Genomic DNA, 57,671 nt, shown 5'->3' with positions numbered 1-57,671 from the left:
TTTAGTAATTTTAAAAGAAAATTATATTTCAGAACTTAAAGAAAAGTTGCCTTTTGTGGTTAAAAAAGAACTAAAGATGCACCAAATAACCTTTCATCAACCAGAGGTAGAAAATAGGATTAAGATAAATTATGATCGATTAAAACTTAGCAGTACGCCACACAATGTTACAGAAATTAGTCGGGAGATAGAAACTGATTTTGCATCTCAAGGAGAGACAATTCAACATCAACAGGAAATATTATTAAATAAATTACAATCAGGTGAAGTTTCTTTAAAGAATGCCAAGGAACTATTTCGGGGGATTATTGGAGAAGAAAAAGCTCCGAAGAATATAATTGACTCCAGGAAAACTAATAGGATAAATACAGAAAATACAGAGGATATATTATCTTTATTAAGTTCGGGAGAAATGTCTTTAAACAATGCTAAGAACATTTTCCGAGCAGAAATTGCAGAACTAAAGTCGGAAAAAGATAGGGTTCTGTCTACCTCAAAGGATATAACAAATTCCAGGCAAACTAATAGGATAAACACAGAAAAATCAGAGGATGTATTATCTTTATTGAGTTCGGGAGAAATGTCTTTAGACAATGCTAAGAACATTTTCCGAGCAGAAATTGCAGAACTAAAGTCAAAAAAAGATAGGGTTCTCTCTACCTCAAATGATATAACTAAAACCCGGAAAACTAATAGGATAAATACAGAAAAATCAGAGGATGTATTATCTTTATTAAGTTCGGGAGAAATGTCTTTAGATAATGCCAAGAACATTTTCCGGTCAGAAATTGCAGAACTAAAGTCAAAAAAAGATAGGGTTCTGTCTACTTCAATTGATAATACAGATATAGCAATTGTTGGAATGTCATGTCGATACCCAGGTGCAAGAAACTGGAAAGAATTTTGGGACAATTTAAAGAATGGAGTTGACAGTGTAACAGAAGTTCCTCCCGGAAGATGGGAAGAAAAAAACTGGTATCATTCAGACCCAGAACATCCAGGTACTTCCTATTCAAAATGTGCTGGTTTTTTAGATGAAGTTGAAAAATTTGACCCTTTATTCTTTCAAATTTCTCCCGATGAAGCTCAGTTTATGGAGCCTCAACAAAGAATATTTTTAGAAGAAGCTTATCATGCTATAGAGGATGCTGGATATGCTACTGATTCTCTCAAAGGTAAACAATATGGAGTGTTTGTTGGAGCATCAACAAATGGTGATTATAGCAAGTTATTGTCAATTTCTGGATTAGATACCAATAGAATGGCACTGACAGGAAATATTCTGTCCGTTATACCAGCAAGAATTGCCTATTTACTTGACTTGCGCGGGCCAGTAGTAGCTATTGATACTGCTTGCTCGTCGTCATTAGTAGCTGTTCATCAAGCTTGTGAAAGCATACAACGGGGAGAGAGCGAAATGGCGATCGCTGGTGGTATTACTGTTCTGTCAACAGCAGACTTGCAAATAGTAACGAGCCAGTTTCAAATGGTGTCTCCTGAAGGACGTTGTAAAACTTTTGATGCTTCAGCGTCAGGTACAGTTTGGAGCGAAGGTTGTGGTGTTGTCTTATTGAAAAGGTATAGTCAAGCGATTCAAGATAACGACCATATATATGGAGTGATTAAGGCAACAGGAGTTAATTATGATGGTAATACTAACGGTATTAGTGCCCCTAGTAGTCAATCTCAAGCTAGCTTAGAAGAAGCAGTTTATCAGAAATTTGGCATTAACCCAGAAACTATTAGTTATGTAGAAGCTCACGGTACAGCAACACCTCTAGGTGATCCAATAGAAGTAGAAGCTTTAACAGAAACATTTTCTAAGTGGACAAACAAGAAAAAGTTTTGTGCGATTGGATCGGTAAAGACTAATATTGGTCATTCCGCTGCTGCTGCCGGAGTTTCTGGTTTAATCAAGACAATTTTGTGTCTCAAAAACCAGAAGTTAGTTCCTTCGCTACATTTTAATCAACCAAATCCACATATTAATTTTGAAAATAGCCCATTTTATGTCAATACAGAATTGAAAAATTGGGAAGCACTTCAAGATAAACCAAGGCGAGCTGCGGTTAGCTCTTTTGGTTTTAGTGGCACTAATGCTCATGTAGTTGTAGAAGAAGCACCACTAGAAATCAGAAGTCAGAAGTCAGAAGTCAGAAGTGATAATAGTGCAGTTTCTTTGCAAGAAGTAAATTATTCAGAACGTTCGTTGCATTTATTAACTTTCTCAGCTAAAACAGAAACGGCTCTTTCTGAGTTGGTTTTTAGTTATCAAAATTATCTAAGAGAAGACAATAATGACAGTAAGTTAGCAGATATTTGCTACACAGCTAATACTGGACGTACCCACTTTAACCAGAGATTAGCAGTCATTGCTTCTAACAAAAAAGAATTAGAAGAAAAACTCCGAGAATACAAAGCAGGGACGTTGCATGCAACGTCCGTACCAGGAATTTGTTCGGGAAAACTGCCCAACAATAATGCTAAACCTAAAATCGCCTTTTTATTCACAGGGCAAGGTTCCCAATATGTAAATATGGGGAGGCAACTTTATCAGGAATCATCAGTATTCCGAGAAGCTGTTAATAAATGTGACGAAATCTTAGGCACATTGCATACAACCTCCCTACTAGAAATTCTCTATCCTGAAGACATAAACGCATCCAACTCATCCATATTAAATCAAACTGCTTATACCCAACCTACTCTATTTGCTATAGAATATGCTCTAGCAGAACTATGGCAATCCTGGGGAATCAAACCAGATATAGTCATGGGTCATAGTGTGGGAGAATATGTAGCAGCAACAGTAGCAGGAATTTTCAGTTTAGAAGATGGTCTGAAACTGATTGCCGAGCGAGGACGGTTGATGCAACAGTTACCTCCAGGTGGTGATATGTTTGCTGTGATGGCATCAGAGTCAAGAGTTCAAACATTTATAGCTCGGTATCCCGAAATAGCTATTGCAGCAATAAATGGGCTAGAAAGCATCGTTATTTCTGGAGAGTCAACTGTACTCAGAGCTGTTGTTAGTAGTTTAGAAACTGAGGGAATCAAAACTAAACAACTAGAGGTATCCCATGCTTTCCATTCACCATTAATGGAACCTATGTTGGCAGAGTTTGAAGCAGTAGCTAATCAACTCACCTATAGTAAACCCAAAATACCAATAATATCAAACCTAACAGGAACAGTAGTAGATGATAGTATCGCTTCAGTTGCTACCTCACCTGGAAGGAACGGTGATATGCCAGCAAAGAGATGGGTAAATCATGTACGCCAACCAGTGCTGTTTGCCCAAGGGATTGAAACTTTGTATAAACAAGATACTGAAATTTTCCTGGAGATTGGGCCTAAACCAATATTATTAGGGATGGGAAGGCGATGTTTAGCAGATGATATAGGTGTGTGGTTGCCATCATTGCGTCCTGGAGTAGATGAATGGCAACAGATGTTATCCAGTTTAGGAGAGTTGTATGTACGGGGAGCTAAAATAGATTGGGTGGCAGTTGACAAAGATTATACTTGTCAGAAAGTGACATTGCCAACTTATCCATTTCAACGACAACGATATTGGGTGGAAACAGCAACTGTTGATTCTTCCCATAATACCCAAAGTATGATGGTTTCTAGTGGCCATCAAAATAATATTCAAAGTTTAATTAATTATTTAAAAACAACTACAGAATTTTCAGATTCAGAATTACAATTATTTGATAAAATAGAAAATATCTTAGAAAATAATTCTGTGACGCAAGTAGAGGATTTAGAAAAACTAAAAACGGATTCAGAGTTGATCCATATTTTAGAGAAAACTCCTCAAAAAGAACGTCTACCTTTTTTAATTAATTACTTACAAAATCAAATTGCTAGTGTTTTAAAATTGCCATCTTCACAACTACCAGACCCAGAAATAGGTTTTTTTGAAATGGGTATGGATTCGTTGATGATTATAGAGTTAAAGAAAAGACTGGAAAAAACATTGTTAGTTACTCTGTCTGATACTTTAGCTTTTAATTACCCTAATATTTCATCTTTATCTAGTTATATACTTGAGGATTTATTGGGGTACGCTAAAACAGAAAATAAAGAAATAAAAGAAACTCAAAATAATAATACTATTGACGATTTTTCACAAATAGAAGAATTGTCAGAAGATGAACTAGAAGATTCAATACTTCAAGAAATTCTCGAAGTAGAAACACTTTTAAAATAAATTAATTTTTTTTTAAAATAAATGGATAATTTGTCAGAAGAAACCCAAAACTTATCTTCATCTAAACGACTATTGCTATTAGTTAAGCAATTACGGGCAAAAGTTGAAGAGTTTAAAAAAGTAGAAAAAGAACCGATCGCTATCGTTGGAATGGGATGCAGATTTCCTGGAGGTGCAAGTAACCCTGATGCTTTCTGGGAACTATTGCGCAGGGGGATAGATGCAGCTATAGAAGTACCACCAGAACGATGGGATATTGATTCATACTACCATCCTGACCCCGGAACTAAGGGTAAGATGTATGTCCGTCAAAGTAATTTTTTACATGAAGAGATAGATAAATTTGATGCCGAATTTTTTGGTATTGCTCCCAAAGAAGCAGTTGGTATGGACCCTCAGCAAAGGTTATTACTAGAAGTAAGTTGGGAAGCATTAGAAAACGCTGGTATTCCTCCTAGCAAACAGAGGGGGAGTTGCAATGGAGTGTTTATCGGGATTAATACATCTGACTATATGCAGCTACAACAGATGAATTCATCTAATGGAAATGACTTAGGAGCTTATTTCTTTACAGGCAATACTCCTAGTGTGGCAGCAGGTCGTCTATCTTATTATCTGGGTTGGCAAGGCCCTGCAATGGCAGTAGATACAGCTTGTTCTTCTTCTCTAGTGGCAACTCATCTCGCTTGTAAAAGTTTGCGTGCTGGAGAATGTAAGCTAGCCATTGCTGGAGGAGTAAATTTAATTATTTCTCCCTACGGAAGCGTAATTTTATCTCAGATGCAGGCGCTATCTGCTGACGGTCGTTGCAAAACTTTTGATGCAGCAGCAGATGGTTATGGGCGGGGTGAGGGCTGTGGAATAGTGGTATTGAAGCGACTATCCAATGCCATCTCAGATAATGACAATATTCTAGCAGTTATTCGTGGTTCAGCAATTAATCACGATGGACGTAGCAGTGGGTTAACTGTTCCCAATGGTTTAGCTCAACAAAAAGTGATTCGTGCTGCTTTAGCCAACGCTGATGTTGCACCGCACCAAGTTAGTTATGCGGAACTTCATGGAACAGGTACTTCTCTGGGAGACCCGATAGAAGTAGAAGCTTTGGGAGAAGTATTAAACTCGGAGCGAACTCCCGATCTACCTTTAACAATAGCTTCTGTCAAAACTAATATTGGGCATTTAGAAGCAGCAGCAGGAATAGCAAGTTTAATCAAAACTGTGCTAGTAATGCAGCATCAGGAAATTCCAGCTCACTTACATTTAAACAAGCCAAACCCTGCTATTGCTTGGGAAAAACTGCCCGTGACGGTTCCCACCAAATTAACTCCCTGGCAGGTAAATAACGATGAACAACGTTTTGCCGGAATAAGTTCTTTTGGCATGAGTGGTACTAATGCTCATGTAGTAGTAGGAGAAGTACCTTCAGAAGTCAGACTTCTGACTCCTGAATTCAGAAGTGAAGATTATTTAGAACGTCCGCTACACTTATTAACTCTGTCAGCAAAAACAGAGGATGCTCTCAAAGAGCTAACAGAGAGATATGAAAATTATTTAGAAACTAATGTAGGAACGTCCTTACCAGATATCTGTTTTACAGCTAATACAGGACGTAATCATTTTCCTCATCGACTAGCTTTAATAGGGAATTCATCAACAGAAATAGCCGAAAAACTAGCTGTTATCAACTCTTTCGATGAACCATTGTCGTCGAATGCTCGACCTAAAGTAGCATTTTTGTTCACTGGGCAAGGTTCCCAATACATCTATATGGGGCGAGAGTTGTATGACACTCAACCTATATTCCGCAAAGTCTTGGAACGCTGCGATGAAATTCTCCGGCCATATTTACCAAAACCACTCCTAGAAGTATTGTATCCATCTCAAGCAGAAGCCAATCCCTCTACCCCGCAGGAGGTAGGTTTAGAGAAAGAGCTTGATGAAACAGCTTACACCCAACCTGCCCTATTTGCTATAGAATATGCTCTCGCTGAGTTATGGAAGTCTTGGGGTATACAGCCAGATATAGTCATGGGGCATAGTGTAGGTGAATATGTTGCTGCTTGTGTAGCAGGAGTATTCAGTTTAGAAGACGGGCTAAAATTGATTGCCGAACGGGGACGACTAATGCAGGCGTTGCCGAAAAATGGCAAAATGGTCGCAATATTTGCCTCGGAAGAGCAAGTACGGGCGACTATATCATCATCTAGTTTTGACCAAGTTTCTATTGCAGCTATTAACGGTCAGAATAACATAGTTATTTCTGGGGAAGCGACAGCAGTAGAAACTGTGGTATCTCAACTAGAGAAACAGGGGTTAGAAACCAGACAGTTAAATGTTTCTCATGGTTTCCATTCTCCATTAATGGAGCCAATGTTAGATGATTTTGCTAAAGTCGCATCAGAAGTTCAGTATTCATCCCCAAGTATTAAACTTATTTCTAATTTGACTGGCAAGTTAGTAGAGGAAAATCAAGTTTGTCAAGCTCGTTATTGGTGTCAGCACATTCGGGAAGCAGTACAGTTTTCTGCAAGTATGGAAACTTTGCACCGAGAAGGATACAAATTTTTTCTAGAAATTGGTCCTCATCCTGTTCTCTTGGGAATGGGGCGCAGGTGTTTGCCAGAGAATGCAGAAATGTGGTTGCCTTCGTTGCGGAAAAAAATATCTGATTGGCAGCAGTTATTGACTAGCTTGAGTGAATTGTATGTTCGAGGGGTTGAGGTAGACTGGGATGGGTTTGATGCAGGTTATTCTCGTCAACGTTTACAACTACCGACTTATCCATTTCAGAGAGAACGGTATTGGATAGAAGAAGGAAGAAGGAAGAAAGAAGAAGGAAGAAGTCAAGACAAGGAACTGTCGAAAAAATCCGATCTTTCTGATTTGTTTTATCAGGTGGAGTGGGAGGAAAAGGCACTGGCAAATGCTAGTTTGCCAACAAACCTTACTCCCGGAACTTGGTTAATATTTGCCGAATCAAATGGGCGTTTATGGGAAAACCTAGTAGATTTGTTAGAGAAACGCGGGCAGACTTGTATTGTTGTGTTTGCTGGGGAAGAACGTTGGTCTATCGCCCTCAAAGGTGAACGAGAAATGCGGCGAGTTAATCCGGCACAACTTCAAGATTTTCAAAATTTAATAGATATACTGTTGACAACCGAGTTGCCACCATGCAAAGGAATAGTACATTTGTGGAGTTTGGAAACTACTTCAACTGCTGAGACTACAATTGAATCTTTGGAAAAAGACCAACTGAGAAATGCTGGTAGCATTCTCCATTTAGTGCAAGCTTTGACTAAAGCAGTAACATCTAATTTGCCTAAATTATGGATGGTTACTCAAGATGCTCAACCTATTGAAGTCAAAAGTCGTAGGGGCGAACGGCCGTTCGCCCCTACAGAAATCAAAAATGAGAAGGAGATAGAAGTTACTCAAGCTCCTTTGTTAGGGTTAGGGCGAGTTTTGGCAAGTGAACATCCAGAAGTTTTTGGTGGGTTGATAGATTTAACTTCTGATGAATCAGCAGATGTGGCAAGTATAGCATCGACGTTATTGGCAGAAATTTTGCATCCAGATGGGGAGACAGAAATCGGAATTCGAGGAAATAAACGTTATGTACCTCGGTTGACAAAATCTCAAGTTTCTGCTGCTACCAACAAAATAGATATGCGTTCTGATGCTACTTATCTAATCACAGGTGGTAGTGGTGCTTTAGGATTAACATTTGCTAAGTGGATGGTAGAAAATGGGGCGCGAAATTTAGTTTTAGTGGGACGTAAAGAAGTTTCCGAATTTGCCAAAGAACGTATTGCCAAAATGGAAACAATGGGTGCTAAGATAATTTTAGCAAGGGGCGATATTTCTCTGGAAAATGACGTACAAAAAATTATTAGTGATATTGCTCAGTCGCTGCCACCCTTGCGTGGTATAATGCACCTAGCAGGAGTCTTAGATGATGGTGTGTTGCAAAAACAAAATTGGCAACGTTTTGCTAAAGTTATGGCTCCTAAAGTAAAAGGTGGGTGGAATATTCACCGTTATACCGAGGATTTACCCTTAGACTTTTTCGTATGTTTTTCTTCTATAGCATCAGTTTTAGGTTCTCCCGGTCAAGGAAATTATGTGGCGGCCAATAGTTATTTGGATGCTCTTACCCACTACCGACAGTCGAAGGGATTACCTAGTTTGACTGTTAACTGGGGTCCTTGGAGTGAAGGTGGTATGGCGGCTCTTGTGGACGATAAAAATGAACAACGTTGGAAAGCTTTGGGGATTAAAGCTATATCAAAGTTAGAAGGAATAGATATTTGGGAACAAATACAAAAATCCTTGCAATTCCCACCTCAAGTCAGTATACTACCTATTGACTGGCCAAAATTTTTCCAACAGTTTATGGGTGGGATGGAACCGCCTTTGCTATCAAGAATAGCTCAAGAAAACCAGTCGTCAATTCAACCACAGCAGGAACAAATTGCTCAAAAATTAAAAGATGTACCTGCCAAAAAACAAAAAGCTATTTTAATTACTGCTATTCAGGAGGAAGTAGCTGCCACCCTGGCCACAAATAAAGTACCTCAACCCCAGACTGGCTTTTTTGAGATGGGAATGGATTCTTTGATGGCTTTAGAATTCAGGAATCGCTTGCAAAATATTACTGGTCATTCATTTCCTTCAACCTTAACTTTTGAATATCCCAATATTGAAGCGATCACTGACTATCTATTACAAGAGGTATTATGTTTAGAATCATACATTGACTCTAGTCAAGATACAACCATAGACCAGAAAAACAACTGGGAAGAAGAAGCTAAACAGTTATCAGAAGCAGAATTATCAGCACTTATTGACCAGGAATTAAAATCATTGAGCAGTTCGTAGACACAAGTAGGGGTTTGGTTATTTCAGTTATCAGTACCTCTGTCTGAAACTAGATGCTTGAAACACTGAATCACATATTTTTTTCACCCCCTAGGGGTTTGGTATACAAACCCCCACCAATAACTACCAAACTTTATTACATAAACTTTTAAACTGCTAACTATTGACTACTCAAAAAAAACTACTGATTACTAGCTACTGACTTATGAATACAACCCCCCAAAACACAGAAGAATTATCTCCTTTACAGCGAGCTTTTGTCACCATCAAGGAATTGCGTTCTAGGTTGGATGCCCTGGAAACTGCTACTACAGAACCCATAGCTATTATTGGTATGGGGTGTAGATTTCCTGGTGGGACAAATGATCCAGAATCATTCTGGCAAATATTGCGTGATGGGGTGGATACTATTCAGGAAGTTCCTAGTGACAGGTGGAATGTTGATGCTTACTATGACTCCACTCCAGAGACTCCCGGTAAAACCTATACTCGTCAGGGAGGATTTTTAAGCAAAATTGATGAGTTTGATGCTGAATTCTTTGGACTTCACCCCCGCGAAGTCACTAGCATGGACCCCCAACAGAGATTATTATTAGAAGTTAGTTGGGAAGCATTAGAAAATGCTGGCATTGCACCAGAAAAACTGAATGGTACAAAGAGCGGAGTGTTTTTAGGTATTAGCGTCAACGAATACGGTCAACAAGCTTTATTTGACAGTGCTACAGATATTGATGTTTATGCTGCCACAGGAAATGCTTTGAGTGTAGCAGCAGGTCGTTTATCCTACAGTTTAGGTTGGCAAGGTCCAGCAATGGTAGTAGAAACTGCCTGTTCGTCGTCCCTAGTAGGTGTCCATTTAGCTTGTAAAAGTTTGCGTGCGAAGGAGTGTAATCTTGCTGTTGCAGGTGGGGTGTATTTAATGGTTTCGCCTCTCACAACTATTGCGATGTCCAAGCTTCAAGCTTTGTCACCCGATGGTCGTTGTAAAACTTTTGACGCTGCTGCAGACGGTTATGGTAGGGGTGAGGGTTGTGGAATGGTGCTACTGAAACGCTTGTCTGATGCTATTGAGGATGGGGACAACATTCTGGCTTTGATTAAGGGTTCGGCAGTTAACCAAGATGGTCGCAGTAGTGGTTTAACAGTTCCCAATGCTAAAGCACAGCAGGAAGTTATTCGAGCTGCATTGGAAAATGCCAAGGTAGCTCCTGGGGATATTAGTTATGTGGAAGCTCACGGTACGGGAACATCTTTAGGAGATCCTGTTGAGGTGAAAGCTGTGACTGAAGTTTTGCGGGGGAAAAATACAGAAGCGCCTGCACTAATGTTAGGTTCAGTGAAAACTAATATTGGTCATTTGGAAGCAGGAGCGGGAATAGCAAGTTTAATCAAAGTAGTATTGGCAATGCAGCATGAAGAAATACCACCCCATTTGCATCTGACTCAATTAAATCCACATATTGCTCAAGTCGCTACTGCTATAAATATTCCTACCCAGTTAACTCCTTGGTTGCCAACAAAAGATGGTAAACTGTTTGCCGGAATTAGTTCTTTTGCTTTTAGTGGTACTAATTCCCATTTAATTTTGGAGTCATTTGATCAAGTCAAAATTCAAAATTCAAAATTCAAAAATGAAGGAGAATTAGAACGTCCGTTGCATCTATTGACTCTTTCGGCAAAAACGGATAATGCTCTCAAAGAGTTACAAAATAAATATCAAAAATATTTACAAGCTCATCCAGAAATAGAGTTACCAGATATATGTTTTACATCTAATACAGGGCGTTCTCATTTTTCTTATCGCCTTGCTGTGGTAGGAGACTCACCAGCAGAAATTCTTAAACAACTTGCTACTATTGAAATTCCTGCTGAGTCTACAGTAAAACCTAAGATAGCATTTTTATTTTCTGGTGTTGATTCCCAATACATCAATATGGGAAGGCAGCTTTTCGAGACTCAACCAACATTCCGCAAAACATTAGAGCGTTGTGATGAAATTCTCCAACCTTACCTCAAAGAATCATTACTACAAATATTGTACCCAGAGTTTGAAGAAGTCAGTAGTAGGGGCGATTCACGAATCGCCCGTACAAAAGTCAGAAGTAAAGATTTAGATGAAACTTCTGGTCAAGCTACTTTATTTGCCATAGAATATGCTCTTGCTGAGTTATGGAAATCTTGGGGGATAGAACCCGATGCAGTAATGGGACAGGATATAGGGGAATATGTGGCTGCTTGTGTAGCAGGAGTATTCAGTCTGGAAGATGGACTCAAACTCATATTAAAGAATTCAGGGTTCTTAGAGGGGAATAGCAATTCTCTTCTACAGGAGTCAGAGATAAGTTATTCTCCTCCCAACATAAGTTTCATTTCCAAGATGACTGGTAAACTTGCTACACAACGAGAAATAGCAAACTCGGAATATTGGCAAAATCATACTGATAACACTGTTAAATTTTCTGATGGCATTCAAACTCTATACGAACATGAATACAATCTATTTGTGGAAATTGCACCACAACCAACTTTTGACACTTTTGCAAAGACAGTTTCTCCCCAGCTTACGCAAGGGACTTGGTTGCCTTCCTTAGATAACACAAAAGCTGACTGGGAAGTATTATTGTCTAGTCTGGCAAAACTGTATCGACTAGGTGCAGATATTGACTGGTCAGGATTTGACCGTGATTATCAACGGCAACGCCTACAGTTACCTACTTATCCATTTCAGCGACAACGTTATTGGATTAATAAAACTCAAAATCACAGTACGACAACTCTTGATGCTAAAATTTCCCACCCCTTATTAGATAAACGACTATACTCACCTTTGGCAGAGATTCAGTTTGAATCACAGTTTACATTAGATAGACTACCACTGGTAAATGACCATCGCATAGATGGAATGCCAGTAATGAATCTTGTGATTTATCTGGAAATGGTTGTAGCTGCTGTTCAAGAAGCTTTTGGCAAGTTATCCTATCATTTTGAGGATATCAGTATTTCTCAAGCATTAATTATGCCAGAAGAAAATGAACCTCGTACTGTGCAGGTAATTTTGAGTTCTGAAAGTGAAGATAAAGTATCTTTTAAAATTTTCAGTTTGCCAACAGAAACCGATTTGACAAATTGGGTACTTAATGCTTCGGGAAAGGTTTGCTTTGATAGCAAAACTCCGGTAGAAACAAAGTTATCGGCAATTACTCCTGAAAACTATCCAGAAAAAATATCTAGTTCCGAATTTTACCCAATGATGATGGAGAAAATGGGAGTTAAGTTAGGCAAAAGCTGTCAGTTACTAGATACAGTGTGGCGAAAAGATTGGGAGGCGATCGGTAAAATTCAACTTCCAGAAAATCCAGATACCTATAAAAATTATCTACTTCCACTAGGAGATATTGATGCTTGGATACAAATATTATCTGTTTGTTATCCAGGGGAACTTTCAGGTATGTACTTACTTGTAGAAATAGAAAAATTTGAGTTTTATGGTCATTCTGGGCAACAACTTTGGGCAAAAGCAAAACTAGAACTAAATGAAAACAATGAACAAATAACTCAAGGCAATCTTTGGCTATTTGATGATACAGAAAAAGTAATTGGAAAGATTACTAATGCTAAGTTAAAACGTATCAATTTTGAAACTTTGCGACGAGCTGCAAATGTAGCTCCTCTGGAAGAGGCAAAAGTTAGTAATACTGGTGTTAAACCACGCCGTCAAAGCAAGATATCTCCCGAACAAGTTCTCGGAACTCCAGCAAAAGAGCGCTCCCTTGTATTAGAAAAATATTTAATAGAAGAATTAGCTGTATCACTACAGTTAAATCCTAGTAAAATTAATTCACAAGAACCATTAGCTACTATGATTGACTCATTAATGGCATCGGAACTTAGAAGTCGTATTGAAACCGATCTACAAGTACGATTACCAATGGAAGATTTTATAGGAGAAAATAATATAGCTAAATTAGCTTCAGCTATACTAGAAAAATTAAATTTAGCAAACTTAACATCATCAAAACCATTATCTAAGGATATAAGTGAAGATATAGAGGAAATTGTTTTATGAGTATATAACAAATTTTTACCTAAATTTACCAAGAAAAACAAGGTTCTTTGATTAGCATCAAACAAAAAAAAACCTCTTTCAAAAGAGGTAAGTAAAAGGTTAAAACTGATTTAAAAATCCTAAAAAAATAACTCTAAAACTCTAGATTTAAAGTTAAAATACAAACTAATTTTAAAATAAAATGACTGTAAACGAACTATTAAACGAACTTTCAGAAGACGGCGTTAAATTTTGGATTGATGGTGAAAAACTACGCATCCAGGCAGCCAAAGGTTTAATGACTCCCGAACGACGAGAAATGATTTCTGAGCATAAAGCAGAAATTATTGAGCGGTTACAACAAAATGAAATAGGAGCTAGTGTTAGTTATTTACCAACGATAACTCCTCAACCAGATCAACGCTATGAACCTTTCCCACTTACAGATATTCAATATGCTTATTGGGTAGGGCGCATGGGTGTTTTGGAATTGGGTGATGTTGCTAATCACGGTTATTATGAACTGGAAAGAGTGGGTTTAAAGATAGAGCGACTCAACCAGATGCTCAACCAATTAATTCAGCGTCACGATATGTTGCGCTCAGTCATATTACCAGATGGATTGCAAAAAGTTTTTGCAGAAGTACCACTGTATGAAATATCAACTCTAGATTTGAGAGGGAAAGATGATAATTTTGTGCAAGCGCAGATAGACGAAATCCGAAATATCCTGTCTCATCAAGTCTTGCCAGCAGATAAATGGCCTCTGTTTGAGTTTAGAGCTACTCTTCTAGATGGAGAACGTCTCAGACTACATTTCAGCTATGATGTCCAGATATTTGATGGCTGGAGCATGATGCTGTTTTTTAAGGAGTGGATGGAACTTTACCAGAATCCAGAAACTCTCCTACCTCCACTGGAAATTACATTCCGGGACTGTGTTTTAGCTGAAGAAAAACTTCAAAACACTGAACTTTTTAAGCGATCGCAAGAATATTGGTTCAATCGAATTGATAGTTTGCCTCCCGGACCGGAACTACCTCTAGCAAAAAATCCAAGTTCTCTCAAAAATTATCAATGTCGGCGATTTAGTGGTCAACTGAGTCCGGAAACCTGGCAAAAATTAAAACAACGAGGGGGTGAGGTTGGTTTAACTCCCTCTGGTATATTGTTAGCAGCATTTGCTGAAGTGCTGACTTTATGGGGTAAAAGTCCGAAATTTACCATGAATGTTGCTCTGTTAAATCGTCTACCCTTACATCCCCAGGTTAACGACATACTAGGAGATTTCACTTCCGTTAACCTCTTAGCGGTAGATAATTCAGGAACTGAAACATTTACTAATAGAGCGTTAGGGTTACAGAGACAATTATGGCAAGATTTAGAGCATCGCTATTTTAGCGGAGTGCGAGTTATGCGAGAAATCAATCGCAGACAAAGGGGAAATCCTGTTGCCATGCCAATTGTTTTTACTAGCGCTATAGGTCAAGAGAATTATATACATAAATTTGGTGAATTAGTCTATGGTATCAGTCAAGCTTCTCAGGTGTGGATGGATCATCAAGTCACCGAACACAATGGAGAATTACTGTTTAACTGGGATGTAGTGATAGATTTGTTCCCAGAAGGATTAATTGATGATATGTTTGCAGCTTATTGCAATCTGATCGAATCTTTGGCTAAATCTGATGAAGTTTGGAGTGAGACAAGTAGACAATACTTAATTCCTGCGAACCAATTTTTACAAAGGACAGAAGTTAATGCTACAGAGATGCCAATTTCTGAGGCAACTTTATATAGTTTGTTTGCAGACCAAGCTAAAATACGCGGAAATGAAGTTGCTGTAATTTCAGGCGACCATTCTCTGACTTACAATGAATTATACAAATTGTCAACACATTTAGGCGAAAAGTTGCAGTATTTGGGAGCTGTACCCAATCGACTAATAGCAATAGTCATGGAAAAAGGATGGGAGCAAGTAGTTGCCACTTTAGGAATTTTAGCTTCTGGAGCTGCTTATTTGCCAATTAGTGCCAAAGAGCCAAAAGAACGGTTGCAATATTTGTTAGAAAATAGCGATGTAGAAATTGTACTTACCCAATCCTGTCTGACAGATATTGTCTTGCCTAATAATGTTAAACGTATTGATGTTGATACTTTTAACCCATCTATAGACGAAGACGAACCTTATAATTTAAAGATTAGTGCGACTCCAGATAATTTAGCTTATGTTATTTACACCTCCGGTTCCACTGGTTTGCCAAAGGGAGTAACCATCGACCATCGAGGTGCAGTTAATACCATCCTAGATATTAATCAACGCTTTGGTGTAGGACCATCTGACCGCGCATTAGCAGTATCAGCTTTGAACTTTGACTTGTCAGTATACGATATCTTTGGTGTACTAGCTGCTGGGGGGAGTATAGTCATACCATCGGCAACAGGAACAAAAGATCCATCTGAGTGGATAGAGTTAATAGAAACTCATGGAATCACTCTCTGGAATTCCGTACCTGCTCTGATGCAAATGTTGGTAGAATATGTATCTGCTAGAAAGGAAACAGTATCATCTTTATTACGCCTGGTTTTGTTGAGTGGAGACTGGTTGCCAGTTAGCTTACCACCACAAATTCAATCTGTATGGCAAGGGGTAGAGGTAGTCAGTTTAGGAGGAGCAACTGAAGCCTCAATTTGGTCAATTTACTATCCTATTGAGAAAATTAATCCAGATTGGAAGAGCATTCCTTATGGTAAACCATTATTGAATCAACGTTTTTATGTGTTGGATGACTTCATGGAAACGAGGCCAGTTTTCGTACCCGGGCAACTCTACATTGGAGGTGTGGGATTAGCTGTCGGTTATTGGAAAAACGAGCAAAAAACACAAGCTAGTTTTATAACTCATCCGAAAACTCAAGAGCGATTATACAAAACTGGGGATCTAGGAAGATATTTGCCTGATGGAAATATTGAATTTTTAGGAAGAGTAGATTTTCAAATCAAAATTCGGGGTCATCGGATTGAAATAGGGGAAATAGAAACAGCTCTCAGAAAATATCCAGGAATAGATTCAGCTCTCGTAATCACTATTGGCAAACAAGAAAACAAATATTTAGTTGCATATATAATTTCCAAGCAAAAACCCGAACCAACCATTTCAGAAATCAGCCAATTTTTGGCAAGTAAATTGCCAGAATATATGATACCGTCTGCTTATGTGTTTCTAGATGCTTTCCCCCTATCTGCTAATGGTAAAATAGATAGGCGATCGCTCCCTCAACCAGAAGCAGACTTGCTTGCAAAAGAATCTAACTATGTACCACCTAAAACAAAAATTGAGCAAACTATTGTAAAAATATGGGAAGATGTACTAGGTCTAGAAAAGGTTGGAGTTAACGATAACTTTTTTGATATTGGAGGGAATTCTTTACAAGTAACTAAAATTTATAATCAACTCCGAGAAGCATTACCAAATGAATCTCAAAATATATCATTAGTGGATATTTTCAACTATGCTACTATTAGCAAATTATCAGAACAATTAAGTAAGGATTCAGACATCAATATTCAGGATTCAATAGAACAAAAAGATGAAAATTTAAAAGTCAAAATACAAGCTGGTAAAAATCGGCTTAAAGCGAGATTAAATAAAAGTAGAACTACTAAATAAAGTAGGTTGGGTTAAGCGCCAGTGAACCCAACAAATACCGAAAAATTATATGAAAAAAAGTAGGTTGGGTTAAGCGGTAGCGAACCCAACAAATACCGAAAAATTATATGAAAAAAAGTAGGTTGGGTTAAGCGGTAGCGAACCCAACAAATACCGAAAAATTATATGGAAAAAAGCAGGTTGGATTAAGCGGTAGCTAACCCAACAAATACCGAAAAATTATATGGAAAAAAGTAGGTTTGGTTAAGCGCCAGCGAACCCAACAAATACCGAAAAATTATATGGAAAAAAGCAGGTTGGATTAAGCGGCAGCGAACCCAACAAATACCGAAAAATTATATGAAAAAAAGTAGGTTGGGTTAAGCGCCAGCTAACCCAACAAATACCGAAAAATTATATGGAAAAAAGTAGGTTTGGTTAAGCGCCAGCGAACCCAACAAATACCGAAAAATTAGAAGTTGGGTTTATCCTGCGGATAAGCTCCGCTAACGTTCCTCAACCCAACCTACTACTAAAAATAACACTCAAAAAACTCATGAATAATACAACAGGTTTAGAGATAGCAATAATTGGGGTATCAGGGAGATATCCTCGAAGTCAAAACATTAATCAATTTTGGCAAAATCTAATTAACGGAGTAGAATTAACCTCTGTTTTTCCTACAGTTAATAATGACAATCAAACCATAAAAGCAGGCTCCATATTAGAAGATGTAGACCTATTTGATGCCAATTTTTTCAGCATTAATCCCAGGGAAGCAGAAATCATGGATCCACAACATAGAATGTTTCTAGAATGTGCGTGGGAAGCATTAGAAAACGCAGGTTATAACAGCGAAATAGAAGAAAGACCAATAGCAGTTTATGCTGGAGTAGGAATGAGTACATATTCCATCTATAATCTTTTTCCCAACCAAGAAATAATGTCATCAGTTGGGTTATTACAAAGTATCATAGGAATTGACAAAGATTATGTACCAAGTCGGGTTTCTTATAAATTAAATTTAAAAGGTCCAAGTGTTAGTGTAGGAACTTCTTGTTCGAGTTCGTTAGTAGCAGTTCATTTAGCTTGTCAGAGTTTGCTGAGTGGGGAATGTGATATGGCATTAGCTGCTGGAGTAGCAGTTAAAGTTCCCCAAAATGAATTAACTTTATCTCCTGGGGGAATAATTTCTGAAGACGGTCATTGTCGTGCTTTTGATGCTAAAGCAAATGGTACTTTGGGAGGAAATGGAATAGGAGTAGTTGTTCTCAAACGTTTGGAAGAAGCAATTACAGATAGAGATACTATTTATGCTGTGATTAAAGGTTCTGCTATTAATAATGATGGAGATGAAAAAATTGGCTATACAGCACCAAGTGAAGCAGGGCAAAAAAACGCAATTCGGGCAGCTCAAATTATGGCAGAAGTTGAACCGGAAACAATTACTTATATGGAAGCTCATGGAACAGGAACTCCTTTGGGCGATCCGATAGAAATTTCTGCTATGACAGATGCTTTTCGCCTTAATACTGACAAAAAAGGTTACTGTGCTATTGGTTCGGTAAAAACAAATGTCGGACATTTAGATGCAGCAGCAGGAATTACGGGTTTCATTAAAACTGTGATGGCATTGAAGCACAAAGTTTTGCCACCCAGTATCAATTTTGAAACTCCTAACCCGCAAATAGATTTTGATAACAGTCCGTTTTTTGTAAATACTAAATTGTCAGAATGGGAAACTAATGGGACGCCACGTCGCGCGGGAGTAAGTTCCTTTGGAATAGGTGGCACGAATGCTCATGTCATTTTAGAAGAAGCTCCTCCTGTAGATGTTGCTCCAAGTTCGCGAAAACATCAATTATTATTACTTTCGGCGCGTACCCCTTCCGCTCTAGAAACAGCAACAGAAAATTTAGTCAACTATTTGAAAGACAACCCTAGCATCTCACTCGCTGATGTTGCCTACACTCTACAAGTAGGTCGTAAAGCATTTCCTCACCGACAGATAGTAGTAACTACAGATATAGAAGATAGTGTAAAAGTATTAGGAACAAAAGACCCACAGCGAATTTTCAGCAACTTCAACGAATCAAATAATTCCCCGGTAGTCTTTATGTTTACGGGACAAGGTGCCCAATATGTCAATATGGCGCGAGAAATATATGAAACAGAGGAAGTATTTCGGGAAGAGTACGATCGCTGTCGGGAGTTACTCAAACCACACTTAGATATAGATATATATTCTTTATCCGACTTAAACCAAACTGCTATTGCTCAACCTGCACTATTCATTATCGAATACTCTCTCGCCAAACTATGGATGTCTTGGGGAATATATCCAGCAGCAACTATCGGTCATAGTATTGGAGAATATGTAGCAGCAACTTTAGCTGGCGTTTTTTCCCTCGAAGATGCCTTGATGTTAGTGGCAACTCGCGGTCGTTTGATGCAGCAACAACCAGCAGGGGCAATGTTATCTGTAAGCTTATCTGCTTCTGATGTAGAGTATCTTTTAGCAGAAACTAAAATTACTGGAGTGGAGTTAGCAGCTAATAACGCTCCATCTTTAAGTGTAGTTTCTGGTAGTTTGGAAGCTATAGCAGAATTAGAAAATATGCTGATGCAGCGAGAAATAAACTGTCGTCGCTTGCATACGTCTCATGCTTTTCATTCTCAGATGATGGATGCCATTGTTGAACCATTTACAGCGGTAGTTAAAAAGGTAAATCTTAATCCTCCACAGATACCATTTATTTCTAATGTTACTGGTAGTTGGATTACAAATAATGAGGCGATCGATCCGACTTATTGGGCGCGACATTTACGCCAACCAGTAAGATTTGCTGATGGTATTGGGGAATTATTGAAAGACTCAGAACAGATATTCCTAGAAGTTGGACCTGGGCGCACTCTTGCTACTTTTGTCAGAAAGCAATCAGGAGAAAGGGTAGTATTATCTTCATTGCGCCATCCCAAAGATGAACAGTCAGATACAGAATTTCTGTTAAATACTCTCGGTAAACTCTGGTTAGCAGGGGTAAAAATAGATTGGTTGGGATTTTCTGCTCAGGAAGAACGTTGTCGTATTCCTTTACCCACATATCCATTTGAGCGCCAACGTTATTGGGTTGATGCAGAAGAAGGAGTCAGGAATCAGGAGTCAGGAATCAGGAATAAAATTGGAAATTTATTGAAAAAGCCAGATATTGCTGATTGGTTTTATGTTCCTAGTTGGAAACATGAAATTTTACCATCGGTGGATTTTTCCGAACGCAAACGTTGGTTAGTTTTTGTAGATGATTCTGAATTTTGTTCTGCTTTTTGTGAGAGATTGAGTAGTCAGTATGGTGCGGAAGTTATTCAAGTCAAAAGAGGAGATAAATTTCACAAAATCCAAGAAAGAGTTTTTACCATAAATCCTGAAATTCAGGAAAATTACGATATTTTATTAAATGAGGTTCTTGAATTAGGAAATATTCAAAATATTTCTCATTTCTGGAGCTTGATTCCGGCTAAAAATTACGAAGAATATCAGAAATTAGGATTCTACAGTTTGCTCTATTTAGCACAAGCATTAAATAGCAAAACTTTTAAGGACTCATTACAAATAGGAGTAATTTCTAGCAATCTTCAAAAAGTGACTGGAACTGAAAAAAATATTCCTGAAAAAGCCACTATATTAGGTGCTTGTAAAGTAATTTCCCAAGAATTAGTTAATGTAAATTGTTGTTCTATAGATATAGAAAAATCTGATGTTTCAGACAACATATCTACTATAAGAATTGATAGACTAATTACAGAGTTAGCAGCAGAATTCAGCACTTCAGCAGTTGCTTATCGTGGAGGACGCAGGTGGATAGAAACTTTTGAACCTATCAGTTTAGAACCAGCTTCCGAAAATAAAAGATTACGAGAAAAAGGAGTTTATTTAATTACAGGAGGAATGGGAGGTATTGGTTTAGCGATCGCCGAATATTTAGCTGAAACAGTACAAGCAAAATTAGTATTAATTGGGCGTTCGGATTTTCCTCCCAAATATGAGTGGGAAAATTTATTGAAAACTGAAGACAATAATGGAGTTATCGACAAAATTAAAAAGTTACAAAAGCTAGAGAAATTGGGTGCAGAAGTTTTAATTCTACAAGCTGATGTTGCCAATAAAGAACAAATGCAGACAGCAGTAAATCGAGTATATGAAAAATTCGGTAATATTCATGGAGTAATTCATGCTGCTGGAACTGTAGATCGAAATACAATTAAAATTAAAACACCAGAAATAGTCGAGCAGATTTTTGCTCCTAAAGTCAAAGGTACATTAGTTATAGATGAAATTTTTAAAGATACTAAACTAGACTTCTTAGTTTTTTGGTCTTCTATTACTTCTATAATTGGTGTAATTGGGCAAATAGATTATAGTGGTGCTAATGCTTTTATGGACAAGTTTTCTAGTAGTAAAACTGATACATTTACAGTCTCTATTAATTGGGGTATATGGAATGAAGTAGGAATGTCAACAAATGTAAAAGTCCCTGAAGGCTCTAAAAAGCAACATGAAGAAGCTCTCAAACAAGGTCTTAATAATCAAGAAGGAGTAGAAGCATTTAGTCGTATTTTAAATGGAGACCAATTACAGCTAAATTCTCTCTCGCAAATTGTCGTATCAACATTAGATTTTCAGGCGATAATGGAGAGATACAGTACGATCAAACCTAAAAATCAAAAGACAACAGCACAGAAAAATTCATCTAGTTCAACTCATGTACGCCCTAATCTTGCCACTGCTTATGTAGCACCTCGTAATGAAATAGAAGAAAAAGTTGTAAGTATTTTTGAGACATTTATAGGTATTGAAAAAGTAGGCATTTATGACAATTTTTTTGAGTTAGGAGGAGATTCATTACTAGCAACACAACTTAACTCTCGACTCAAAGAAATATTTCAAATAGAAATAGCAATGGAGGAATTTTTTGATGCACCAAGAGTTGCAGGAATTTCTGAAAAGATTCAAGGTTATCAGTTAACAGAAAACAAAGTTCAAGCTCAGAAAATAGTCCCAGTTGCTCGTGAAGCATACCGAGTCAAGCTTAATGAATAGTAAATAATAATATCATGTTTAGTAGCATCGTTTGTCTATAAAATTAAGGTGACAATAGAAGAAAACCTTCTTCCTTCTGACTCCTGCCTTCCTTCATAACTTAACATCCTAATTTAGTATAAACCTAATAAATTTTATTCTTTTATTAAACAAGCAAACTATGACAACTACAAATATAGAAACACCTCTAAAGCAAAATAATGAAGATGTATTCGTATTTCCCGTATCTTTTGGTCAAAAACGACTATGGTTTCTGCAACAACTCCAACCAGAAAACTATGCTTATAACGAATCTGGCGTTTTCAATTGTAGAGGCAAACTAAATATAATCGCACTAGAACAGAGTTTAAATGAGATTATCCGTAGACATGAAGTACTTCGCACATACTTCGCAATGGAAACAGGAGAACCAGTTCAGGTTATTTTACCATCCCTAACCCTAAAATTACCTGTTGCCGATCTTCGTTCAATTTCAGAAAATGAAAGAGAAGTAAAAGTCAAACAACTAATTGAAAAAGAAACTCTGCAACCTTTTGACTTAACACAAGCACCACTCATCAGGTTGTCCCTACTGCAATTAACAGAAAACGAATATGTATTAATCTTTGTTGTACACCACATTATTAATGACGCTTGGTCTTCAGGTTTATTTTTTAGAGAAATTGAAGCACTGTATGAAGCATTCAGTAATAACCAACCGTCACCCTTACCAGAACTTTCGATCCAGTATGCAGACTTTACCATACATCAGAATAAATGGTTACAGGGAGAAGAACTGGAAAAATTACTAAATTATTGGCAGCAACAGCTCAAAAATCTATCGGTACTGGAATTACCTACTGATAGAATAAGACCAACTACGGAAACATATAGAGGTGCTACTCAAACTCTATTATTGCCAAAAGAATTATGTAATGCTATCAAAAATTTGAGTCGACAACAAGGTGTCACTTTATTTATGACACTTTTGGCAGCATTTAAAATCTTATTGTATCGTTATACGCAACAGAAGGATATTGGAGTAGGAACACCAATTGCAGGGCGCAACCTAGCTCAGACAGAAAACTTAATCGGATTTTTCGTTAATAATTTAGTATTGCGCACAAACTTAGAGGGCAATCCAAGCTTTTTAGAACTTCTCAGTCAGGTGCGTCAAGTCGCTCTGGGAGCTTATGCTCACCAGGATATGCCTTTTGAAAAATTGGTGGAAGTATTGAAACCAGAACGAGATCTTGGGCGATCGCCTCTGTTTCAGGCAATGTTGGTTCTCCTAAATACTCCCTTAACAAAAATTAATCTCTCAGGAGTGACACTTGAACCGAGACCCATAGAAAAAAAGATATCAAAGTTGGACTTGACTTTATTTATGGATGAAATTTCTCCAGAGGGATTTTGTTCTTTGGAAAGGAACACAGGGTTATTAAACCCAAACAAATGGGGTATGATAGCAGCATTCGAGTATAATACCGATCTATTTGATGCCGAAACAGTCCAGAGAATGACACAAAACTTTCAGACATTGCTTGCTGGTATTGTTGCTAATCCGGACTGCCCTATTTCTGAGTTACCTTTACTAACAGAAGCAGAACATCATCAATTATTAGTGGAGTGGAATGATACAGCGGTTGAGTATCCTGCCGATAAATGTATTCATCAGTTATTTGAAGAACAAGTAGAAAAAACACCGGATGCTGTTGCAGTAGTATTTGAAGGAGAACAATTAACATATCAACAGTTGAATGCTAAAGCTAATCAGTTAGCTCATTACCTACAGAGCTTAGGAGTGAAACCGGAAACATTGGTAGGTATTTGTGTAGAACGTTCTCTGGAAATGGTAGTAGGATTATTGGGAATCTTAAAAGCAGGAGGATCTTATGTGCCATTAGATCCCAGTTATCCAAGGGAACGTTTAGCTTATATGTTAGAAGATGCTGCTGTATCAGTTTTGCTGACTGGCGAGTCAATATTGGAAATTTTGCCAGAAAATTCTGCACGGGTAGTATGTTTAGATAGTAACTGGGATGCTATTGCTACTTACAGTCTTGAGAATATTGATAGTGGAGTCACTCCAGACAATTTAGCTTATGTAATTTATACATCAGGTTCTACAGGTAAACCAAAAGGAGTTCAAATCTGCCATAAATCAGTAGTCAATTTCTTAGTATCCATGAATAGTTATCTAGGATTAACTCCAGAGGATACCTTGAGTGCGATTACTACTATATGCTTTGATATTGCAGCTTTGGAGTTATATCTCCCACTAACTGTAGGAGCAAAACTGGCCGTGGTGTCACGTCAAATAGCAACCGATGGTAATCAGTTGTTGAATTACTTACAAAAATCCGACACAACAGTGATGCAAGGAACTCCTGCCACCTGGAAAATGCTCTTAACTTCAGGTTTATTAGAGCAAAACTTGGGAATTAAAATTTTATGTGGTGGAGAAGCTTTATCTATTCAATTAGCTAGTCAACTTAAGAACAGTGGTACCGAATTATGGAACTTGTATGGTCCTACAGAAGCTACTATTTGGTCAACAATTTACTTTGTTGGGGATGAATCTAAGCTAGCAGAAAGTGGAAAAGTCACAACACCAATTGGTGTTCCCATTGCCAACACAAAAATCTACATTCTCGATCGCTTTGGTCAACCTGTTCCCATGGGAGTACCAGGAGAACTCCACATCGGAGGCGCTGGTTTAGCTCGTGGTTATCTCAACAGACCTGAATTAACAGCAGAAAAATTTATTATCTGGAAGGAGTCAGGAGTCAGGAGTCAGGAGTCAGAATTTAGAAGAGAAGAATTTGTAGGGGCGAATGGCAATTTGCTACACACAACTACGTTAACGCCCCTACAGAAGTTGGAAGAAAAGAGGTTATATAAAACAGGAGATTTAGCTAGATATTTGCCTGATGGAAATATAGAATATCTCGGTCGTATTGATAACCAAGTTAAACTCAGAGGTTTCCGCATTGAGCTAGGAGAAATAGAATCAGCTTTATCAACCCATCCTCAAGTACAGCAAAATGTAGTTATCTGTAGAGAAGACACTCCAGGAAATCAACGACTGGTAGCTTATATTGTTAGTTCTGAGAAATCACTCAATAGCAAAGATTTGCGACCCTACCTACAATCAAAATTACCAGAATACATGGTACCGTCTGTCTTTGTTTTATTAGAGACTATACCACTAACTCCCAATGGCAAAATAGACCGTAAAGTATTACCAGCACCGGATATAGACTTAACCAATACCGATGAATATATTCCGCCTCAAACTCCTACTCAAGAAATCCTAGCAAAAATCTTTGCAGAAATTTTGGAAGTAACTAAAATAGGTATCCACGACAATTTCTTTAATCTAGGAGGTCATTCCCTCCTGGCAACTCAAGTAATATCTCGCATCCGACAATCCTTAGCAATAGAAATACCCCTTAAAACCCTATTTGAATCTCCCACTGTAGAACAACTAGACAAGAGTATAGAGCAATTAACCGAAAACTCAACGACACTACAAATACCAGTCATTCAACCTCTACCCCGTAACGGAGAATCTCTACCTCTATCTTGGGCACAGGAACGACTCTGGTTTATCGACCAACTAGAAGGTGGAAGCGAAACTTACAATGATTCAGGAGTGTTACGCATCAAAGGCAACCTTAACGATGATGCTCTCAAGTCAGCTATAGTAGAAATTGTCCGTCGCCATGAAGTGTTACGCACTCGGTTTGAAGCAAACGACGGTACTCCAGTACAGATAGTTGAACCAGATATTAATTTCCAACTAGAAGTTAGCGATTGGCAAAATCTATCTCCTCATCAACAGGAAACAGACCTGCAAAAATACGCCCGACAAGAGGCAGCAAAACCTTTTAATCTCACCACAGGTCATCTGTTACGAGTTAGTCTGCTGAAATTTTCTGCCACAGAATCAATACTATTGGTGACAATGCACCATATTATTTCTGACGGTTGGTCGATAGGAGTATTTATCAAAGAACTTTCTGATCTCTACACTGCATATAGTCAAAACCAGACATCCCCATTAACTGAATTACCTATTCAGTATGGTGACTATAGTTTTTGGCAACAACAGTGGTTAAGCGGAGAGGTGCTAGAAAATCTGATTTCTTACTGGAAACAAAAACTGGCAGGGGCACCTCCTACTTTGGAGTTACCATTTAAGAAGGAGGAAACAGAAATTAGGAATGGGCAAAGTAAAATTGAATCTTTTACCCTTTCTCCAACAATTGCAGAAAAACTCCATGGTTTGAGTCGTCAAGAAGGCGCGACTTTGTTTATGACATTGTTGGCAACTTTGCAAACTCTGTTGTATCGCTATACAAATTCGGATGATATTGTTGTAGGTACTGATATTGCTAATCGCAACCAGGCTGAAACAGAATCTCTGATTGGGTTTTTTGTGAATTTGCTAGTGTTGCGAACTAACTTATCTGGGAATCCCACTTTTAAGGAGTTACTGAAGCGAGTTAGGGAGGTGACATTGGAAGCTTACGCTCATCAGGATTTGCCTTTTGCTAAGTTGGTGGATGTTTTACGACCTGAAAGAAAGGCGAATACAACTCCATTGTTTCAAATATTGTTTGTTTTGCAAAATGCTCCCGTACCAGAGTTTGAACTTCCCAATTTAAAAATCGCACCTTTTGTTATAGATACTGAAATTGCCAGATTTGACCTAGCTATATTTGTTGAAGAAACTGAAGCAGGAATTACCTGGAATTTAAGGTATAGTACAGACATTTTTGAGCAACAGGCGATCGCTCAGATGTCCAGCCATTTACAAACATTATTAACTAATATTGCTAATAACCAAGAGACTAAAATTAAGGACTTAGAAATGCTAACTGAATCTGAAAAAGAAGCTGAAAAAGCTGCTAAAGTTAAACGGACAAAGGCTAACTTTAAAAAGTTTAAATCTATTAAACCAAAGGCAGTTAGTCTGCCACAAAAAGATTTAATTAAAACCAGTTATTTAAAACCAGAACAAAGCTTTCCTTTAGTAATCGAACCTAATAGTGAGGAAGTCGATCTAGTTGACTGGGCAAAGAATAACCAAGATTTTTTTGAGACTAATTTACGTCAACATGGTGCAATTTTGTTGAAAGATTTTAATATTAATTCTGCCTCAAAATTTGAAAAGGTTGCTGGTGCTATTACTCCTAGTTTATTTGGAGAATATGGAGATTTGCCAAGGGAAGGTGTGAGTAAGAAAGTTTATGGTTCCACACCTTATCCAGAGGATAAAGCCATCCTATTTCATAATGAAAGCTCTCATTTACATCGTTGGCCTCAGAAAATATTTTTCTTATGTTTAAAGGCAGCAGAATCTGGTGGAGAAACTCCTATTGTTGATTGCCGAAAGGTTTATCAAATGTTGAATCCTCAGCTCCGAGAAAAATTAGAGGAAAAACAATTAATGTATGTCAGAAATTATATTGAAGATTTAGATGTTAGTTGGCAAGACTTTTTCCATACTAACAATAAATCGGAGGTTGAAAGTTATTGTAAAAATGCTAGAATAGAATTTGAGTGGTTAAATAAGAATGGTTTAAAAACTGCTAAAATCAGACCAGCAATAACTACTCATCCCAAAACTGGAGAAAAGATATTTTTTAATCAAATTCAGTTACATCACATCTCATATTTAGATGCTGCTGTACGTCAATCTTTATTATCTGAATTTGGAGAAGAAAGACTGCCTCGGAATGTTTATTATGGTGATGGTTCCCCAATTGAAGATTCAGTAATTGAGGAAATTGGAGCTATTTATGAACAAGCCGCAATTAGTTTTCCTTGGCAACCAGGAAATATGATTATGCTTGATAATATGCTAATCGCTCATGGTCGTAATCCTTATGTTGGGGAGCGGAAAATTGTTGTTGCTATGGGAGAATTGATGGAGGAACAATAAAATTTCAGCTTAATTAAACGGATTTGAGTCAACTAATTTAGTTGAGAAAATTAGTAAATTTTCTCTAGATTAACAAAAATAAATAATGAGTGAAAAAAAGATGCAAAATTTTGACATAATTATTCTGGGTTCAGGATTAGCAGGATCGATTCTAGCAACTATCTTAGCTAAACATAATCTCCGCGTTCTCATAATTGATAAGAATGCACATCCTAGATTTGCGATCGGAGAAGCTATGACTCCTGATACAGATTTAATGATGGAAATTCTCAGTCATCAATATTCTGTTCCTGAAATTGCGCACTTAAGTTCCTTTAAGAATATTTGTGAAAATATTTCACCTTCTGCTTGTGGGTTAAAGCGTTCATTCAATTTCATCTATCATCGGCAAGGAGAAGAGCAAAAATTACAAGAAACCAATAAACTTGGAGTTCGCCCTAGCAGCCACTTATTTCGCCAAGATGTAGACCACTATATGGCAAAAGTTGCTGTTAAATACGGAGCTACACTTTTAGAAAAAACTAAAGTATTAGACTTGGATATAAACTCACAGGGAGTTAAAGTCGAATTAGAAGATGGGAAAAAATTTACCTCTGAGTATTTAGTAGATGCCAGTGGGTATAACTCTCTACTTAGTCGTAAATTTAATTTGCGAGAAGTTCCAACTAGATTTAAGACTCACTCAAGAAGTATTTTTACTCACATGGTTGGTGTAGAGAGATACGATGACTGCGTTAATAATGGTACAAATGAAGATGAGATTTTTTGGTATCAAGGAACTCTGCATCACATATTTGACGGTGGTTGGATGTGGGTGATTCCATTTAACAATCACGAAAAATCAACGAACCAAATTTGTAGTGTGGGACTTAACCTCGATCCCCGCCGTTTTCCGAAAACAGATATATCTCCCGAACAAGAATTTCAAAATTTTCTCTCAAATTATCCAGGTGTTGCTGTTCAATTTAAAAATGCTAAACCTGTTCAAAATTGGATATCGACAGATCGTTTGCAATATTCTTCACATTCATGCACGGGAGAACGATTTTACGTTCTTCCTCATGCTACCGGATTCATCGATCCACTCTACTCTTTTGGATTAGTAAATAGCTGTACGATTATGCTCCCTCTGGCCTCTCTGATTATGAAGGCTATTTCAGAAAACGACTATTCGATGGAAAATTTTTCTAAAGTTGAGCGTTTGCAGCAGAAACTTCTTGATTATAATGATAACTTAGTAAACTGCTCATACATTTCTTTCTGCAATTATAATCTTTGGGATGCGTGGAGACGTATTTGGGGTCTTGGAAGTTTTATGCGTCAAGCAAAAGCAGGATTAGCAAAGAGCCTAAAAATCCAGGCAGGTAAAGCAGAAGAATTATCAAAAATTAATTTAGATGATGAATTATATCGTTTAACTCCTAGTTATGAAGGTTTAGGCGATGGTTTTTTCCAAAAGGCTACGGAAACAGTCGAAAAAGTAGAATCAGGCTTACTTTCTCCAGATGAAGCAGCAGACAAAATTATATCATTGATAAATTCGATTGATTTTCTACCAGAGAATTTTTTGCAACTAGGAGATTTTTCACAAAAACATATAGACCTCAAATCGGATTCGTATAAGTCCGAATATATACGTTTTTTGTCTTGGATCAAGAAATCCCGCAAACCAGAAATCAAGAAATGTTTTGATTACGATATGGCAGATTTGTTGGCAGCAAAATCAAAAGATAATATCAAATTAAAACTATTAAGTATCCTTTATAAGATTCGTCAAATCTTCCTTAATAGTATACCTAAATTATCTTTCAATAGATAATATAATTTATATCATGTCCGGTAGCATCGGTCTTTTATAGGTAAGGAAGAAGGAGGGAAGGAAAAACCTTACATAAGGTAAATATTTCCCCAACTTTTACACCCTCCGATACCACCGGACACGATATAACTATGAATTTTATTATTATTGTTTACCTATTTTTTTCATTTTAAAAACTATTCTTAATATAAAAAATAACTATGAATGCTACTACAACTATCGCCGGATTTAGATTATCTCCCCAACAAAAATATCTTTGGAGATTACAAGAAAATAACTTAAATTACTTAGCAAAATGTACGATAAAAATTCAAGGCAAAGTTAAAGTAAGTATTCTCAAATCGGCACTAGAAAAAATTCTTAACCGACATGACAATTTTCGGACAACTTTCCAAAGTCGCCCCGGTATTAAAATGCCGATTCAAGTTATCTTAGATAACGGCAATATTTACTGGAATCATCTAAATTTAAGCAACTTTAAATCGGAAAAACAAACCGAGCAAATAGGGGAAATACTACAGAATCAAAATGGTTTGATGGCTCAACTTGACCAACAACCAATATTTCCTACAGCTTTCCTAACTCTGTCTGAAGAGGAACATCTTTTATTAGTTAGCTTGCCTGCACTTATCGCTGATAGTTTTACCCTAAACAATTTGGTTAAAGAAATTAGTGAAAGCTATGATTTATGCCTCCAAGAATCAGATTTTGATGAGGAAGCGGTGCAATATCTGCAATTTTCAGAATGGCAAAATGAATTATTAGAAGAAGAGGATGCAGAAGCAGAAATAGCTTATTGGCAAAATCAGCAATTCCAGTGGGTAAATTTACCTTTTGAAAAGTCTCAATCTGAAGCAGAAAAATTTACACCAGAACAATATAGTTTAAATTTAGATGCTAATGTAATTGATAAGTTAGAAGCAAATATTTTACCTAATATTACTATTGAAAATTTTTTACTTGGTTGTTGGCAGACTTTACTTTGGCGACTCACAAAACAATCGGATATTACTGTCAAGACTGTATTTTCTGGCAGACAATATGAAGACCTGGAAGAAGTAATGGGTTTACTGGCAAAATCTTTACCTATTTTTTGTCAGTTAGAAGAGAATTTGAAATTTACTCAATTATTAGAACAAATTAGCGATCGCCTCACAGAAGCTTCAGAAAGGCAAGAATATTTTATTAACTCAGAAACAGAAGTTCCAGGTATTGGTTTTGAGTTTATTGATATCTCAAAAACCTACTTGGGAGGAGACTTATCTTTTAGTTTAGAAAATCAGTCTGTCATTTTTGAAGATTTTAAAATTAAGTTGAATTGTATCAAAACTCAAGAATCTCTCATAGCAGAATTTCAATATAATTCCGAACTGATAAATATTGATGTAATTAAATCTTTTGCCAAACAATTTGAAGCGTTAGTTGCCAGTGTTGTTGAAAATATAGATACTACGATTAGCCAGTTAAATATATTCAATAAATCTGAAATTAAAATTATTCTAGATGAGTTAAACCAAACGGAAAAAAATTATCCACAAGACAAATTAATTCATCAAATATTTGAGTCACAAGTAGAACTTTACCCCAATAATATAGCAGTAGTATTTGAAGAGCAAAAACTTACTTATGCAGAACTGAATTATCAAGCAAATCAACTCGCTCATTATTTACAAAAAAAAGGAGTTGAAGCAGAAACAATAGTTGGTATTTTTATGGATCGATCGCTTGAAGTAATTATAGCTATATTAGCTATTCTTAAAGCTGGTGCTGCATACTTACCTTTAGACACAAAGTTACCAGAAGAAAACTTAGCTTTTCGCTTAGAAGATGCAGGAGTTAATATCCTATTATCTCAGTCAGAAATTGCACCAAAAAACCTCAATCAAAACATCAAAATCATCACTAAAGCTGATGAAAATATTGCCCAACAACCACAAGCAAATCCTACTAGCAAAGTCAGCACAGAAAATCTAGCATATATTCTCTATACATCCGGTTCCACAGGCAAACCTAAAGGTGTGGCGATCGAACACCGACAAATTCTAAATTATCTCCACAGTATCCGAGAAAAACTCCAAATTTCTTCCATTGCGACATCCGCAATAGTCTCCACTTTTGCTGCGGACTTAGGTAACACAGTTATTTTCCCGACTTTATGCAGTGGGGGATGTCTGCACATTATTTCCCAAGAATGTGCCTCCGATGCAACAGCACTAGCAAATTATTTTCAACGCTATCCCATCGACTACTTAAAAATTGTTCCTTCTCATCTCTCAACTCTTTTAACATCAAACCCATCTCCCTTTTTGTTGCCACGTCAATGTTTAATCCTGGGAGGGGAAGCAGCAACTTGGGATTTAATTGCCAACATCCAACAGCACTTGCCTCAATGTCGTATTCTCAATCATTACGGACCTACAGAAACTACAGTCGGCGCTCTCACCTATCCGGTAGATAACTCCAACAACTACAATGCTAAAACTGTTCCCATCGGGCGTCCCCTAGCTAATACTCAAGTCTATGTATTAGATGAAAAATTGCAACCAATTCCGGTTGGGGTTCCTGGAGAGCTTCATATTGGAGGTGCTGGTTTAGCTCGTGGTTATTTCAACCGCCCAGAATTAACAGCGGAAAAATTTATTATTTGGAAGGAGTCAGGAGTCAGGAGTCAGGAGTCAGAATTTAGAAGGGAAGAAGGAAGGAGGGAAACAGAACTCACAAGTCAGAATTTAGAAGGGAAGAGGTTATATAAAACAGGAGATTTAGTACGGTATTTGCCAGATGGGAATATAGAATTTATCGGACGTATTGATAACCAGGTAAAAATTCGTGGTTTTCGTATAGAGTTGGGAGAAGTAGAAGCAGCGATCGCCTCCCATCCAGAAGTACAAACTGCCGTAGTTATTGTCAAGGGAGATGACTCTAGCAATAAGCGTTTAATCGCCTATTTTGTACCTACTAAAAAACAATTTTCTCCTAATAATTTACGTCAGTTTCTCCAAGATAAATTAGCAGACTATGCTATCCCATCAGCTTTTGTAAAACTAGAATTTTTACCACTTACTCCCAACGGTAAAATTGACAAAAAAGCTTTACCTGAACCTGACAGTATCCGTCGCGAATTAGAAAATTTTGTTGCTCCCCGCAACCCAACAGAAGAACTTTTAGCTAATATTTGGTCTCAACTATTAAAAGTAGAAAAAATCGGCATCCACGATGATTTTTTCTCAGTAGGAGGAAATTCCTTATTAGCAACCCAAGTTATTTCTCGGTTGCGAATAGCATTTGAAACAGAAATTCCTCTCAAATATTTATTTGACTTTCCTACAATTGGAGAAATTAGTAAAGCTATAGATGAATTTAAGGGAGAAAAACTACAACTACCTCCTATCGAACCAATTTCACGAAGTAAGGATATTCCCCTATCTTTTGCCCAACAACGACTTTGGTTTCTCAATCAATTCGAGTCAGAAAGTACCGCTTACCATAACCATGCTGCGCTACAACTAACAGGAAAACTCAATATTTCTGCTCTGGAAAAAACGATTGAGGAAATTGTTCGCCGTCACGAAGTCTTGCGGACAAATTTTGTGATAAAAAATGGAAATCCCATACAGGTAATTAATGCTCCATCTAGTTTCAGTTTTCCAATAATAGATTTACAGTCATTGCCAGAAGCAGAAAAATTAACTGCTGCACAAAAAATAGTAAAAGAAGAACAAGCAAGACTTTTTGACTTGAGTAACGATTCTTTATTGCGAGTTTCCCTGCTCAAGCTAGAAGCAGAATCTCATATTCTGTCGGTGGTAATGCACCACATCGTTACCGATGGTTGGTCAACTGGAATATTCATCCGAGAATTATCTACTCTTTATCAAGTATTCTCAGAAGGAAAACCTTCGACTTTGCCTGAGTTATCTATTCAATATGCTGATTTTGCTTACTGGCAACGTCAGTGGTTATCCCAAGAATTGCGAGAAGCTAATCTCAATTATTGGAAACAACAGTTAGCAGGAGCGCCACCATTATTAGAATTGCCTAGCGATCGCCCCCGTCCAGCTATTCAAACTTTCCGGGGAGGTATTGAATCATTTCGGGTAAATTCTACAATAACTCAGAAGTTGAAAACCCTGAGTCAGGAGTCAGGAGCTACTTTATTTATGATTTTGCTGAGTGCTTTTGTAGTTTTACTCTCGCGCTATAGCAACCAAGATGATATTGTAGTCGGTTCTCCTATTGCCAATCGCGATCGCTCGGAAATTGAACCATTGATGGGATTTTTTGTAAATACCTTAGTATTGCGGACTCAATTGCAAGTGCAAGGTAATCCTAGTTTCTCAGATGTATTGAAACAAGTACGACAGGTGACTCTAGAAAGTTATGCTCGTCAAGATGTACCTTTTGAGCAATTAGTAGAAGCTTTACAACCAGAACGCTCTCTGAGTTATAGTCCTCTATTTCAGGTGATGTTTATTTTGCAAAATGCGCCGATGGACAAACTGGAGCTACCTGGTTTAACTTTGACTCCTTTGGTAGGAGAAAGTGTGACGGCAAAGTTCGATTTAACTTTGTCGATGAGAGAGATAGACACAGAAATTGAAGGAATTTTAGAATACAATACCGATATTTTTGATGCGACGACAATTATTCGCATGGGATATCATTTTCAGCAGTTATTAGAAGCAATTATTGCCAATCCCGAACAACCTATTACCCAAATTCCTCTCTTAACAGAAGCAGAGCGCCATCAGTTATTAGTGGAGTGGAATGATACAGCAGTCGAATATCCCTCAGAGAAATGTATTCATCAATTATTTGAAGAGCAGGTAGAGAAAAATCCTGATGCAGTTGCCGTCGTATTTGAGCAGGAGGAATTAACATATCAACAGCTAAACGCCAAAGCTAATCAACTTGCTCACCACCTGCAAAGTTTAGGAGTAAAAGCAGAAACATTGGTGGGTATTTCTATAGAGCGTTCCCTGGAAATGGTAATAGGATTGTTAGGAATATTAAAAGCAGGTGGTGCCTATGTTCCGATAGATCCCAGTTATCCCGCAGAACGTTTGAGTTATATGTTAGAGGATGCAGCAGTACCAGTGTTGCTCACCAGTGGATCGGTAATGGAGCTTTTGCCAGAACATTCTGCACAAACGATCTGTTTGGATAGCAATTGGGATGCTATTGCAAGTCAGACTTCTGAAAATATAGTTAGTAGGGTGACTCCAGAGAATTTAGCTTATACAATCTATACTTCAGGTTCTACCGGGAAACCAAAAGGAGTTCAAATTTGTCACCACTCTGTAGTCAATTTCTTAGTATCCATGAATAGTTATCTTAAATTGACTTCAGAAGATATCCTCAGTGCCATTACTACCATATCCTTTGACATTGCAGCTTTAGAACTATATCTACCGCTGATAGTCGGAGCAAAACTGATTGTCATGGATCGTGAAATAGCTAGCGATGGTAATCAATTATTACTTGAAGTACAAAAATCACAAACAACAGTAATGCAAGGAACCCCCGCTACCTGGCAAATGCTATTAACTGCTGGTTTATCTAAAGCTAACTTAGACATCAAAATATTGTGTGGTGGAGAAGCATTGACTGTTAAAATGGCCAAGGAACTCAATAACAGTGGTATGGAGTTATGGAACCTCTACGGGCCAACAGAAGCGACAATTTGGTCAGGGATTTATAATGTAGGAAATGATTTAAACCTTATAGAAAGTGGAAAAGTAACTACACCCATAGGTCGTCCCATTGCTAATACCCAACTTTATATTCTAGACAAGAATAATCAACTGCTACCCATTGGAGTTGCAGGAGAATTACATATAGGTGGTGCAGGTTTAGCACGGGGATATCTGAACAGACCGGAATTAACAGCAGAAAAATTCATTATCTGGAAGGAGTCAGGAGGTAGGGACGTTGCATGCAACGTCCGTACGGAGTCAGGAGGGAAGAGGTTATATAAAACCGGAGATTTAGGTCGATATTTGCCTGACGGTAACATAGAATATCTAGGTCGTATTGATAACCAAGTGAAACTCCGAGGTTTCCGCATAGAATTAGGAGAAATAGAATCGGTTTTATCAAGTTATCCTCAAGTACAGCAAACTGTAGTTATTATTCGGGAAGACAACCCAGGGAATAAACGACTGGTAGCTTATATAGTTAGCTCAAACCCATCATTGAGTAGTGCGGAACTGCAACCTTACCTGGTGTCAAAATTACCAGAATATATGGTGCCGTCTGCTTTTGTCTTCTTAGAGACTCTACCATTAACTCCCAATGGCAAAATAAACCGCAAAGTTTTACCAGCACCAGATATAGAATTAACCAGAACGTCCGAATACGTTCTACCTCAAACACCTATTCAAAAAACCTTAGCTAGTATTTGGCAAGAATTACTAAAGATTGAAAAAGTTAGCATCCACGATAACTTCTTTACAGTTGGTGGAGATTCTATTCTAAGTCTGCAAGTTGTCAACCGCGCTCAACAAGCTCAAATCAAGATTACTCCCAAACAGATATTTCAATATCCAACTATTGCACAACTAGCTCAGGTAGCAGAAAGTGTAACAGCGACATTAGCTCAACAAGGTATAGTTAGTGGCATAGTACCGCTGACTCCTATTCAACAATGGTTCTTTGAGCAAAACAAATCCCAACCCCATCATTTCAATCAATCAATATTGTTGCAAGTTCCTGATACTGTCAAGCCAGAATTGTTGTCTCAAAGTTTATCTAAGTTATTAGAACATCACGATGGTTTACGTCTACGGTTTATCCGCACAGAGACTGGATGGCAGCAAACAAACCAAGAACTTGATGAAACAGTACCATTCGAGGTGGTAAATCTATCCGATATTCCGGAGTCGCAACAGTCGGCTAATTTATCTGAAATAGCCAACAACCGACAAGGGAGCTTGAACCTTTCAGAGGGGCCGCTAATGCGAGTGGTGCTGTTCGAGTTAGGAAATAATGGTCGCCGTTTATTAATTATCATTCATCACCTAGCAATTGATGGAGTCTCTTGGCGCGTTTTACTACAAGACTTGTTGACAGTTTACCAACAATTAGAACAAGAACAGACTGTAAAATTACCTCTGAAAACTACAGCATTTCAAGATTTTGCTATCCGTTTACAGGAATATGCCAAATCAGAAAAATTACAGCAACAATTGAATTATTGGCGATCGCTACCTTGGTCTGAGTTCACTCCCATACCAGTAGACAATGATGTAAGTTTAGAGCAAAACACAGTTGCATCTAAAGCTGAGATTTCAGAAAGCCTAAGTCTAGAAAAAACTCGCGCCCTTTTACAGGAAGTTCCTGCGGCATACAATACCCAAATTAATGATGTACTATTGACAGCAGCATTACTCACTTTGAGTCAATGGATAGGGAAATCGACTGTAGCGATCGAGCTAGAAGGACATGGACGGGAAGATTTGTTTGAAGATATAGATTTATCCAGAACAGTAGGATGGTTTACCAGTTTGTTCCCAGTGCTGCTAGCAGGTAATGATAGTAAGAAACTGGGAGAAACTCTCAAGTTAGTGAAAGAACAATTGCGAGCTATTCCTGAACGTGGAATTGGCTATGGAATATTGCGTTATCTCAGTGGCGACTCTGAATTAAATACATTACCCAAAGCTCAAATTTGTTTTAACTATTTAGGTCAACTTGATAACACTCAATCCTCTGAAATAGATTGGCAAATAGCATCTGAATCTATTGGAACGGATCATAGTCCAGAGGGAACTCGCAGTTATTTATTAGATATAAATGCAGCAGTAGTGGCTGGAGAACTGCAAGTCACCTGGAAGTATAGCCGTGATTTCCATAATGAATCTACGATAGAAAAGCTATCCCGTAATTACATAGAAGTATTAGAGCAACTCATAGAACATTGTTTATCCCCAGAGGCGGGTGGTTATACACCTTCAGATTTTCCATTAGCTCAGTTAAACAAACTGCAACTCGACCAAATATTGGCAGCAGAAAAACTGAAGAAGATAGAGTCTATATATCCTCTTTCTCCCATGCAACAAGGAATACTATTCCATGTCCTAGTCGCTCCAAATTCAGGAACCTATTTTAACCAGCTAGTCTTAACTTTATCTGGGGAATTTCAGGTTGAAGCTTTCCAACAAGCATGGCAAAAAGTAATAGACCGTCAGTCAATACTCAGAACTATGTTTGTCTGGGAAAAATGCAAACAGCCACTACAGATAGTGCATCAACAAGTAGATTTGCCTTGGGATTATTTGGACTGGCAAAACCTCTCTAGTGCCGAACAACAAAATAATTTGGATACTTTGCTGACAACCAAAAGGCAACAAGGTTTTGCACTTAACCAAGCTCCTTTGATGCACTGTACTTTGATTCGGGTGTCGGAGCAAACTTATAAGTTTATATGGAGCCATCACCATATTCTGATAGATGGTTGGGGATCGTCAATTATCTTTAAAGAAGTCTTGAACTTTTATCAAACAGAGTGTCTGGGTCAAGGTAGTAGTCTGCCAACCCCTGTTCCCTATAAAAATTACATTGCCTGGTTGCAACAACAAGATTCTGTGGCAGCAGAGACTTTTTGGCGACTAACTCTATCAGGGTTTAAGACTCCAACTCCACTATTGGAGGATAAGTCAAAGTCCGATAACTCTGAAGCTGTACAAATAGACCACATACAAAAATTACATTTATCATCTGCAACGACAAAAGCATTAGAATCTCAGGTTCGAGAACATCAGCTCACTTTATCCACACTAATACAGGGTATGTGGGCAGTGCTTCTGAGTTGTTACAGTGGAGAGTCAGATGTTTTGTTTGGGGTAACAGTTTCAGGTCGTCCTCCCAGTTTGCCAGGAGTAGAAAATATAGTGGGGCTATTCATCAATACTTTACCACTGCGGGTCAATGTTTCTGCCAATGAATCAATTTGGTCTTGGTTGAAAGCTTTGCAAGAACATCAAGCGGAATTACAGGAGTATTCCTATAGCCCACTGGCAGAAATTCAGAGTATGAGCGAACTACCTGGGGGTACTCCTTTATTTGAAAGTATTGTGGTGTTTGAGAACTATCCGATGGATGACTCTCTCAAACAAAATAGCGAATCTGTGAGCGTAACTAAATCTCAATATATTCTCAAAACCAGTACACCTTTAACTATGGTAGTAGCGCCTGGTGAGGAGCTATTGGTGAGGATAGATTATGATGGCAATCGTTTTACAGCGCAGACTATAGTTCAAATCTTAGAAAATCTCAAAACTTTATTGGAGGCTATTGTAGCTAATACCCAACCAACGGATATGAAGTTAACTCAGCTATTAGATATTGTTGACAAAGACCGAAAACGACAACAACTTCTCAAGGAACAAGAACTTGAGGCCAACAGTCGCAAAATGCTGAAAAAGATTAAACGAAAGCCAAAATCTACTCGGTAAAACCAATTTAGTCTTTAGGTAGAATGAAGCGATCGCTATCATCTACCTATACCATATTTTCTAACACTCCAGCAGAGAAACCGGGTTTGTATCAAATGCCCACAATACTAACATTTACCTTCCACAAACCCGGTTTGTTATAACATTTTTTAACATCCTAATCCTAAAAAAAACTATGAACCAAACACTTAAACAACCTAGTCTAAAAAAAATAGGAAGTATCAAACGACAAGGGGTAAAACTATCCCCTCAAGACATGATTAAAATTGATTATCTAGAACCAGATTGTCGTCTTCCAGTCATTATCCAACCATCTGTAGAAAAATTAAATCTAATTAGTTGGGCAAATAATAATCAAGAGTTAATAGAAACTCATTTGTTAAAAGAGGGGGGGATTTTATTTAGAAATTTTCAATTAAATAGCATTGATGAATTTGAAAATTTTATGCAATCTAATTTTGGCAAATTGTTAGAATATTCTTATCGTTCAACACCCCGAACTCAAGTTAGTAATCAGGTCTATACTTCCACTGAATATCCGCCAGAACAATCAATTCCTTTGCATAATGAAATGGCATATACCCTCAGTTGGCCGATGAAAATTTGTTTTTATTGTATTCAACCATCAGCACAAGGAGGAGCTACACCAATAGCTAATAGTCGAAAGGTTTTTGAACGTATTAATCCTACTATTAGAGAAAAGTTTCAAGAGAAAAAAATTATGTATGTCCGTAACTATGGTAATGGATTAGATTTACCTTGGGAAACTGTTTTTCAAACTAATGATAAATCCGAAGTAGAAAAATATTGCGATCGCGCGGGAATTAAATTTGATTGGCAAGAAGGAAATTCTCTAAGAACTTATCAAGTTTGTCAAGCTGTTGCTGCCCATCCAAAAACAGGAGAAATGGTATGGTTTAATCAAGCTCATCTATTTCATATATCCAATTTAACAAAGCAAGTTCAAGAGCAACTTTTATCTGTTTTTGAAGAAGATGAACTGCCCCGTAATACTTATTATGGTGATGGTAGTCCTATTGAAAAATCTATTCTTGATGAGATTCGCGAAATATATCAGCAAGAAGCAGTAGAATTTCCTTGGCAAGCTGGAGATGTTTTATTACTAGATAATATGCTGACTGCTCATGGTAGAACTCCTTTTGTTGGCAAGCGAAAAGTTGTAGTAGGAATGGCCGAAATTAATGAATAATGAATAATTAATAATTAATAATGAAAATTATCTTTAATTATCAATTATCAAGATGTCTTTGACAATGGGAATTAGGGTGTTGTAATGCCTCCTTTCCTGCGGAATGCTACGCAAACGCTAACACCCAATCAAGGTAAAACTAGCAATGCAGGAGAATATGTCATATTTGACTATATTCCGATCGACTATAGCAATCCTAAGTAGGTTGTAAAAATTCAAAAACTATAAATAAGCTCCGAAACTTTTACCCATTGCCTATTTTATATTCCCAAATAGTAGCAATATTTTTGACACAAATAAAATAGGATTGCTATATAAATATATATAATTTACGAAAAAATAATAGCAGTAAAAATATGAATAATTTGGTAGCTGAAACAGAACAAGAAATTACTGAAGGATATGGTTTATCTCCACAACAAAAACATCTGTGGTTGTTGCAAAAAACTGAAAAAACTGGAATATATTTAGCTCAATGTGCAATTTCAATTCCTGGCAAGGTAGATGTACCAAGACTAAAATCGGCTTTACAAAAAATTGTTGAACGCCATGAAATTTTACGTACAAACTTCGACTCATTGCCAGGCATGATTATTGGGGTACAAATTATTAGAGATGATAATATTTCTTGTAATATTTTCTGGGAAAAAGAATATGATTTAACTCAAGTAGAACCAACTCATAAAACTGCTGAATTTGCTAGGATTTTGGAAAATTTAGCTCAAAATTTTTTCGATCTAAAAAAAGACTCTCTCTTTCACGCATCTATTGTAAAAGTATCTCCTGAACAACAAACTTTACTAATTACTTTACCTGCTCTAATTGCTGATTCAAAAAGTCTGCAACTTTTAGTCGATGAACTTAATCAAGAATATGTCGCTTGTTTAAAAGGAAATGAGTTATCAGAAGCTGAATTACAATATGCTGATATTGCTGAATGGCAAAATCAATTACTTGAAGCAGAAGAGGCTAAATTAGGAAAAGAATATTGGGAAAAACAAGACATTTCTAATCGTTTCAATTTAAAACTTCCTTTTGAAAAGCAGTCAGAAGCATTTCAGCCAAAAGTTCAAAAAAATATTATAGATTCAGATTTAGCTACTAAAGTAGAAAACATAGCTAAACAACTAGATATCTCAACATCGGACTTTTTCTTAACTTGTTGGTTAATATTAATCTGGCGACTAACAGGAAAGTTAAATATTGTAGTTGGCCTGGTGAGCGATGGTCGAAAATATGAAGATTTAGAACAAGCATTAGGATTATTTGCTAAACATTTACCTTTGTCTTTTCAAGTTCAGGAAGACTTGAAGTTTAACGAATTATTAGAACAGGTAAAAGCATCAATATCTGATATTTTTAAATGGCAGGATTATTTTACTTGGGAACAATTTATTTCGACCACTGAAAACTACTCTGAACAATATTTTTTACCTCTGAGTTTTGAATTTATAGAACTGAATAATGTTTCTCAAAATGTTGATTTTCAAATAGACAGGATTTACACTTGTACTGATAAATATAAAATCAAACTTGTAATTACTCAAGATAACAACTTAAGTGCAGAATTTCACTATGATGCTAATGCCTATAATTCTGAAGATATCCAGATATTAACTGAACAATTCCAAGTCTTATTAGCAAGTGTAGTCGAAAATCCTGTAGCAGACATTAGTAAGTTAAAAATTAATGCTAGTCATCACCTGCAACAACTCCTAATTGATTTTAACCAGACTCAAGAATCTTATCCCCAAGATAAATGTATTCATCAGTTATTTGAAGAACAAGTACAAAAAACACCCGATGCAGTTGCAGTAGTATTTGAAAAACAACAATTAACCTATCAGCAATTGAACACCAAAGCTAATCAACTTGCTCATTATCTGCAAAGTTTAGGTGTCAAACCGGAAACATTGGTAGGTATTTGTATCAACCGTTCTCCAGAAATGATTGTAGGATTACTAGGAATCTTAAAAGCAGGAGGTGCTTATGTTCCTATCGATCCGAGTTATCCAACAGAACGTTTAGCTTATATGTTGCAAGATGCAGCGATGCCAGTTTTGCTAACGAGTGAATCAGTATTGCCTAGTTTACCAGAACATTCTGCACAAGTTATTTGTTTAGATACTAACTGGGATACTATTGCTAATCAAAGTATTGAGAACCCAGTTATTGAAGTAACTCCAGATAATTTAGCTTATGTAATTTATACTTCAGGTTCCACAGGAAAACCAAAGGGAACCATGATTATTCATAGAGGAGTGGTAAATTATTTAAGCTGGTGTACAAAAGCATATCAGGTAAAAGAAGGAAATGGAGTTCCTGTTAATTCGTCTATTGGGTTTGATGCTACGGTAACTGCCTTTTTCTCGCCTTTGTTGACAGGCAAAGAAATGATTTTGTTACCCGAAGATAATGAAATAGAAGCTCTGAAAGAACTTTTATGCTCTCAGAGGAATTTGAGTTTAGTGAAATTGACACCAGCTCACTTGCAAATACTCAACACTCTGATACCACCAGAAAAAGCATCCGAGCAAACTAGAGCATTTATTATTGGTGGTGAAGCTTTACCAGCAACAACTGTTTCATTTTGGTCAAACAATGCTCCACAAACAAAACTAATTAATGAATATGGACCAACGGAAACAGTAGTAGGTTGTTGTGTCTATCAGGTGAAACCAGAAGACTCTCTCAAAGAAGTAATTCCTATAGGTTGCCCTATTGCCAATACTCAACTGTATATTCTAGACCAACATCAGCAACCAGTACCTCTGGGAGTACCAGGAGAATTGCACATAGGTGGTGCTGGTTTAGCTCGTGGATATCTGAACCGACCAGAATTAACAGCAGCAAAATTCATTCCTAATCCCTTTGATAATAATAACTCAAAGCTATACAAAACTGGAGATTTAGCTCGTTATTTATCCGATGGCACCATAGAATATTTAGGTCGCATTGATAATCAAATCAAGATTCGCGGTTTCCGCATTGAGCTTGGGGAAATTGAATCAGTTTTATCTAGCCATCCCCAAGTACAACAAACTGTAGTTGTCTGTCGAGAAGATACACCAGAGAATAAACAACTGGTAGCTTATATAGTTGGTGTCGAGGGAACCCAAGAGATTACAGAACTTCGATCGTACCTAGTCTCAAAATTACCAGAATATATGGTGCCGTCTGCTTTTGTCTTCTTAGATGTTCTACCACTAACTGCCAATGGCAAGGTAGACCGGAAAGCTTTACCAGCACCAGACGAGCTAACTAATTCATTGGAGTATGTTCCACCTCAAAACCCCACTCAAGAAATTATTACCAACATTTTTGCTGGAGTTTTAGGAATAACTAAAGTCGGTATCCACGACAACTTCTTTTCTCTAGGAGGTCATTCCCTACTAGCAACTCAAGTTATCTCCCGTATTCGCCAATATTTGGAAGTAGAGATCGCTTTCAAAACCTTATTTGAATTTCCCACTGCAGCTGAATTAGACCAGAAATTAAACGAATTACGCGCTACCAATAGTGGATTAAGTCTTCCTCCCATTCTACCTAGAGAGCATAAGCAAGAGTTCCCCCTATCCTGGGCGCAAGAACGATTATGGCTCCTCAACCAATTTGAAGGTTCAAGTGCTATTTATAATATATCAGGAGCAATTCGTATCAGTGGTAGCTTGAATATTAACGCCTTCACTCAAGCATCATCAGAAATAATACGTCGCCATGAAATACTACGCAGCAGTTTTCAGACGGTGAATGGAAAACCAATACAGGTCATTGACCCTGAAGTCACTATGAATATCAATATGGTAGACTTACAACAACATTCAGAAACTGAACGCGAAACTTTACTGATTCAGTTAGCACAAAAAGAAGCAATTACCCCCTTTGACTTGGAAATAGCACCCTTGATCAGGTGTACTCTATTGAAGCTAGAACCTACAGAATATCTGTTCTTATCTACGATGCACCACATTGTCTCAGATGGTTGGTCGATGGGAATATTCATTCAAGAATTCTCTAACTTATATCAAGCTTTTTGTACAGGAAAACCATCGCCTTTACCAGAATTACCAATTCAGTATGTAGACTTTGCAGTTTGGCAAAGAGAATATTTGAGTGGAGCAGTTCTAGAAAGTCAAATCAATTACTGGAAAGAGCAATTAGATGGTGCCCCAGAATTGTTACAATTGCCAACTGACCGTCCTCGATCTACTGTACCAACTTTTCGAGGAAGCACTCAAAGTTTAACTTTAAATACCGAACTCAGCCAAAAATTACAAAACCTATCTCGGGAGTCTGGTTCTAGCTTATTTATGACCATGCTAGCTGGTTTCCAAGTGTTACTACAACGCTACACTAATCAAGATGATATTGTTGTTGGTACTGATGTTGCCAACCGAAACAGAACTGAAATAGAGCCATTAATTGGTTTTTTTGTTAACCTGCTAGTATTACGCACTGACTTAAGTGGAAACCCCAGTTTCCGGGAATTGCTAAAACGAGTACGAGAGGTTACATTAGAAGCTTATACTCATCAGGATTTACCATTTGATAAATTAGTGCAAGCATTGCAACCAGACCGTAATTTTACTCACACACCATTATTTCAGGTATTGTTTGTCCTCCAAAATGCACCAATGCCACCTCTAGAATTGCCTGGAGTAACAATCACTCCATTCCAGAGGGAGAGTAAAACAACAAAGTTTGATTTAGCTCTATTCTTAATAGAAACAGAGAAGGGAATTAATATTAGTTGTAATTATAAAACTGACCTTTTCGACGATAGCACTATCAAACGTATGTTATCTCACTTTGAAATACTGTTAAACAGTATTGTTACTGAACCTGATACTCGAATTAATAATTTAGAAATGCTAACCGATCAAGAAAAAGAACAAAAAACGCTCAAAAAGAAAAAGCATAAAGCATCCAAGCTAAAAAAACTCATGGCAGTGCAAACACAAGCTGTGGAGTTGTCACAGGATAAATTAGTCAAGACAGATTATTTAGAATCTGGGGAAATGTTACCTCTTGTAATTGTACCAGATGTAGATGATTTGAATATCCTAGAATGGGCAAAAAACAATCGAGATTTTATAGAAACAGAGCTAGTAAAAAATGGTGCTATCCTCTTCCGTAATTTTGGGGTCAATTCTGTAGTTGATTTTGAACGTTTTGCTGAGGCCATTTGTCCAGGATTATTTGGCGACTATGGCGATCTCCCCCGGGAAGGAGTTTCTGGCAAAGTTTATGGTTCTACCCCTTACCCTCAAGAACAGGCTATCTTATTTCATAATGAAAGTTCTCATATGCACTGTTGGCCAAGTAAAATCTGGTTTTTCTGCGTACAACCAGCTCAACAAGGGGGAGAAACGCCAATTGTTGATTGTCGAAAAGTGTTAAAACTGCTTGACCCAAAACTACGAGAAAGATTTGAACAAAAGCAATTAATGTATGTCCGCAACTATACTGATGGATTGGATGTAAGTTGGCAAGATTTCTTTCATACCAGTGACAAAGCTGTGGTTGAAGACTATTGTCGTAAAGCAGGAATGGATTGGGAGTGGTTCTCTGGTAATGGTCTCAGAACTCGTAAGGTTCGACCAGCAGTGACTAAGCATTTTAAGACTGGCGAACCAGTGTTTTTTAACCAAGTTCAGTTGCACCATGTATCATATCTCGAACCAGCAGTCCGAGAATCCTTATTATCAATGTTGGGAGATGAGAAGTTGCCTCGTAATGTCTATTATGGGGATGGTTCCCAGATTGAAGACTCGGTGATGGCAGAAATTGGAGCAATTTATCAAGAAGCTCAAGTTAGTTTTCCTTGGCAGCAAGGAGATGTAATAATGCTGGATAATATGTTGATCGCTCACGGGCGTAATTCTTATGTTGGTCCACGTAAGATTGTAGTAGCAATGGGAGAAATGATTCATAGCGAAAATATTGAAAGTCCTTAATCGGCAATGATAGAAGAGAAAAAACAACAGAGAAATTTTTTTCTCTGTTTAGGATTTATTAGAAGTCTATTTTTGGCTATAAAATTAGCAATTTCATATCGTACAGCTAGTTAAAAAATATGGAGAAATTATATGCAAACTACAACTATTAGAGGTTTTCAACTCTCTCCTCAACAAAAACGCTTATGGCAGTTACAACAAGATAATTCTGCTTACCTAACTCAATTTTCTTTGCTTGTAGAAGGTAATCTTCAGGTAAATATATTAAAAGCAGCAATACAGAAAAGTATTGATCGACATGGTATTCTCCGAACAATCTTTCGTTGTTTGTCTGGTAAGAAGATGCCAGTTATGATGGTAGAAAATAACTGTTTACCTGTATGGCAAGATATCGATCTAAGTATTTGGGAGGAGGAGTACCACTCAGCTAAGATTGAGGAAATTTTTCAGAAGGAAAGAAGCCAAGATTTTGATTTAGAAAAGGGTTCAGTCCTACATTGTTATTTGGTGAAACTATCACCAAATCGACATATATTGCTAATTAGCTTGCCTGCACTTTGTGCAGACACCCAGACAATTAGAAATATGGTGGCAGAAATCGGCACTTTATATTCTAATTTTCTAAAAAATCAGGAATCAGACAATAAAGAAATTATGCAGTACCTGCAAGTTTCAGAATGGCAAAATCAATTACTTGTAGACGAAGAAGCAGAGACTGCTAATGAATATTGGCATCAGCAAAGATGTTCTGCTTCAGACTCAGATAGATGGAAATTGCCTTGGGAAAAACATCCTGAAGCACGATCGCCATTCAATCCTAAATCTGTTAGGGAAGTGATATCTCCTGAAATAACTACTAAAATTGTGGCTTTGGGTGAACAATATGATACGTCTCCCCAAGTAGTGTTATTAGCTTGTTGGCAAATTCTCATCTGGCGACTTACGAGAGAGCAGGATATTATGATTGGCCGAAAAAGCGATCGCCGTGAATATGAAGAGCTAGAGGATGTACTCGGATTATTTGCTACGTGGTTGCCAATTAAAAGACATTTGTTACCAGACTTACCCTTCTGCGATCTCTTAGAACTCAATCAAGCAACTATAGACCATGATGAAGAGTGGGAGGATTATTTTGTTCCTGAACCAGTAGAAAATATAGATACTTTGGTTTTTCCCTTTGGGTTTGAGTTTGACGAATTGCCTGAAAACCAATTTGCCGGTAGTGTATCATTTTCTCTAGAGCGACAATACAGTTGTATTGAACCTTTCAAAGTTAAACTTAGTTGTACTCAAAACAAGGAACTTCTGAATATAGATTTTTACTACGATGTAAATTATTTCTCAGTAGAAACTATCCAAACCTTGAGTAGACAATTTCAGACATTATTAGTCAGTGCTATTGAAAATCCTAAAGCAACCATCGGTCAGTTAGAAATCCTCAGTCAAAGCGATCGCCAGCAACTGTTAATCGAGTTTAATCAGACTCAAGTTGATTACCCAAAAGATTTGTGTATTCACGAAATTTTTGCAGCACAAGTAGAAAAAACCCCAGACAATATTGCGGTTGTTTTTGAAGAGCAGCAATTGACTTATGCTGAGTTAAATGCTCGTGCTAATCAATTAGCACGATACCTACAAGGGCAAGGAGTGAAGCCAGAAACACTGGTGGGAGTATATTTGGAGCGATCGCCTTTAGTAATTGTCAGTATACTCGGCATTCTCAAAGCAGGAGGAGCTTACCTCCCATTAGACCCTGCTTTAGCAACTTCTGGCTTAGATTTTAGATTACAAGATGCTCAAGCAATGGTACTCTTAACCCAAGAGGAACTGGTCAAAAATCTGCCAGAAAATACACCAAAGGTACTTTGTCTTGATGCTGAGTGGGAAATTGTTGCTCAGGAGGCAAGTGATAATCCCAGTAACGAAGTAACACCAGAAAATTTAGTCTATACAATTTATACATCTGGTTCTACAGGGGAACCTAAAGGTGTAGCAATAGAACATCAACAACTTCTCAACTATCTACACAGCATTCAAGGAATATTAAATTTGCCTCCTGGTAGCAGTTTTGCTAATGTTTCTACCTTTGCTGCTGATTTAGGGAACACCGTAATTTTCCCTTCTCTTTGTAGTGGAGGATGCTTGCATATAATCTCCTCGGAAAGAGTTCCAGATCCACAAGCTTTAGCTGACTACTTCCAACTCCATCCCATTGACTGTCTAAAAATTGTACCTTCTCATTTAGAAGCATTATTAACATACGAACATCCAGAAAAAATTATACCTCAACAACGACTGATTCTGGGTGGAGAAGCAACAAGTTGGAATTTAATTGAGCAAGTGCGAAAAATAGCTCCAGAATGTAAAATTATCAATCATTATGGACCAACAGAAGCAACTGTAGGTACAACTACTTTTGCAGTAGACACAACAGCTAATAGGGATGATTCTGCTACAGTACCCATTGGTAAAGCGATCGCTAATACCCAAATTTACCTGCTAAATTCAGAGAAAAAACCAGTACCTATGGGTGTCGCTGGGGAACTATACATTGGTGGTGCAGGATTAGCACGGGGTTATCTGAATCAACCACAACTGACTGCTGAGAAATTTATTGTCAACCCCTTCGCAGAGAAAGGGAGGCTTTACCGAACCGGAGATTTAGCTCGTTATTTAAGCGATGGTAATATTGAATTTATCGGTCGCACAGACTATCAAGTAAAGATTCGAGGTTTCCGCATAGAATTGGGAGAAATAGAATCGGTTTTATCCAGTCATCCCCAAATCCAACAAGCTATAGTTATTGCCACAGGAGAAATTCCTACTAAAAAACGTTTAGTTGCATATATAGTTACCTCGAACGGAGCGATCGCTACTAACGAACTGCGTAAATGTCTCCTTTCCAAATTACCAGATTATATGATACCATCTGCCTTTGTCAATTTAGAGGCTTTTCCTCTAACGCCAAACGGCAAAGTAGACCGTAAAGCACTACCCGCACCTGAAGTAGAAGTTACCCCAGAACAAGAATATGTAGCACCGCGCACAGCAAATGAAGAAATAATTGCCAATATATTCGCTTCAGTTATAGACATACAAGCAGTAGGAATTCACAACAATTTCTTTGATTTAGGAGGACATTCTCTCCTAGCAACCCAACTAATTTCCCGTGTCCGACAAACCTTTGGAATTACAATTCCTCTCAACAGTCTATTTGAATCTCCTACTGTAGCGCAACTTACCAATACTGTTGAAGATGTGCTACAAAAAGGGGTCTACAACCAAGAAGAAATTGATTTTGATGCCGAAGCAATTTTAGAACCAAGCATCATTCCTCAGACTATAGTTGGTAATAATATTATCAAGCATCATAATATTTTATTGACAGGGGTAACTGGTTTTGTAGGAGCAGATTTACTCATTCGACTACTTCAAAAAACATCAGCTAATGTCTACTGCTTAATCCGTGCTACTGATGCTGATTCAGCTAAACAGAAACTTCAAAGGAAACTAGAATCTTATCTTCTTTGGGATGAAACATTTAGCTCCAGAATTATCCCTGTTGTCGGAGACTTCTCCAGCAAATTTTTCGGACTATCAACAGACAAATTTAAACATCTAGCAAATCAAATTGATGTTATTTATCATAGTGGAGCTTTTGTTAATCATATTTATCCATACACTGCGCTAAAAACAACTAATGTTTTGGGAACTCAAGAAGTTTTAAAGTTAGCTAGTGAAAATCATGTTAAACCCGTACACTTTATATCTACTCTCGGAGTTTTATCGTTATCTAGTAATTATGAAAATGGAATCATTCTTGAGTCCGATTTTTTAACTGACACTCCAAAGAATAAAAGTGGTTATCAACAGAGTAAATGGGTTGCAGAAAAATTGGTCATGGCAGCACGCGAGCGAGGACTTCCTACCAGTATTTATCGACTGCCAATGATTACAGCAAATACTCAAACAGGTGCTAGTAATATTAATGATCGAGTTTGTCGCATGATAACAGCTTGTCTTCAACTAGGAATGATACCAATTTTAGAGAATGAAGCAGTAGATAATTGGATTCCTGTTAACGAAATTAACCAAGCAATTGTTCATCTATCTCAGCAACAGGAATGTTTAGGTAAAGCTTTTCACTTACTTAATCCTCAACCTATATCTATTAATAACGTATTTAATTGGTTATATTCATTAGATTATTCACTGAAAAAAGTTTCATTAAATGATTGGATAACTAAGTTATCAGCTACTCCAGAAAATCCCCTGTATCCCTATATTTTACAATTGGAGTTAATGAACAAAAAATCTGACAAAGAACAGTCAGATAAATACTTAAGAACTATTGACGATAAAAATACTAAAAATGGTCTAGTTGACAGTAATATTACCTTTACTAACATAGATGAAAAATATTTGGAAACAATGCTTTCATTTTTAATTGAAAGTGGTGTTTGTAAAACTCAATAGCCATCTTTTGTGATTGTACAAGATACAGCATACTCCATGTACCATGTAGATATGGTACATTAATTTTACTATTGACTATCAACTATTTTACTAACTGTTGCTAGTGTACTTTATAAACCTGGAATATGCTGTATTGATCACTTTGACATACTGACAGACATAATAAACGGATATTCAGCTTTTCCTTAATTAAAACTATGGCAACAACAACTTTAGGCAAAAATGGACTAACTGTTACTCCCATAATTATTGGCACTTGGTCTTGGGGAGACAATTTATTTTGGGATTATGGCAGTGACTACGGCAACACAGAAGTAGAAGCAGCTTTTAAAGCTGCCTTAGAAGAAGGGATAAATTTTTTTGATACGGCCGAAATTTATGGCAAAGGTTTATCAGAAGAATTGCTAGGAACATTTATGCAAAAAAACACCCAACCCGTCCAAATTGCCAGTAAATATGCCCCTAAGCCTTTGCGTTTTTCTTCATTTTCGGTCACTAATGCTTTAACTGAGAGTTTAAAACGATTAAGTGTGCCTAAAATTGCTTTATATCAAGTACATTGGCCTCGAACTTATTTTATGGGTCAAAAAACGTTATTAAATACTTTAGCAGATGAAGTAAAAAAAGGGAGAATTGAAGCTATTGGTGTTAGTAAATATTCTGCTGAACAAATGCAAAAAGCTTATGAAATCTTAGCCGATAAAGGTATTAAATTAGCAACAAATCAAGTAGAATATTCTCTATTATCTCGCCAAATAGAAAGTCAAGGAATTCTAGACAAAGCCAAGAAATTGGGAATGACAATTTTAGCTTATTGTCCTTTAGCCCAAGGATTACTTACTGGCAAATATACAGTCGAAAACCTACCGAAAGACCGTCGTAAATTAAGACCTTATTTTCAAAAAAGTGAATTAGAAAAAATAAAACCTGTAATATCTTTATTGACAAAAATAGGAGAAAAATATGGTAAAACTCCAGCACAAGTAGCACTCAATTGGTTAGTTTGTCAAGATAATGTTATACCCATTGCTGGTTGTAAAAATGCCGAACAGGTACGACAAAATGTAGGAGCTATAGGATGGGAAATCGGTGAAAATGAATTTAATCAATTAGAACAAATAACCCGCCCTTGGCTACAATGAAGATTGTAAGCATAAATCAGTAGGAAAAGAAATTGGTTTAACTGCTAAAATGTGAAAGATTAAATAATACTTTACATCAAAGGGACTATTTATGGTAATAATGATTAAACTAAGAAACTGTAAAGCTTATGATTAGCCAAGGAGATATCAAATGGCTTCTATAGATGGCCATAAACTTTATCCTAAAGTAGAAGAAGATAAGGAGGATATTCAGGACATTAATTATACCAAAAAATTTCCCCATCAGAAAAATAAAGGAGGATGGAAAGGATTAATTCCTGGTATTGTCATTGGTGTAATTGCTAGTGTGGTAAGTATGCAGCTACTTTCCAAACCAAAGCAAAATACGGAAGCTAATACCACTTCTACACAAACCATTACAGGTGTAGTCGAGACTAATGTTAGCCCTTCTATGAGCGTGAAAGTGGCCAAGGTAGAATTAGCAACAGTGGAACGCACCCTTGATGCTACAGGTAGCGTTGTTGCCTTCGATCTATTACCTGTCTTACCACAAGCGAATGGGTTGCAAATTCAACAAGTCTTAGTAGATGAAGGAGAAAAAGTTACTCAAGGTCAGGTAATGGCAATTTTGGATGACTCCGTTTTGAAATCGCAAATTAACCAGGCAAAATCTCAAGTAGCATCTGCTAGGAGTGAAGTAGAGCAAAGAAGAGCTGCTCACAGTAAAACTAAAGTAGGAGTAGAGCAAGCAACTGCTGCTTGGGAACAAGCAATTGCTGACCGAGATGGTGTTAAAGCTACTATTGCTCAGGCCAAAGCAGGTAGAGATGAAGCGTTCGCTGGTTTAAAGCAAACAAAAGCAAGTCGGGATGATGCTGTTGCTGCTCTTAAACAAACCCAAGCAAGTCGTAATGATGCTGTTGCTGCTCTCAAACAAACCCAAGCAAGTCGTAATGATGCTCTAGCATCTGTTGCCCAAACTGAAGCAAAGTTAGCAGAAGCTAAGGCGGAAGAAGAACAAGCGATGAGAGATTTTGAGCGATATCAAACCCTGAAATCAGAGGGTGTTATTAGTTCTCAAGAATTAGAAACTCGTAGCACTGCTGTGAAAACAGCCAGGGAAGGAGTGCGAGTTGCTGAAGCTAATATTGATAGTGCGAAAGCTAAAGTTGAAATTGCTGAAGCTAATATTAGTAGCGCCAAAGCTAAAATTGAAATTGCTGAAGCTAATGTTAGTAGTGCAAAAGCTAAAGTTGATATTGCCAACTCAAATGTTAGCAGTGCAGAAGCGAGAGTAGAAAGTGCAGAAGCAAGTCTGAGTAGTTCAATGGCTCAACTACGGAGTGCAGAAGCCAAAGTTAATAGCGCCAAAGCTAATGTAAGTAGTGCTCGTGCAGAAGTTGAAAGCGCATTATCAAATATTGATAGCGCTATGGCAAATGTTAGCAGTGATGAAGCTCGCTTAGAAGAGAGACAAACTCAGCTAGCACAGACTTTAATGAAAGCACCCGCAAACGGTATAATAGCCGAACGGATAGCTCGTGTTGGTGATGTAACTTCTAGTAGTAAAATGTTGTTTTCTATTATTAAAGATAATCAATTAGAACTACAATTAGAAGTACCAGAAACTCAATTACCACAAGTTAAAATAGGTACAAAAGTTCAAATTACATCAGATGCAGATAGTCGGATAAAAATGTCAGGAATAGTGAGAGAAATAGCACCATTAGTCAAGGAACAAACTCGCGAAGCTACTGTCAAAATAGACCTACCTAATAGTAATTTATTACGACCAGGAATGTTTTTACGAGCAACAATTACAACTGCGACAAATCAAGGATTAAAAATTCCAGCAAAAGCAGTATTACCTCAAGCAAATGGGCAATCTATTGTTTATGTTTTGCAAAACAATAATCAAGTTAAAGCCGTACCTGTAGAAGTAGGAAAAATTTTGAGTAAAAATAGCAATCTAGCTAATGCAAAAATTGAAGTAAAACAAGGTTTAAAATTAGGCAATCGTGTAGTAGTATCGGGTGCAGTCTACCTCAAAGATGGAGATATCGTTAAAGTTATTGAGTAAAATCAACCTATTATAATTGGTCAGGAAAAATGTTATCCAAATTTAAATAATTATATATTAATCGATACTTATTAACTCCAATAATTTAAAATCAAAAAATAACAAACCATTATAATTCCTAATTGCCAAAAGTAATATCAAACTTTGTATTTTGTTATAAATACTCTTAATTTTTAATTTTTTACTTTCACATTTTGAATTAACCATGTCATTTCATTTATCAGCTTGGTCAATTAAAAAACCAGTTCCTACTCTGGTCATGTTTCTAGTTTTAACAGTAGTAGGATTAATGTCATTTTTGCAATTAGGAATAGATAACTTACCCAATGTCGATATTCCCCTAGTATCAGTCACAGTAACTCAACAAGGAGCAGGTCCTACAGAACTAGAAACTCAAGTAACAAAAAAAATTGAAGATGCTGTAGCAAGTTTAGGAGATATAGACAAACTAACCTCAAGAGTAACCGATGGAGTTTCTAACACTACTATTACTTTTGACGTAGGAGTAGATAGCGATCGCGCAACCAACGATGTGCGTAATGCCATAGATCAAATTCGCCAAGACCTACCCCGAGACGTTGACGATCCTATCGTTCAAAGACTAGACTTTGCTGGAGGCGGAGCAATAATGGCCTACGCGGTCACCTCTAACAAACGTTCTGTAGAAGAGTTAAGCGAATTAGTTGACAAAGAAATTAGTCGGGCTATCCTTAATGTTACAGGTGTTTCTCAAATCAATCGTATTGGGGGAGTTGACCGGGAAATTCTCATCGAACTGAGTCCCGAAAGATTAGAAAGTCTTGGTATTACTGCTACTCAAGTCAACGAGCAAATTCGCGCTTTGAATGCCAACATACCAGGAGGACGTTCTCAAGCAGGAGGTAGAGAAAAAAGTATTCGGACATTAGGAAGTGCTGACACAGTAGAAGCATTGAAAGAATATCAAATTATTCTGCCTTCCGGTGGTGCAGTTCCCCTTTCGAGTGTCGGTCAAGTCATTGATGGTTTTGGGGAAACGAGAGAAACAGCTTGGTTATTAGAAAAAAATAGTTCCAACCAAGATTCAGAAATCAATAATATCGGTAAACCTGTTGTAGCTTTCGGGGTACTTCGCAGCACAGGTAGTACCCTAGTTACTGTCGAAAAAAACGTGCGGAAAGCAGTTGCCCAACTTAGAAAAACATTGCCACCAGATGTAAACTTGCAACTTATTTTTACGAAGGCAACAGAAATTGAGGCATCATATCAAGCATCCATAGACGCTTTAGTTATTGGTTCCATACTCACTGTGGTAGTTGTAGGTATATTTTTACGAGATTGGCGACCCACCTTAGTAACAGCAGTAGCATTACCTTTATCAATACTGCCTACTTTTTTGGTCATAAAGACTCTTAACTATACCTTAGATCAAATGACCCTATTAGCACTAGCATTAGCAATGGGGAACTTAGTAGATGATGCTATCTGTATGATCGAGAATATCGAACAACATATTTCTAAGGGAAAAAAGCCATTTCAAGCAGCTTTGGATGGGTCAGCAGAAATTGGTTTTGCGGTGGTTGCAACAACTGCAACTATTGTAGCAGTATTCTTACCTGTGGCATTTATGGGTGGGGTACCGGGGCAATTTTTTAAACCTTTCGGCATTACGGTAGCGGTAGCAACTATGTTTTCCACATTAGTTGCCACTACAATGACACCCATGTTGGGAGCGCGGTTATTGAAACTGAAAAGACTGGAAACATCTCCTGATTTTTCCGAAAAAAATCACAAACAAAGAAAAATTCGTCCTTACAGTCAGTTATTAACTTGGGCGTTGCGCCATAAAATTCTCACCTTAGTTATTGCTATAGTATTCTTTATTGGTAGCTTACAATTGGTGCCACTGCTGCCGAAAGGACTAACGGGGGGTGAGGAAAAGGGGGTGAGTATAGTTGAGCTAGAATTGCCTCCTGGTTCAACCTTAGCAGAAACTGAACAAGTTGCACAACAAACAATCCAACTATTCCAGGAAAATCCACTTGTCACCAGTGTGTTTGCCGATCTAGGTAGTAGAAGCGGTGGAGTTGTGTACAAAGGTAACTTATACGTTACCATCTTACCCAGACAAGAACGGAATATTTCTGAAAAAGAATTTGAACAACAGATACGACCATTGTTTCAGAATATTCCAGGAGCGCGAATTCATTTTGCTAGTCAAGGTCCAGGTGGTGGTGATAAGGATTTAAAGATTATTCTGAAGAGTGAAAATGCAGTTGCTTTAGAACAGACATCGGATGCTTTGGAACGACAAATGCGAGAAACTCCTGGGTTGGTGGATGTGACTTCCAGTGCTAGTTTAGTGAAACCGGAGATTTTGATTAAACCATTACCTGCTAGAGCAGGAGATTTAGGAGTTTCAGTACAGGCGATCGCTCGTACTGCTTCTTTAGCAACTCTGGGAGATAATGAGACTAATTTAGCTAAGTTCGATCTGGCAGATCGTCAAATTCCGATTCGAGTACAGTTAGCAGAGGAATTTAGAAATGACTTAGATGCGATTAAAAATTTACGCATTCCCAGTCAAAATGGTGGGTTAGTACCATTATCGGCGGTGGCTGAAATTACTATTGGTAGCGGACCGGCGGAAATAAATCGTTTTAACCGTTATCGTCAAGTTTCCTTTGAGGCAAATTTACAGGGTATTTCTCTGGGAGATGCACTAACAGCAGTGAAATCATTGCCAGCAATGAACCCACTACCTCCTGATGTCACCGAAGAGTCTGATGGTGAGGCCAAAATTATGATGGATATTTTTAGTGGATTTTTGGGTGCGTTAGGTTTGGCAATATTGTGTATTTATGCAATTTTAGTGTTACTATACAATAATTTTCTGTATCCAATAGTAATTTTAGTGGCGTTACCATTATCTATTGGTGGTGCATTGTTAGGGTTGATGATTTTCCAGAAGGAGTTAGGTTTATTTGCTTTAATTGGAATTGTATTGTTGATGGGTTTGGTGACAAAAAATGCGATTTTGTTAGTAGACTGTTCCTTAGCAAATGAAAAAGCAGGAATGCCTCAGTTTCATGCAGTGCGAGAAGCTGGTATTTCTCGCTTGCGACCAATTTTGATGACAACACTTTCCACTATTGCTGGAATGTTGCCCATTGCTTTAGAATTAGGAGCAGGAGGAGCAGAAAGAAGTCCGATGGCGATCGCTGTTATTGGTGGGTTCACTACTTCCACATTGTTAACATTAGTAGTGGTGCCTGTGTGGTTTACTTACATTGATAATTTTCTTCATTGGTTGAAGAAATTGTTAGGTCGTTCAACTCAGATGGGGGTGAGTTGAAGAGGAAACTATGACTTTTGTCTCTAAGTACAAGACAAAATTTGCAAAATTTGAGAGGAAAAGGGTTTCATAGAAACTGAAGTTTAGACCAGGGCAAACGCATCTAATTTTGCTGATTCCTATGTGTAGTGTTTATAACCCACATTCCGCACGACAAAATGTAGTACATAAACAGGGGGGACTTGAGTAAGTATTTAGACTCAAGAAAAAAAAACCTCAAACTGTAATTCTAGATAAGAGGTGAAGATCAAAAAAGAGGAGAAAATGTCAATAGAAGTAAGTAACTTAGACCTACGGGGGGATTCAACAGAGATGGTTAATAGTTGACTTTCAACTACGCATCTGTATCGGATTTGAAAAACAAGGAGAAAAAAATCCAGAAAGAACCAGTTGAAGTTGACAAAAAACTGCGCACT

General features: G+C 37.4%; 14 protein-coding genes (1 of these 14 running past the window's edge). All 14 read left to right on the top strand.

Annotated features, from left to right (window positions below; translation table 11 throughout):
• Positions 1-4,216: the 3' portion of a polyketide synthase gene (locus tag F6K06_RS18535; protein ID WP_287242715.1), read on the top strand. Its footprint begins 629 nt before the window's first position; the window shows 4,216 of its 4,845 coding nt (coding positions 630-4,845); its start codon lies beyond the left edge, outside the window; it ends in the stop codon at positions 4,214-4,216.
• 21 nt (positions 4,217-4,237) lie between these two features.
• Positions 4,238-9,097 (top strand): type I polyketide synthase, encoded by a 4,860-nt coding sequence (locus F6K06_RS18530; RefSeq protein ID WP_287242713.1) that lies wholly within the window; start codon positions 4,238-4,240, stop codon positions 9,095-9,097.
• 205 nt (positions 9,098-9,302) lie between these two features.
• A complete protein-coding gene (locus tag F6K06_RS18525; RefSeq protein ID WP_287242711.1) occupies positions 9,303-13,163 on the top strand; it encodes a beta-ketoacyl synthase N-terminal-like domain-containing protein in 3,861 nt (1,286 codons plus the stop codon).
• Positions 13,164-13,344: 181 nt separating this feature from the next.
• On the top strand, positions 13,345-16,812 hold the full coding sequence (locus F6K06_RS18520; RefSeq protein ID WP_287242709.1) for an amino acid adenylation domain-containing protein: 3,468 nt from the start codon (positions 13,345-13,347) through the stop codon (positions 16,810-16,812).
• Between the two features lie 535 nt (positions 16,813-17,347).
• Positions 17,348-21,889, top strand: a complete 4,542-nt coding sequence (locus F6K06_RS18515) for a type I polyketide synthase (protein ID WP_287242708.1) — start codon at positions 17,348-17,350, stop codon at positions 21,887-21,889.
• A 160-nt stretch (positions 21,890-22,049) separates the two neighbouring features.
• Entirely contained in the window at positions 22,050-27,821 is a 5,772-nt protein-coding gene (locus F6K06_RS18510) for a non-ribosomal peptide synthetase (protein WP_287242707.1), read from the top strand.
• A gap of 85 nt (positions 27,822-27,906) precedes the next feature.
• The gene (locus tag F6K06_RS18505) at positions 27,907-29,640 is read left to right on the top strand and encodes an NAD(P)/FAD-dependent oxidoreductase (protein WP_287242705.1); all 1,734 of its coding nucleotides are present in this window, start codon (positions 27,907-27,909) and stop codon (positions 29,638-29,640) included.
• A 200-nt stretch (positions 29,641-29,840) separates the two neighbouring features.
• Positions 29,841-39,095, top strand: a complete 9,255-nt coding sequence (locus tag F6K06_RS18500; RefSeq protein ID WP_287242703.1) for a non-ribosomal peptide synthetase — start codon at positions 29,841-29,843, stop codon at positions 39,093-39,095.
• Between the two features lie 175 nt (positions 39,096-39,270).
• A complete protein-coding gene (locus tag F6K06_RS18495; protein WP_287242702.1) occupies positions 39,271-40,305 on the top strand; it encodes a TauD/TfdA family dioxygenase in 1,035 nt (344 codons plus the stop codon).
• A 356-nt stretch (positions 40,306-40,661) separates the two neighbouring features.
• Positions 40,662-46,262, top strand: coding sequence for a non-ribosomal peptide synthetase (locus F6K06_RS18490; RefSeq protein ID WP_287242701.1), 5,601 nt, complete (start codon positions 40,662-40,664; stop codon positions 46,260-46,262).
• 132 nt (positions 46,263-46,394) lie between these two features.
• Positions 46,395-50,738 (top strand): non-ribosomal peptide synthetase, encoded by a 4,344-nt coding sequence (locus F6K06_RS18485; RefSeq protein WP_287242699.1) that lies wholly within the window; start codon positions 46,395-46,397, stop codon positions 50,736-50,738.
• Positions 50,739-50,935: 197 nt separating this feature from the next.
• Complete coding sequence (locus tag F6K06_RS18480) at positions 50,936-51,880, top strand: aldo/keto reductase (protein WP_287242697.1); 945 nt, start codon at positions 50,936-50,938, stop codon at positions 51,878-51,880.
• Positions 51,881-52,031: 151 nt separating this feature from the next.
• Positions 52,032-53,921 carry an efflux RND transporter periplasmic adaptor subunit gene (locus F6K06_RS18475; protein WP_287242695.1) on the top strand — a complete coding sequence of 630 codons (1,890 nt, stop codon included), beginning with the start codon at positions 52,032-52,034 and terminating at the stop codon, positions 53,919-53,921.
• A gap of 205 nt (positions 53,922-54,126) precedes the next feature.
• Positions 54,127-57,255 (top strand): efflux RND transporter permease subunit, encoded by a 3,129-nt coding sequence (locus F6K06_RS18470; protein ID WP_287242693.1) that lies wholly within the window; start codon positions 54,127-54,129, stop codon positions 57,253-57,255.
• Positions 57,256-57,671: the final 416 nt, after the last annotated feature.

The organism is Okeania sp. SIO1H4, assembly GCF_010672695.1.
GTDB lineage: Bacteria > Cyanobacteriota > Cyanobacteriia > Cyanobacteriales > Microcoleaceae > Okeania > Okeania hirsuta.
Note: the sequence above shows the minus strand (reverse complement) of the source record. Positions and strands in the feature narration are given on the sequence as shown.

What these genes read in the sequence shown, in the direction of transcription:
- F6K06_RS18530 (WP_287242713.1), top strand. Translation starts at nt 4,238, where the DNA reads ATGGATAATTTGTCAGAAGAAACCCAAAACTTATCTTCATCTAAACGA.
- F6K06_RS18525 (WP_287242711.1), top strand. Translation starts at nt 9,303, where the DNA reads ATGAATACAACCCCCCAAAACACAGAAGAATTATCTCCTTTACAGCGA.
- F6K06_RS18520 (WP_287242709.1), top strand. Translation starts at nt 13,345, where the DNA reads ATGACTGTAAACGAACTATTAAACGAACTTTCAGAAGACGGCGTTAAA.
- F6K06_RS18515 (WP_287242708.1), top strand. Translation starts at nt 17,348, where the DNA reads ATGAATAATACAACAGGTTTAGAGATAGCAATAATTGGGGTATCAGGG.
- F6K06_RS18510 (WP_287242707.1), top strand. Translation starts at nt 22,050, where the DNA reads ATGACAACTACAAATATAGAAACACCTCTAAAGCAAAATAATGAAGAT.
- F6K06_RS18505 (WP_287242705.1), top strand. Translation starts at nt 27,907, where the DNA reads ATGAGTGAAAAAAAGATGCAAAATTTTGACATAATTATTCTGGGTTCA.
- F6K06_RS18500 (WP_287242703.1), top strand. Translation starts at nt 29,841, where the DNA reads ATGAATGCTACTACAACTATCGCCGGATTTAGATTATCTCCCCAACAA.
- F6K06_RS18495 (WP_287242702.1), top strand. Translation starts at nt 39,271, where the DNA reads ATGAACCAAACACTTAAACAACCTAGTCTAAAAAAAATAGGAAGTATC.
- F6K06_RS18490 (WP_287242701.1), top strand. Translation starts at nt 40,662, where the DNA reads ATGAATAATTTGGTAGCTGAAACAGAACAAGAAATTACTGAAGGATAT.
- F6K06_RS18485 (WP_287242699.1), top strand. Translation starts at nt 46,395, where the DNA reads ATGCAAACTACAACTATTAGAGGTTTTCAACTCTCTCCTCAACAAAAA.
- F6K06_RS18480 (WP_287242697.1), top strand. Translation starts at nt 50,936, where the DNA reads ATGGCAACAACAACTTTAGGCAAAAATGGACTAACTGTTACTCCCATA.
- F6K06_RS18475 (WP_287242695.1), top strand. Translation starts at nt 52,032, where the DNA reads ATGGCTTCTATAGATGGCCATAAACTTTATCCTAAAGTAGAAGAAGAT.
- F6K06_RS18470 (WP_287242693.1), top strand. Translation starts at nt 54,127, where the DNA reads ATGTCATTTCATTTATCAGCTTGGTCAATTAAAAAACCAGTTCCTACT.